The sequence below is a fragment of the Mesorhizobium sp. genome (genome assembly GCF_004963255.1).
Classification (GTDB): Bacteria; Pseudomonadota; Alphaproteobacteria; order Rhizobiales; family Rhizobiaceae; genus Mesorhizobium.
The window spans coordinates 111635-165943 of the sequence record NZ_SUGA01000003.1; the positions used below are offsets into that span (position 1 = coordinate 111635).

Here is a 54309-nt window from a genome sequence, read left to right on the forward strand (position 1 = left end):
AGCGTGGCACTGCCGCCGACGCCGGCAAACATCAGCGGGTTGATGTCCGTGGTCGAGGTGTCGACCGGATAATCATTCGGGTTGTCGCGCACATTGGGGTTGGGATGCCAAAGCTTGGTGCTGACCAGCTCGTGCTCGGGCCGCGCGCCGGTGTAGTCGTTGTATTCGGGCCATTCGCCCTGCTCCAGCACGACCACGGAGAAACCGGCACGCGCGAGATGGAGCGCTGCGACCGAGCCGGAAGGCCCGGCGCCGACGATGGCGACATCCACTTCCTCGTCGCGCCGCGCGCGGGCGCCGCGTTCGCTTAGGCTCTCGACATTCATTTGCTACCTCCCTCGGTGGCTGGCGACCGGCTCATGCGAGCCTTGTGCGGTAGAACGCAGCCGCGCCTATGATGATAATGCCCTTGATGATGAGCTGCATCTCGATCGGAAAGCCCAGCAAAAGCACCAGATTGTTGATGACGACCAGGACCGCGACACCGACCAGCGCGGCAAAGATGTTGCCGCGTCCGCCTGTCAGCGCGACGCCGCCCATGACCGCCGCGACGATCGAGTCGAGCTCGTAGCCTTGGCCGACCCAGTTGGAGACCGTCCCGACATAGCCGAGCAGGAACAGCCCACCTATGCCGGCGCAGACCGAGCAGATGACGTAGCAGAAGATGATCACGCGATCGGGCGCGACGCCGTTGAGGAACGCCGCCTTGGGATTGCTGCCCACCATGAATATCTCGCGCCCGAGACGCGACCGGTGCAGCACGACACCGAAAACGATGGCCAGCAACGCCAGGGTGATGAGGTTGACCGGGATGCCGAGGATGCGGCCGGACGCGAGAAAGCCCATGCCCGGCGGCAGCGTGCTGATTGGCGCGCCGCCCGTATAGGCAAAGCGGACGCCCTGCAGGATGATCATCATGGCGAGCGTGGCAAGGAACGGACTGACGTTGCGCTTGGCGACCAGCCAGCCGTTGACGAGGCCGACGACGGCGGAGAAGGCGATCGCCGCCACGAAGATCAGAGGGATCGCGTCATTGGTCGTCGCCTTGAAGGCGGTTGCAAGCACGGCCACCGTCGCCATCAGCGAGGCGACCGACAGGTCAAGTCCGCGCACCAGGATGACGAAGGTCTGGCCGACCACCACCATGCCGAGCGGGGCCGCGATGGTGAGCACGTTAACCAGGTTGGCTGGCTGCAGGAAAGTGGGCGAAAGCGCTGCCGCGACCAGCAGCAGCGCGAGGAGGAAGACGATCAATCCATAGCGCTCGAAAACCGAGGCGACGGACATGCCTCGCGACCGGGGCAGCGGCGTCTCCAGCGGTGCCATCACTGCCTCCGCCTCGTGGTGTGGATGCTGACGGCGATGATGATGATCAGGCCCTGGATCACCCACTGGTAATAGGAAGACACGTTGAGGAAGTTGAGCAAGTTGTTGAGCATCGTCACCAGGAGCACGCCGAGCAGCGTGCCCAGGACGCCGCCGCGCCCGCCGGCGAGAATGGTGCCGCCGACAACCACCGGCGTGATCGATTGCAGCGTCAAGGCGGCGCCGATGCGCGGATCGCCGACACCGGTGCGGGCGGTCAGGAAGATCGCCGCCAGCCCGGCGCACAGGCCGGACAGCGCATAGGCCATCACCACGATGCGGTTCACCGGCAGGCCGTTCAGCCGCGCTGCCTCGCGGTCGCCGCCGACGAAGTAGATGCTGCGGCCCGAGCGCGAGCGCTGCAGCCAGAGCCCGGCAAGCGCGAAGACCGCCACAAGGACGATCGCCGTCACCGGGATGCCCCACAGCTTGGCGTAGGAGAAGTCGGCGAGGCCACGCGGGACGGATCCGCCCGGCTCCTTGTTGTACATCAGCGTGCCGCCGAAGATGATCGACGACATGCCGAGCGTCACGATCAGCGGATGGACGCGCAGCACGATGGTGAGAAGGCCGTTGAGCGCGCCGATCGCCGTCGCGGCGATCAGGGCGAGCGGCAGAGCCAGCCAGAGCAAGTCCGGCCGCCATTCGAGGAAATGCGCGATGAAGACGGTCGATGCGCTGACCAGCGAGCCGACCGCAAGATCGATGCCGCCGAGCAGCACCACGAATGTCTGGCCGAGGCTGACCATGCCCAGCACGACAAGTTGCTGGAATAGGTTGCCGAAATTGCGCCAGGTGAGGAACCGATCGGACAGGAAGCCACCCGCCACAACGAGCAGGATGAGCAACGCCACCACGATGACATAGGACAACGAGAGCCGGTTGCGGCGGAACTCGGCGACGACAGCGCTCATGCGACCTGCTCCAGCCGGGCCGCCTTGCCCTCGCGCCGGTCGACCGAGCGCACCGCGAGATCCATGATCGCCTCCTCGGTGGCGGACGCGCCATCGATCTCGCCCGCGACATGGCCCTGCGACATCACGAAGATGCGATCCGACAGACCGATGATCTCCGGCAGCTCGGAGCTGATCATGAGGATGCCCACACCCTGCTCCGCCAGGCTGCGGACGATACGGTAGATCTCGACCTTGGCGCCGATGTCGACGCCGCGTGTCGGCTCGTCGAGAATGAGCAGCTTGCGGGCGATGCGCGACCAGCGGCCGAAAAGCACCTTCTGCTGATTGCCGCCGGAAAGATTGCCGACCTTGACCTCGGGGGAAGGCGCGGCCACCGCGAAGTTGCGTATTTGCTCGAGCGCGATGTCGCGTTCGCCGCGCCGGTCGATCAGCCCTCGTCTGGTGATGCCCGCCAGATCGGGCGCCATGACGTTCGCGGAGATCGGCAGGCCGAGGAACAGCCCCTCGTCCTTGCGGTTCTCGGTCAGGAAACCGAGACCGTTGCGGATCGCCTCGCGCGGCATGCGCCGGTCGAGGCGCTTGCCCTCGAACTCGATCGTGCCGCCGTCGAGGTCGCGCGTGCCGAAGATGACCTCCGCCACTTCGGTGCGGCCAGACCCGACCATGCCGGCGATGCCGACGACCTCGCCCGGCCTGACTGAGATGCTGACATCGCGCACGCGGTGGCCGGCGCGAAGGTTGCTCACCTTCAGGATGTCCGGCCCGCTGGCCGGCGCCTTGCGGCGCGGCGGATAGATCTGCTCGAGGCGGCGTCCGACCATCTTGGTGATCATCTCATCGCGTGTCAGGTCGCCGACAGGACCAGTACCCGCCACTTGTCCATCCTTCAGGATCGTTACGCGGTCGGCGATCTCGAAGATCTCTTCCAGCCGGTGCGAGACATAGACGATGCCGACTCCTTCGCGCTTCAGGCGCCGCATGTTGTCGAACAGGAGATCGACCTCGTGGCCGGAGATCACGGCCGTCGGCTCGTCGAGCACGAGGAGCCTCACCTCGCCGACCAGCGCCTTGGCGATCTCGACCATCTGCTGGTCGGCAAGTGGCAATTCGTCGATCTTGGCATGGGTAGAGATCTTCACGCCGAGCTGTGACAGGATCTCGGCTGCCCGCGCATGGCGGGCACGGCTGGAGATCAGCCCCAGGCCATTGCGCGGCTGCCCGTCGATCAGGATGTTCTCGGCGACCGAAAGCTCCGGAAAAAGAGCGAGTTCCTGATGGATAACGTGGATGCCAGCCGCGCGCGCCTGCTTGGGCGACTGCCAGGAAACCGGCTTGCCCAGATAGGTCATGCTGCCGCCATTCGGTTTGATGGCGCCGCCCATGACGCGGATGAGCGTGGATTTTCCCGCGCCGTTTTCGCCAAGAAGAGCATGGATCTCGCCGGGACGAACGGCAAAATCCACCTTGTCCAGGGGTTTTACGCCCGGATACTCCTTCTCGATGCGATTGAGCTCGATGACGGGAGTGACCATTTATCCGATGCTCGAATTCCGGTTACACCAGGGTGTGCGCCCGAAGGAACGCACACCCTGGTAGGCTGGGAGGCTTACTTCGGATAATCCGGCTTGAACGTGCTCGGGTTGTACCCCGCCGGCAAGCCATTGCTCGGCGACAGGTCGCCCGGGTCACTCATGCTGACATGGTCGAGAAGATGCCGGTCGCCCTTGACCGAAACCGTGTCGGCTCCGGGCGAGGTCACCACATTGAAACTGACCTCGACCTTCTCGGGAACCGGGATGCCCTTCATGACGTCGAGCACGGTCTCGATCCCGGTGATGCCCATCGAGGTCGGATAGTCGATGCCGACCATCTTGATGTTGTGCTGCGAGGCCAGCTGATACATCAAGGCGATGTCGCCGCCGGTCATCGGCGGAATTTCGCCGTCCTTGTAGCCGGCCGCGAGGAAAGCCTGGATCGCGCCGGAGCCCTGCAGCGCGCTGTCGGCCAGGACGCCATTGATCTCCTTGCCGTGCTTCTGGATGAGTGCGGCCATAACCGATTTGCCGGTCGCGGGATTCCAGTCGCAATATTGCTTCTCCAGCACCTTGATGCCGGGGAACTTCCCGAACACCTCCTCATTCGCCTTGATGCGGATTTCGGCGACGCTCGAGCCGGCGATGCCGGGCAGCATGACGATGTTGCCCTTTCCGCCGAGCGTCTCGCACAGCCACAGGGCTTCGAGGCGACCGAGCGCCCAGTCCGAGGCGGTGATGTAGGTGATGTAGTTGCTTGCCGTCTTCACCTTGCGGTCGACCATGATGACGGGAATGCCCTGCTCCATGGCGCGGCCGACGACGGAGTCCAACGCGTCTTCCGTCGCGGCGGCGATCAGCAAGACGTCGACGCCCTGGCTGATCAGGTCCTGGATGTCGGCGATCTGCTTGGAGGGATCGTCATTGGCGTCGGTCGCCAGAAGATGCGCAATCTCGTCGCGATGCTGGCCGGCCGCCCAGAACACGCCGTGCTGGAAGGCCACGCGCCAGGCATTGGATATCGAGGCGTTGGAGAAGCCGATCGTATAAGGCCCCTCCTTCTTCCACTTCGAAGTGTCGACCATCGCGTTGGCGTTCGGATTCCAGATCCAGGTCCGCGGCACGCCGTAATAGCCCGGCTTGGTTTCCTCTGCCGCGGCGGGGGCCGTCGCGCCGAGCCCCAGGGTCGAGACCGCCCCGGCGGCCGCCAAAGCGGCAGGCGCTTTGCGGATGAAGCTCGCTCGAGATATTTTTTGATCCAAGATGCCCTTTATAGTCATATTTTCCTCCTCCTAGGCACCTTTTCGGATGCCGATTGTTCCTACCCCAAGTAAAAACTCGATAATTTATTGTATATTTCGCAACTTATTCCGAAAAAATACAGAGCGCCCAGCGACAGCCGATTGCCCAAGCCTCCCAACGCTTCGAATTAGCGGACGCATCGCCGCGAAGGTCAATCACCTGAGTTGTAATAGCTGCTATTACGATTTTCTCGATTGGGCGCGGCAATGGTTGCGATCTAATAGGCCGCAGGTACCGGGAGGCTGAGATACGCCCGGGGAGGATCGACGCTTGAAAATTCTCGTTGTGCTACGAATGATTCCGGATTCCGCGGGCGAGCTCGAACTGACGAGCGACGGACGCGGCATCGACCGCGAATGGCTGGATTTCCAGCTCAACGATTTCGACGACCATGCGCTGGAGGAGGCGATCCTGCTGAAGGAAGCCGCTGGCGCGACGGTCGTGGCCGTCGCCATCGGCGAGGGCAGCAACCGCGTGCTGCAAATGGCGGTTGCCCGCGGCGCGGACGAGGCGATCGCGCTCGAAGCTGAAGGCGATGGCATGATCGACTCGCGCGCGATTGCCGGTTCGATCGTCGCGCTCGCCCGCTCGAAGGCCGCCGATCTCGTCCTGTGCGGCGTCCAGTCGACCGAGGATCTGTTCGGCCAGCTCGTGCCCTATGCCGGCGCCCTGCTCAGCTGGCCGCATGTCTCCGGGTCGAGCAGGCTCGGCGCGGACGGCTCGGCCCTACGCGTGACGCAGGAGCGCGGCGGCGGCATCGCCGCGACCTACGAGATTGCGCTGCCGGCAGTGATCGGCGTGCAGACCGCCTCCAAGGCGCCGCGCTATGTTTCGGGCAGCAAGCTGCGAGAGGCGTCGAAGACAGCCATAGGCAAGGCGCCGTCCGAACCTGCCGGGTTCGAACGATCGGCCGAGATCGTCGCACTGAGATTGCCTGGACAGCGCGGCACCGGTGAAAATCTGGGAGACAATCCCGAAAATGTCGCCGAAAGGCTGGCCAATATCCTGGCGGCCAAAGGCTTTGCGGGGGTTTGAGCGATGCGGATTGTCGCCTGCACGGAAGGCTCGTTCGGCAAGCTCGAGCCCCTTTCGCTGGAAATGATCACAGCCGCGCGCGCGGCCGGCACGGCCGGCGACGAGGTTGTGGCGTTCTTCGCCGGCCAGGATCCGGAGCCCGCGATCGCGAGCCTAGGCGTAGCGGATAGGCTCATCGCGGCGAGCGCCGGCAACTCCCAGCTTATCGCCGCCGATCCCTACGCGCGGCTGCTGGCAGATGCCGTTGCAGCCGAAGAGCCCGGCCTGGTGCTGGTGCCTTATTCCGCCAATGGGCTCGACGTCGCGGGTGATCTCGCGGCGCGCACCGGTTGGCCGCTGGTCTCCTATGTCAACGAGATTATCCGCGATGATGACCGGCTGACCGTTGTCGCGCAGGTCTATGGCGGCAAGATCCTCGCCGAATGCAGCGTGCCCCTGCCGGCCATTTTGATGATCAATCCCGGCGCCTTCGCCGAGGCGGAACGGCGCGACGTCGATGCATCCAAGGTGCAACATCGCGACGCCGCGGCCATCGTGGCCGAAGGCAAGGTCCGCCTCATCGGCGTCGATGTTCCCAGCTATGACAGCGTCGATCTTACGACGGCCGAGCGGATCGTCTGCGTCGGCCGCGGCATCGGCGACGAGGCCAGCATCGACATAGCGCGCGGGCTCGCGGATATCCTTGGCGCGGAGATCGCCGGCAGCCGTCCGGTGGTGGATAGCGGCTGGCTGCCCAAGGCGCGGCAGGTCGGCAAGTCTGGCCAGAAGGTCAAACCGAAGCTCTATCTGGCGCTCGGCGTTTCCGGCGCCCCGGAGCATCTCGAAGGCATGTCGAAGTCCGATCTCATCATCGCCGTGAACACCGACCCCAAGGCGCCGATCTTCAACGTCGCGCATTTCGGCGCGACCTGCGACCTGTTCGATCTCGTTGCCAATCTGAGCGAGCGGCTGCAGGCGGCGTCCAGCCGCTGATGACGAGCGAAACGCCAGTACTATGGATCGTCACGCTGGCGGCCGTCGCGCTGACGGCTTGGCGCTCCCGCCGCTACATTGCCGCGCTGGCGCAGGCGCCGGGCGCAAGCCGCTTCGATCAGCCCTGGCGCCGCCTTGAAGGCGTCGCCATCGCGATCGGCCTACATCGCAAGATGCTGCGCAAGCCGCTGTCGGGAATCCTGCACGCGCTGATCTTCGTTTCGTTCTTTGTGCTGTTCACCGTGACGATCGAGGCGTTCGGCTCACGCTTGTTCCCCGGCTTTTCTCTGGCGCCGATCGGCGGCGACAGCTGGATCGCCTTGCTCCAGGATTTGTTCGCGGTGCTGATGCTGGCGGGCCTCGGGCTGGCCGTCTACCAGCGCTACGTGCTCAAGCCGGCGCGGTTCAGGGGATCGAGCGGATCGGACGCTGCGATCATCTATGTGCTCATCCTGCTCATCGTCTCATCCCTGCTGGTCGAGGCCGGAGCGCGGATCGTCGGCGGCGCCGACGGATCATGGCGACCGGTCGCGTCGCTAATCGCCGATCTGCTTCGCGCCTTGAGCGTTCCGGCCCGTCCGACAGAGCGGATCGCTTATTGGATCCATATCGGCGCCATCCTCGCCTTCCTGATCTATATTCCGGGCTCGAAGCACCGGCACATGTTCCTGGCCGCGCCGAACATCTATTTTCGCAACCTCGAACCGGTGGGGACCGCGCCCGCCGTGCCTCCCGAACGCGAGACTCCGGGCGTGGCTTCGCTCGCCCAGTTCGACTGGAAGCAGCAGCTCGACCTATTGTCCTGCACCGAATGCGGGCGCTGCCAAGCGGTCTGCCCGGCCTATGCCTCGGGCCTGCCTCTCAGCCCCAAGATGCTTATCACCGATATGCGCGACGCGCTGGCGAACGACGCGTCAACTCCTCTGGTCGGCGGCGTGATCGCCGAAGAGACGCTCTGGGCCTGCACGACCTGCCGCGCCTGCATAGAGGCCTGTCCGGTCGAGATCGAGCATCTGCCCAAGATCATCGACATGCGGCGCCATCTTGTCGACGAAGGCCGTGTCAGCCCCATGCTCCAGGACGCGCTGACCAACCTCACGCGTCTAGGGAACTCGATGGGCAAACCGTCCAAGATGCGCGCGCGCTGGACCAAGGAGCTCGGCTTCCCGGTCAAGGACGCGCGCAGTGAACCGGTCGACGTCTTGTGGTTCGTGGGTGACTACGCATCCTACGACCCGCGCGTCCAGGACGTGACTCGCAAGGTCGCCGAACTCTTCACGGCAGCCGGTGTCGATTTCGGCATTCTCTTCGATGCCGAGCGCAACAGCGGCAACGACGTGAGGCGCGCCGGCGAGGAAGGCCTGTTCGAAACGCTTGCCCAATCCAACATCGACGCGATCCGCGCCTGCACCTTCAACCGCATCGTCACCACGGATCCGCACAGCCTCAACGCGCTGAAGAACGACTACCGCCATTTTGGCGGCGCGTTCGAGGTGCTTCACTACACGGCGCTGCTTGCCGAACTGGTGGCGGCGGGCAGGCTTGATATCGCCCCGGCCGACGGGGCCACAGTGACCTATCACGATCCCTGCTATCTCGGCCGCTACAATGGCGGCTTCGATGCGCCCCGCGACCTGATCAGGGCAGCAGGCTATACACTGCACGACATGGCGCGCTGCCGCGAGAATTCCTTCTGCTGCGGTGCCGGCGGCGGCCGCATCTGGCAGAGCGACGACGGCGTCAAGGAACGCCCCAGCGAAAACCGCATCCGCGAGGCGCTCGGCCTGGGCGTCGGGACCTTCGTCGTCGCCTGTCCCAAGGACAAGGTCATGTACACCGCCGCCACCGACGCGCTTGGCGTGGCAAGCAGTTTGAGGATCCTCGACGTGGCCGAATTGATCAACCTGCGCGAGGCACCTAGTGCCTGATGGTTTTCTGGTTTGATGGCGGAGCCGGCATTCCGGCACCGCTCAATGCCGGAAACGGGAAGTGCCACGTAGTCGGGATGAACTTTGGGCAAGTCTGCTAGCTGTGTGGCTCACAACGTCCGCTTTCAGGCTGCAGGGACTGCGCCTAACATCAGTAGCAGGCGCAAAGCGGTCATCCGTGGCTGTGTAACAAACCGGGTAACCAGCGATAACAAAATTCCAATAATTACAATGGTTTAAGCAGGAATTCGAATCCCACTCTCTCCGCCAGCAAACTTCCTAATAGATCGATGATCCCATACAGTCAGATCATTCATGAAGTGCTTCCAGATCGAAGCGACCTTAATCTGCGTAACAGACTGCCAAGAATCCGCTTTAGTCCGCCATGGCATTGCGAAACGTCGAGGTGGTCAGCGTCCCGTTTGGGACCTGAGAACGCTATCGCTGGTTGCGTATCTAAGAAAACCCACCGAGTGGTTTCTGTTCCATTGGGTGCAACTGAATCAACAATGGAACAATTCCTGGCCGGTCGGAATTGTTGGTCGGTTTCAACAGAGGGCCAGCCAATGTCCATCATTGAGAGCATCACCGGCATTTTCTCGTCGAAGAAAGAACCGAAAAAGGCGCGTAAAAGAAAAGCTGCGCCGAAGAGTGACGCTCCGAAAAGAGCGTCTGCTGGATCGTCAGCCGCCAAGAAGACTGGTGCCGCTCCGGCGATGTCGGCCCACTCGAAAGACGCTGCCTCAAAGGGCAAGTCGGGGCAGCCCAAGGCGCCAGCCAAAAAGAAGGCAGCCCATTGACCGAAAGAACCCGCAGAAGCGAGGTTTGTTAAGCGTTCCGCACCACGCTGCTTGTGCAACACCAACGGTAGCGCTTTCTATCCGGTGCCGGTCTTCGATCGCGGGTCTCGCCAATTCATTCCCTGCAACGATATTCCGTGCCGGACGCGGAACCAATTCCACGCGCCAAAGTTAGGAAGCGCTTACGGGGACTTTGCTATGCTCCTTGCCGTGGACGATGCGATCTCGTCGGCTGTTTTGGCCGGCAGAGGGAGGGATGCGGAAATCTTTGGTGTCATTGATCTCACCACCAAAACCGAAGCCAGGTTCAGCACCCTCAGCTTGGGACATGCTATCCAGTTTGTCGCTAACGCGTCAGTGCTGGGCTACGATGTTCGCGGTGCGATGGTCCTCTACGGATTGCAGGGAAAGCCGAGCCTGAGAAAATGGGACTGCGACCGGCTATGGGCACAATACGGCGGCGCCTTGCTCCAACCATAAGATGCCGATTCACTTTGTCTAAAGGCCGAGTTCCTCCCGGCTCCGTGCTGATAGCCGCCGCTCGTAGTCCACCGGGCCACTGAACAACATCCGAGCCTCACCGCGTCCGACATCCCTGCCAAGTCTGAAGGCAGCATACACCGCACCGAGGGCGATCAGAAATCTAAGCATGTACTCGTTCTCCGGTTTTGAGGGGGAGGAACCGCCAACCATCCCGGCTGGTTCCGGCGTGCCTGAAAAGGGAAACCCGCGCCCCTCGGCAAGGACGCGGGCCGGTGTTTCCACCATTCTGCGACCGCTTGAGGGGGACAGTCGCAGACCTTCCCAACATGGCAACCTGCAGCTTGTTCCGAGTTGCAACAAGAAAACCCGCCAACCAACGTGAGGCCCGGGCTCATGTCGCATCACGCACGCAGTCACATGCAGTGGCAAATCCTCACGAGGAAAAAAGCGCCCACTCCATAAGGGATGAAGAGAAGACCGAGGGCAATCCAATAACCCGGCTGCGCCATTGCCGCGAAGTCTGAAAGAAGCTGTTTCATCGCCACCGAACGAAAGGTGATCATCATTGTTCCAAGAGGCAGCGGTCCGAGGAGCATTTCGCCTGCGCTTTTTGCGGGCAAGGGAACATGTTCTTGAACTTTCAGTTCGAGATACGATCAAGAAGCAGTGGAGATGTTTGGTGGCTCCTCTAACGCCAGAGCAGGTAATGGCAGCCAGGGCCTTGTTGAACTGGCCCCGGGTACGGCTTGGGGCAAAATGCGATTTGAGCGAAGCAAGCATTCGCGAATTCGAGCGCGGGGGCCGGATGCCCTCGGCGGAAAAACTGCTTGCCATGCGCCAGGTATTGCAGGCCGCCGGCGTCGCGTTCTTTGGACAGGACAGCTCCGGCAAGCCTGTCGTTCGATTGCACGCTTCGAAGGCTCCGCACGTCACCAATCTCGCCGAAGGCGAAGCCGGGATAATCGGCAACAGCGAAATGTGACCAAGGTCAAGGAAGCTGCGCCAGTTCTTTGCGTGACAAGCTGCGGTCGTTCGGCAGAAGGGGCGCAGGCGGACTGCCCAGATGACGCGACAATGCCTCGACTGTTGGGGCATAGCGTTCCCTGAGCGATGCCAGTCGTCCCAAGCCATGCGGCTTTGGCGTTCCGTAGCCTGCCCTGGCCGCACGTTCCAGGACCTGCTGCAGGACCTCTCTATCGGTTGTCGGGCGGTCGATGTCGAGCCGAAGCAACTTGCTCAGCTCGTCTGCAAGGTGGGTGCCTTCCTCACGCAGCAGGATAGCCTTGCCGCGCAGTCTGGGCTCATCGATCGCCTCGATGACGGCAGCAAGGTCCAACAACGCGGCGAGAGTGGCAGGCCACCCCGCACCCGTTTCCAGGGATCGGAAATAGATCAGGAACGGGTGCGATGCATGGCTCTGCAGGACCTCGGCGCACCAGTCCCTGCCCTTTACGAGCACCTGCTCCAGCTCATCCTTGCAACCGAGTGAAGCATAGCGTTCCAGCAGCGCGACCGCGGATGGCGGATCGCCTGACGCGGTGGTGATCTTCAGGATGCCGGAGTCGCGCCTGCCGATGCTGGTCTGCACCTGAAGCAGGTAGGTGACGGCCATCGTCATAACGGACAGGCCGCAGAATCCCGCCGCGATGTTGACCCAACGGGAAGGACCGGTGGCGTCCGTCTCGCTAAGGCCGACAGTGACCAGGCTGCTTCCCGCGACGAATACCGCCTGGGAGAAAGTCGGGACCGCGGGCCGGTACCAACCGCTCAGCGCAGCCACCATCAGCCCGAAACCGAAAATGAGAAGCAGCATCCAGCCGGTGAAGGACGCTACAAGCACGAAAGGCGCGAACGCCGCCGGAATGGCAGCGCCGGGCCTGCGCGTATGGCGCAGTCCGAACAAGCCGGCGAACACCATCCGGCTTGCAAGACGCAGGGACGCCCGGCTCTCGCCGGGCACAACGACGGTGTCAAAGACATCGCGAAGCGTGAACCAGACCACGAGGGTTCCGACGACGAATTGCACGATATCGACGAGCATCTCCTGTAACGGCCAGATCGGACTTGCGTTCAGAAATACTAGTCTCTCACTGGACCGGACTCGCGGGAAAGCGGAAGCTCTCCGAGTCGCCGATCACTCGTCTCAGCCCCGGAGCCGGCAAGATCGCAACCGGCGACAGTTACAAACAGGCGTGCGTATCAAACAGCCATGATGGGACGAAGCGATCTGCTGCGGCCTCGGCTCCATCCGATTCCCCCCGGTCTGGCCGCCCAGGCCAGCCAACCTCACCAGCTGCAAACCTCCCCATGTTCGAGGAACAAAGCAGCCGATTGCCAGTTCGGTCTACATCAACAAGCGTTTTCTGATCATGGCTCGTCGTCAGCTTACGTCACTAGCTCTTGGGTTCCTTGTCTTGGCGTTTGGCTCGATGCAGCAAGGCACTGCTCGGGCCCAGGCGCCCTGCCCGGCCGATCACGACAAGCTGCTCTCGGCCTTGAAGGCCAATGTCAAGGCGAGCGGCGGCCCCGCGAATGGCGGCTTCGAGACCAATGAATGGGCCGCGATCGTAGCTCGCGACGGCACCGTCTGCGCGGTCGCCTTCAGTGGACCCACGGTTGATGCGCAGTGGCCGGGCAGCCGGCTGATCGCGGCCGAGAAAGCGAACACGGCCAATGGGCTTAGCCTGGCGAACATGGCGCTTTCGACAGCCAACCTCTATGCCGGGGTGCAGCCCGGCGGGCCGCTGTTCGGCCTGCAGGCGACCAACCCAGTCAACGAAGCAGCGGCTTACGCGGGCGACCCCAAGACGTTTGGCAGCGCCAGTGACCCGCTGATCGGCAAGCCGATCGGAGGCGTCGTCGTGTTTGGCGGGGGCCTGGCTCTGTACGACGGCAAAACAATTGTCGGCGGCCTCGGTGTCAGCGGCGATTCCTCCTGCGCCGATCACAATATCGCCTGGCGCGTGCGCGCAGCCCTCGGCTTCGACAAGGTCCCGGCGGGCGTCAATCCCAACCGAAAGGACGCCATCATTTACGATCTCGATCCCGGCGGGAAAAGCGCCTCCGGCTGGGGGCATCCGCTTTGCGCCGGCCACGAGGCCGACATTGCAGCGGAAATCGGTTCCGGCGTCGGAGGTTCGACGCCCAAATGAAGCAAGCACACCCAGTACGATCCAAGGATCACGCCTCACTGGCCGGCTACCCGTCGGCACTCCGAAGATATTCTCCAAGCATCCTTACGACCCTGCTGCTGGCCTGCGCTACGTTGCTGATGGCCGCTTCACAGCCTCCGCCAGCACCTGCGATCTCTCCGCCTGCCGCGGCCGCGCCGCCCGATAACGGGCAATGGACGATGCCGGCCAAGAACTACGCCTCGACGCGCTTTAGCGAGCTCACGGAAATCAACGAAGGCAACGTCAAGAACCTGCAGGTCGCCTTCACCTTCTCGACCGGAGTGAACAAGGGCCAGGAAGCGGCGCCGCTGGTCGTCGGCAACACGATGTATATCGTCACGCCCTTTCCGAACATCGTCTACGCGCTCGACCTCTCCAAGCCCGGCGCGCCGATGAAATGGAAATACGAGCCCAACCCCGAGCCGGCCGCGCAAGGGGTAGCGTGCTGCGACGTCGTCAACCGTGGCGCGGCCTTCGCGGACGGGCGCATCTTCTTCAACACGCTCGACGGCCACACCATCGCACTCGATGCAACCAGCGGCCAGCCAATCTGGAACGCTCATATCGGCAACATCAATATCGGCGAGACCATCACCATGGCGCCGCTCGTGGTGAAAGGCAAAGTGCTGGTCGGCAATTCCGGCGGCGAGATGGGCGTGCGCGGCTGGGTCAAGGCGCTCGACGCCGGCGACGGCCACGTCGTCTGGACGGCTTACAATACCGGGCCCGACAAGGACGTCCTGATCGGACCCGACTTCAAGCCGCATTACGACATGGACAAGGGCAAGGACCTCGGCGTCACGACATGGCCGCCTGAGGCGTGGAAGATCGGCGGCGGCAACATGTGGGGCTGGATTTCCTACGATCCCGACCTCAACCTGATCTTCCACGGCACCGGCAATCCCGGCCCGTGGAATCCCGACCTGCGGCCCGGCGACAACAAATGGACGTCGGGAATCTTCGCGCGCGACCCCGACACCGGAGCGGCGAAATGGTTCTATCAATGGAGCCCGCACGACCTCCACGACTATGACGGCATCAATGAGCAGGTCCTGCTCGACATGAACTGGCAGGGCAAGCCGCGCAAGGTTCTGGTCCGCCCGGAACGCAACGGCTATCTCTACGTCCTTGACCGCGCCACCGGCGAGGTCCTGTCTGCAAAACCTTATGGCCCCGTCAACTCCAGCAAAGGCGTGGACCTCAAGACCGGCAGATTGACGGAAAACCCGGACAAGCTGACGGGTACCGGTAAAGTCGTCCGCGACATCTGTCCGACCGCGTCGGGCCTCAAGGACTGGCAGCCTTCGGCCTTTTCGCCGAGGACCGGCCTGCTCTACATCCCGCACAACAATCTGTGCATGGACGAAGAAGGCGTCGAGGTGAACTACATCGCCGGCACGCCCTATGTCGGAATGAACGTGCGCATGATCCCCGGGCCGGGCGGCAATCGCGGCGCCTTCACCGCCTGGGATATCGCCGCCGAGAAACCAGCCTGGAGCCTCAAGGAGAATTTCCCGGTGTGGAGCGGTGCGGTCGTGACCGCCGGCGACGTGGTTTTCTATGGGACGATGGAAGGCTGGTTCAAAGCGGTGAGCGCCAAGACCGGCGACCTGCTCTGGCAGTTCAAGACCTCGTCCGGTATCATCGGCCAACCCATCACCTATCGCGGCCCGGACGGGCACCAGTATGTCGCCATACTGTCCGGCGTCGGCGGCTGGGCGGGCGCCATCGTGTCGGGCGACCTCGACCCGCGCGATGCCACCGCCGCGCTCGGTTTCGTCAATGCGATGAAGGACCTGAAGAACGCGACCACGGCGGGAGGCACGCTTTATGTGTTCCGTCTGCCCTGATGCATTCGGCTTGATCCACGGCGTGGCCGAGAAGCTGCTCACGCGCATGGCGCTCGGCATCGCCGCGCTCGCCTTGCTGATCCTGCCGGCGACGGCTGGCCCTCGTGAGCTCAGGGTCTGCGCCGACCCGAACAACTTGCCCTTTTCCAACGCGGCCGGCCAGGGCTTCGAGAACAGGATCGCGCAAATCATTGCTGCCGATCTCGGCGCCAAGCTGACCTACACCTGGTGGGCGCAGCGCCGTGGCTTCGTGCGCAACACGCTGAAGGCCGGGCTTTGCGATCTTGTGCCCGGCACGCCGGCCAATCTCGAAATGCTGCGCACCACCACGCCCTATTACCGGTCGTCCTATGTCTTCGTGACCCGCCAGGACAGTCCGGATGTGACCTCCTTCAACGACCCGCGGCTGCGCGGCCTGCGCATCGGCGTTCAGCTCATCGGCGACGACGGCGCCAACTCGCCTCCAGTCCAGGCGCTTGGCCGCCGTGGCATCGTCGGGCATCTCGTTGGCTACCCCGTCTATGGCGACTACGCCGCTCCCAATCCGCCGGCGCGCATCGTCGACGCGGTGGCGAGCGGCGAGATCGACGTCGCCGTGGTCTGGGGTCCGCTCGCCGGCTATTTCGCCCAGAAGCAGAAGGTGCCGCTGCGTATAGCGCCGGTCACGCCGCGCATAGACGGGCCGCAGCTGCCTATGATTTACGACATCTCCATGGGCGTGCGGCGCGAGGACGATGCGCTGCGTGGCGATGTGAACGGCGCTTTGGCAAGGCACAAGGCGGAAATAGACGCCTTGCTGGCTCAATATGGTGTGCCGCGCCTCGATGCCTCAGGGAGCCCGGTACGATGAGGCCGTTCGTCCTGCCGCTCCTGCTCGCCTCGCTGGCCCTCGCTGCCTGCCAACGCGAGGAGCGGGACACGCGCCCGCAATCCGCGTTCGGCTCCGGCGAGCAGCCGACGCCGGTGACAACGCTGGAACCCGGCGGGCAGCGCCCCTCCCCCACGGACAACAAAGCGGCAAGCTTCGAGGCCAATGCCTTTCATCTGAGCGAAGGCAAGCGCCTGTTCGGCTGGTTCAACTGTTCGGGATGCCACGCCAATGGCGGCGGCGGCATGGGCCCCGCGCTGATGGACGAAAAGTGGATCTATGGCAGCTCGATGGAAAGCATCCATGCCACGATCCGCGACGGCCGTCCGAACGGGATGCCGAGCTTCCGCGACAAGATCCCGGACGACCAGATCTGGGAGCTTGCGGCCTTCGTTCGCTCGCTTAGCGGCAACGCGCCCTCCTCCGCCGCGCCCTCGCGCAATGACGACATGATGGCGCATCCGTCCGAAAACCGCATGCCGGATGCCGCCACGCTGGGGAAGTCGCCGTGAAACGCCTCGCCTCGATTGCGTTCGCAACGGCAATCGCCCTGTTTCTTCAGGGATGCGCAGGCTGGCAATCGGCGCTCGACCCGAAAGGTCCGGCGGCGAGCGAGCTGGCATGGCTGATCTGGTTCTTCACCGGCCTGTGCGCGGTGGTGTGGGTGCTGGTGATGGCCGCCCTTGCCGTGCCGTTGATGATGCGCTCGCGGCAACATGCCGAGCCGCTTGCGCTGGACGCCGGCGCCGACAGCCGCAAGCTGCGCGTGGTGATGGTCGCCGTCGGGCTGACCGCCGTGATCCTGGTCGGGCTAACCTTGCTCAGCTTCTTCGCCAACAGGACGCTTGCCGCGATCGGCTCGGATGCCGCGCTGACCATTCGCGTCACCGGCCATCAATGGTGGTGGGAAGTGCGCTACGAAGACGCCACGCCGAGCCGCATCCTGACCACGGCGAACGAGATCCATATTCCCGCCGGCGAACCCGTGCGGCTTCTTCTCACCTCGACCGACGTTATCCATTCCTTCTGGGTGCCGAGCCTTTCCGGCAAGCTAGACCTCATTCCCGGCCGAATGAATGTGCTCGATATCAAGGCCGACAAGCCAGGCGTCTACCGAGGCCAATGCGCTGAGTTCTGCGGCGCGCAGCACGCGAATATGGGCACCTTCATCATCGCCGAGCCGCGCGCGAAGTTCGATGCCTGGTGGAACGATCAGTTGCAGCCGGCCGCCGCTCCAACGGGCGACGAGGCCAAGGCCGGCGAGAACCTCTTCCTGAAACGCCCTTGCGTGATGTGTCACAAGATTGGCGGCACGCCGGCGGGCGGAACGGTTGCGCCGGATCTCACCCATGTCGCCAGCCGGCAGACGCTCGCGGCCGGGACATTGACGATGAGCCGAGGCAACCTCGCCGCCTGGATCGCCGACCCACAGGGCGTGAAGCCCGGCTCGCACATGCCGGTGGTCGATCTGAGTGGCGACGAACTCAACGCCATCGTCGCCTATCTCGAGGGGCTGAAATGAGCAGCGCGGATCTCACCAGCGAACGCGATCTGCCGCCGGAGCGCGAAGCGTCGACCAAAGGCGATATCGCCCCCGAGCGTGACGGCCCGCGCGACACCGGCATGGACGATGTCAGCCTGCACCGCTGGCTGGCGCGGACGTGGCGCACGCCCCCCGGCATCATCGGCGCGCTGTCGAGCGTCGATCATAAGGTGATCGCACGCCGCTACCTCATCACCGCGTTCCTGTTTCTGTGTCTGGGCGGGCTTAATGCCGTGGCCATGCGCATTCAGCTCTCGGGCCCACAGCGTGGCCTGATAGGCCCGGACCTCTACAACCAGCTGTTCACGATGCATGGCGTCACCATGATGTTTCTGTTCGCCGTGCCCATAGTACAGGCAACTGGCATCTACCTGGTGCCGCTGATGGTCGGCACCCGCAACATCGCCTTCCCCCGCCTCAACGCGTTCGGTTATTGGGTCTATCTCTCAGGCGGCCTCTTCGCCTGGGTGTCCTTCGCCCTCGCGATGGCGCCGGATGTCGGCTGGTTCGCCTATGTGCCGCTGTCAGGGCCGGAGTTCGGTCCGGGCAAGCGCGCCGACGTCTGGGCGCAGATGATCACCTATACCGAAGTGTCCTCACTGGCCGTAGCCGTCGCGACCATCGTGACCGTGCTGAAACAGCGCGCACCCGGCATGTCACTCGACAAGATCCCGCTCTATGTCTGGGCGCTCCTGGTCACGTCCTTCGTCGTCGTTTTCGCCATGCCGGCGGTGATGATCACCTCGACCTTCCTGATCCTCGACCGGCTCGTCGGCACGCATATCTTCAACCCGGCCGAAGGCGGCGACGTACTGCTGTTCCAGCATCTGTTCTGGTTTTTCGGCCATCCCGAAGTCTACATCATCTTCCTGCCGGCCACCGGCATGGTCTCGGCTATCATTCCCGCTTTCGCCCGCCGCCCGGCCTTCGGTCATCTCGGGCTGGTCCTGTCGCTGATCGCGGTCGGCTTCCTGTCGTTCGGCCTCTGGGTCCACCACATGTTCGCAACCGGGCTGCCGAAGCTCGGCGCGAGCTTCTTCACCGCGTCCAGCATGTTGATCGCCATCCCCAACGGCGTTCAGATCTTCTGCTGGCTGGCCACTCTGTGGGACGGCAGGCCGGTGATCCGCACGCCGCTGCTGTTCGTCTTCGGCTTCTTCTTCACCTTCGTCATCGGCGGTCTTACCGGCGTCATGCTCGCCTCCGTGCCGCTCGACCTGCAGGTGCACGACACCTATTTCGTCGTCGCCCATTTCCACTATGTGCTGATCGGCGGCTCGGTCTTCCCGCTGCTCGGAGCCGCCTATTTATGGTTTCCCAAGATCACCGGCCGCATGATGAGCGAGCGCCTCGGACGCTGGCATTTCTGGCTGGCGATGATCGGCTTCAACGCGGCATTCTTCCCCATGCACATCGTCGGCCTGTGGGGCATGCCGCGCAGGGTCTACACCTATCCGGCCGAGCTCGGCTGGGGGAACATCAATCTCTTCATCAGCGCCGGCGCGGTGCTCTTCTTCCTGAGCTTCGTGCTGTTTGCGTTCAACCTCGTTCATGGCGCATTGCGCGGAACGCCCGCGGGCGACAATCCCTGGGATGCCGGCACGCTTGAATGGGCGACGTCCTCGCCACCGCCCAGCTATAATTTCGCCCGCATTCCGGTCGTGACCAATGTCGAGCCGCTCTGGGCCGAGCGCGGGGCGCTCCCTGTCGCCTCCGGGCTTCGCGTCGACGCGCGCGAACTCATCATCTCGACGGTGGCGGAAGCCCATCCCGACATTCGCGAAAAATCGGCGACGCCGTCGATCTGGCCGCTGCTGGCGGCGATCGCCGTCGGGGCCACCTTCCTCTACTCGATCTTCACGCCCTGGGCGATCGTCTGGGGCGCCGCGCCGATCGCCGTCACCTTGGTCGGCTGGTTCTGGCCGAAGGGCGATCCGGAGGACGAGGAATGAACCAGCGTCCCGCCCTCGATCTTTCCGGCCTCCCGACCTTTGGGCATGGCCCGCGCAGCCCGACCTGGTGGGGCACGCTTGGCTTCATGGCGCTGGAAGGCATGGGCTTCGCGCTGGCCGCCGGCGCCTACCTCTACCTCGTTACCTTATGGCCCAACTGGCGCCTGAGCGCTCCGCAGCCCAATCATTGGCCGGGAACGATCGTGACGCTACTTCTCATCGCCAGCCTGGTGCCCAACCACATCCTCAACACCTATGCCAAGCGATGCGCCATGCGGCCCGTGCGGATCGGAATGGTGGTGATGTCGCTGCTCGGCCTCGCGCCTCTTGTCGTGCGCTGGTTCGAGTTTCCGGCGCTGAACATCTACTGGGATACGAACGCCTACGGCTCGATGATCTGGGTGCTGCTTGGTCTCCACACCACGCATCTGATCACCGATGTCGGCGACACGATTGTCCTGACGGTGTTGATGTTCACCCACCATGGCTACAGCGGCCGTCGCTTCGGCGATGTCGGCGACAATGTCTTCTACTGGGATTTCGTGGTCCTCACCTGGATTCCGATCTACCTCCTCATCTACTGGCTACCGAGGTTAGGCTGAGATGCGCGCGCTGCGGCTGGGCACGTCCTGGGGAGGCTTGTTGTCGGGCCCTTTGGCCTGGGCAATCTCAACGCAGCTGAACTACGCCCTCGTGCATTGGCAGTGCAATCGCCAGGTGCAGGTGGTGCTCCCGGTGGCGCTTTTGCTCGCGGTGTTTTCCCTGCTCGGCGGCGCGCTGTCATGGCGGGCGAAGCGACAAGGCGGCGCGGCCTTCAAACCGGAGCGCAGGCGAGGCACCGAGCGTTTCGTCGCCGATCTCGGCATTCTCGCCGCGTTGCTGTTCGCACTTGTCATCATCATGCAGGGCAGCGCCGCGCTCATCCTCGACGAGTGCCTGCGATGAGCTTCGACGCCTTCTTCTCGACCTCGATCTGCTACGGCGCCGGTGCGCCGGAGGCCGGGTGGACGTTGGCGCTTCCCATCACCCTTCCCTTGCTGGCGATCGCTATGATCTATGGGATCGGCGCGGGCCGTCTATGGCGCCGCAGCGGCAGAGGCCGTCCCGAACGGCTGCGGCAAGCTCTGTTGTTCGCGGCCGGCTGGAGCGTGCTGGCCGTTGCGCTGGTCAGCCCGATCCATGCGCTCGGCGAGCGGGTGTTTTCTGCCCACATGATCGAGCATGAATTGCTGATGGCCGTGGCGGCGCCGCTTCTTGTCGTCGCCTGCCCCGGCGCTGCCTTGATGTGGGCATTGCCCGCCACACTGCGCCGAGGGACGGGAAAGCTCACCCATGGCAAGGTGCTGCAGGCGCTCTGGGTCTTCGCCGCTCGCCCGCTCAGCGCGACGATCCTTCATGGGATAGCGATCTGGATCTGGCATATTCCGGTGCTCTTCGAGGCAGCGCTGCAGCAGGGTGTGCTGCATTATGCGCAGCATGCGAGCTTCCTCGGCACCGCCCTGCTGTTCTGGTGGGTGCTTCTGCCGCGTTCCGGCCGACAGCGGACCTATGGCATTTCCGTCATGCATCTTTTCTTCACCTCGCTTCACACCGGCTTGCTTGGCGTCCTGCTGCTGGTCTCGCCAAGACTCTGGTATCCGGAGAATGCCTTCGGCGCCGCGCTCTGGCGCCTGAGCCCGCTCGAGGATCAGCAACTCGCCGGGCTTGTAATGTGGGTGCCAGCCGGGCTGATCTACGGCGGAGCCGCCCTGCTGCTCGCCGGCCTTTGGATAAGCAACAGCGGAACCAGGGAGGCGGCCCATGCGCTCCGACCTGGTTAGGCTGCTCGGGGGCGTCCTCGTCGCGATCGTGCTTCTGGTGGTCGTAATCGCGGCGACGACCTTGTGGCTCGACCGGCGCGAGCGCGTCCGACACGAGTCGGACGTGGCGACCGGCGGCGTGGGCGCGCGCGCCATTCCGATCATGACCGCGAATGGCTGCTCCGGCTGCCATACGATTCCCGGCGTGCCAGGGGCGCAAGGTCAGGTCGGGCCCCGGCTCGACGGCAGCCTCGCCGGGCGCGTCTATATCGGCGGTGTGCTGGCGAACAATCCGGAGAACCTGATCCGCTGGATCCGCTCGGCACGGGAAATCAATCCGCACACCGCCATGCCCTCGACAAGGATCACAGAGCAGCAGGCGCGCGACATCGCGGCCTATCTCTATGCCCTCAGATGATCAGCCTTCGCCGCCACGCCGGGACCACAGGCCGCGACCGGGATCATAGCCGGCCACCGCCGCCAGGAAGAATGCCACGAGACAGGCGACAACAACGAGCATGGAAACCATGTCGAAGCGCAGGTAGAGCGCGAAGCGGATCAACTCGACCGCCGAGCTGAATGGATTCCAGGCTGCGATCGTCGCCAGCAGCGGGCCGGCTTCAGCGAGGCGCCAGATCGGATAGAGGGCCGTCGAGGCGAAGAACATCGGGAAGATGACGAAATTCATCACGCCGGCGAAGTTTTCCATCTGAGTGGACATCGAGGAGACCAACAGACCGAACGCGCCGAGCATCAAGCCCGACAGCACGAGCGCCGGGAACACGGCGACATAGCCCAGGATCGGCGGCCGCACGTCCCAGAAGCGCGCCACGAAAAGAAACAGATAGACGAGCGGCAGGCCGACAATCACGCTGGCAAGCAGGCGCGCGGCAAGCAGGTACCAGCGCGGCAGCGGAGCCGTCAGCAACAGGCGCATGCTGCCCATCTCGCGGTCATAGACCATGGCCAACGAGCTCGCCATGGCATGAAACAGCAGCATCATGGCCGCCAGCCCAGGCACTACATAGACCTCGTAAAGAACATAGGTCTGGTAGGGCGGCGTGATCGACAGGCCGAGAACGGAGCGGAAGCCGGCCGCGAAAATCGCCAGCCAGACCAGCGGCCTCACCATTGCGGAGAAAAGGCGCGCGCGCTGCCGCAGCGAGCGCAGCATTTCCCGCCGCAAGATGCCGTCGAGTGCGCGTAATGCGTGATCGACTTTCATGGCGAACCCGTCAGCAAGGCGAATGCTTCAGCGACGCTTCCTACGCCGAGTTCGGGCGCGATGCGGTCCGCGGGGCCGGTCCAGCAAACCCTGCCCCGATCCAGCACCACGACGTCATCGTCGGCCGCCACTTCTTCGAGAAAATGCGTCGCCCATAGGACGGCGATGCCACGTTCCCGGCAAAGGTCCCTTACATGCTGCTCGAGCGCGCGCCGTCCCGGCACGTCAAGCCCGGTGGTCGGCTCGTCGAGCAACAGCAGGCGCGGGCCGTGCATCAGCGCCCGCGCAATCTCTACGCGCCGACGCTGGCCGCCGGATAGCGCGCGGGTCCGATCGTCGATCCTGTCCAGCACTTCGAGGCGGCTCAATTCCTCCCGTGAGCGCGCCTTGCTCAGGTCCGTCGGAAGTCCGTGCAGCGCGGCGTGGTAGCGCAGGTTCTCGCCCGCCGTCAGATCGAGATCGAGCGTCGGCAACTGGAAGACGACGCCCATTTGCGCAAGCGCGGCGGACGGGTTCGCCTGCATCGCCATATCGAACACACGCACCAGCCCGGTGCGCGCGTAGTAGAGACCGGTGATCAGCGAGAACAACGTTGTCTTGCCGGCGCCGTTACGGCCAAGCAGGATACACATTCTGCCTTCAGCCACAGTGAACGAGACATTCTGGAGAACCTGCCGGCTTCCGAAGCTGTGGCTAAGATTCTCGATCGCCAGGGCGTTCATGGGCCGATCACGACACCCCATGGACCGCGCCCCACCGGCAGCGACTTCACGACCTCCTGGTTCTCTAGGTCGATGAAGGAGATATCGCCGGAGTTGCCGTTGGCGCTGATCAGTTGCTTCTGGTCGTCAGAGAGCGCGACATGCCAAGGCCGCTGGCCGACGAGATAAAGGCGCCTGACCGTGAATGTCTTCGTGTCGACCTCGGCAATCCTGTTGGCCGGGCCGAGCGCGACATAGGCAGTCGCACCGTCGCGTGACATCTCGATGCCGACCGCCTGCACGCCCTCACGCCGAATGCCCGGCACCTCGAACTCGATCTTGCCCGTTTGAGCGCGTGTCGCAGTGTCGAAGACCGTGACGGTGCCTCGGATTTCGGACGACACCCATAATTGCTTGCCGTCCACCGAGAACGCAGCGGCGCGCGGCCTCGTGTCGACGAGCAGATTGTCGATGAGTTCGAGCGTAGTGGCGTCGATGAGATGGACCATGCTGGTCGTCTCCGACGTGCAGGCGACGGTTCGGCCATCGGCGCTCACCGCCATCCCCTCCGGCTCGACGCCGACATCGACTGTGCCGATGATCTTCGCGCCAGCTATATCCACCACCGAGACCAAGTTGTCGTTCTCATTGGCGACGAAGAGCCGCTTGCCGTCCGGATGCACGACAAAGAATTCCGGATCGGCGCCCGAAGGCAGCTGACCGACGACCTGCCGCTTCGCGAGATCGACCACGTCGATGCGGTTGTCGTCGCCTTCGGCAACGAACAGCGTCTTCTTGTCGACCGAAAGCGCCATGCCGCGCGGGCGCCAGCCGACCTCGATCGCCGCCTGCAGTGTCATGGTCGCCCCGTCGACGACCGCGACGGTGTTGTCCTGCTCGTTGGAGACGTAAATCGTCTCGGCCGCCGCGGGAGGGACAAGGACCAACACCAGCAGGAGCGTGATCAGAATTTGCATGCGCTCTCCTCCAGATCGATGCCCAGAGTGTCGAGCGGGGTGCGCTGATGCAGAAAACCCGGTTGTGGCGAACTGGAAACGAGCAGCCGAGGGCCTGCGATCAAAATGGGCTGGCGCATCTGCCCGTCCCACGGACGGAAACTCAGCCCTTGCCCCTTGAAGCCGGCGAGCAGGAAATCGTCGCTGCGCAGATACTTTGCGATCGCGGCCGGATCGAGGCTGTGGAGCCGCGTTGCCGCCTCGCCGATGCTTCTGACCGCCAGCCAGGCGGCGTAGTCGCTGGGCAGCATCCAGCGTCCGGACTGCTTGTGAAAGCGGTCCTGGAGCTGTGTGGCGCCCCATTCCTCGTCGACCGCGCTCCAGCCGGTGGCGATCAGCCCTTGTGTCCCGGCCACCGTCCGCGGCAAGGCGGTGCGCCCCTCGAGATAAGCGCCGAATTCGTCAGCTTCGTCGGCGACGACCAGAACATCATAGTCGCCGACCTGCGTTGCGGCAGGGATCTCTGTCTGGAGCGTGACATGTCCGGTGTCGGCGCGGCCGTTGGCGGGCCGGAACGTCCAAGGTCTGTCGATGGTGATCTGCGCCCCGAAACGCGTCGCTGCCCGCCGAAAGGCCGCCGCCATGGCCAGGTCGCCGGGATGCGGACCAGTCAGCAGGAACCAGTGCTGCCAGCCTTTCCAGACCAGGTATTGCGCCAGGGCGTCGGCCAGCATGGCGCGGCTCGGAATGGTGTGCAGAATGTTTCTTCGGCAGTCCTCCTGACGCAGGCTGTCATCAGGGTCGCGGCTGTTGAACAGCGTCATCCGCTGGGCACCAGGCGCTGCACTCGCCTGCAGCAACTGCGCGGCATCGAGATCGGCAACGACGAAGCTGATGCCGGCGGCCGCGAACGCGTTGACAGCTTCGGCAGGTGCTTCGCCCGGCTTGAGAACCCTTTCTTGCAGACGGAATTGCTGGCCGAGAAAGCGGCCGGTGCCGGCGTCGTCGGCAATGCCCAGCCTGGCGCCTTGCAGACCATCATCTGTGACGGCCTCGTCCAATGGCCCAAGAGGTAGAGGCAGTTTGCGCTGTTCGCCGAGATAGCCGATCACCATCGTCTGCGGCTCGGCAAGCGCGGGGACGGCGACGGCGAGCAGACCGACAAACGCCAGCGCGAGCCGCATCAGGCTCAGGTCGAGCAAGCCAAGTTGTATGTGCGAAATCGCCACGGGAACTCCAGGACCGCAGCGACCTAATGATTTTCGCCAAGGAATGTTCCTGGACGGCAAACCGAGTCGAGCCCGCCCTGCTGAAAGCAGGGCGGGCTTGGAGCCTAGACCGGTGGTGGGAGGACCGACCTGGGCTCCACTTTGTGGAACCTCCGATTGTTCCTGCTCCCGAAATCAGCGTTTCGCGCTGTCGCTGTCCATGTCTGCCCGCGCCAGGAATTGTTCTGTGACCTGCGGCAGGTTGCTCTTCAGCCATTCGGCCATCGCTTCCTCCTCACGCAGGTTCTGTTCGCACACGCGGGCGATCTCGGCCTCGCCCGCGGCATTCGCCGCGGCGATGAGAATCGTGTAGGAGGCGATTTCCATATGTTCGAAAGTGTAGCTCGCCAGCGAGCCCTTCATGACTTCGTCGCCGGCAAACACGCCGCTGATCGACTGCGCCGTGGCGGTCAGCTTGCCGCCTGCATCCTTCAGCATGGACGACCCTTCGTCGAGGCCGTCCAGGCAGCTCTTCAGCCGCCTCGCCTGCTCTTTCGTCTCTTGCAGATGAGCGCGAATTCGCTCGCTAAGCTCAGGGTAACTCTCGATCCGGTTCAATTGTCCCGACAGCATTGTCTCTGCCTGCTCCTCCATGGCGTGAGCGTCCCTCAACCATTGGACAAGCCATTCGCGCGATTCAGCCATTTTAGTGTCTCCATCGATCCTCCGCCGCCCGAACCGTCGGCGGCGTGCATTGTTCCTTGAATGTGAGTTCCGATTACGATTCCCGCGAGGAGAACGGATCGGAATCGGAGAGCTTCTCGCGCACCGACTCGTCGGCCTTGTCGGCAGTGGCCTTGACGACACCGCCGACCTTGTCGGCCAGCGTCCCCTCGTTTGACGCCAGCCGTCCGGCTTCGTCGCTCGCCGTCTGGTAGGCTTCGGCCGCAACTTGCTTTGCAGCGTCGAGGCCTTCTTTCAAAGTCTCTTCGGCAGTGTCCCGAAGCTTCTCGCGATAGCTGCCCAATTGCTCGTCCTCGAGTTCCGTGTGGGGCAGCATGGCGCCGATCGCAGCTCCGATGGCGAGGCCGACGGCGGCCGCAGCGAGAGGCTGGTCCTGAAGCAGATTGTGCGCGGACCGGCCGGCGCTCGTCGCCAAATCGGCTGTCGCTGCCGCCGAGCTCGCAAGCGTGTCCGCAGCGCTGCTCGCCATGCCCGACACTGTGCCGGCTGCTTCGCTTGCCATTCCAGAGACGGTTGCGGCCGCTCCACTGGCCGCTTCGCCAACCGAGTCGGCCGCATCCGAGACCCTGGAACCCATGCCCGCACTGAATGCTCCGTGATCGGGCCCGGAACCGCGCCGCGTCACGCGATCGGTGCCAGTCGACACGCTCGAAGCGCCACTGCCCAACATCAGCCAGGCCACACCCGCGCCGATCATGGTCAGGGGTAACGGATTGTCCCGAACCTGGACCTTCAGGTTGTGGAGCATGTCGGAGCCTGTGCCATTCCTGAAAAGCCCCGTGAACTCGTCGAAGAGCTGGCCGGGGGTCATCTTGTCGCGAATGGAGTCGGCGGTCGCCGCCACCCTTGCGCGCGTGGCTTCCGCCTCGCGTTCGAGCTCGGCTGCGGATTTCTCGTTCATCTCGCTTGTTCCTTGATCACGTTCACGTCACGCTTGAGCTGTTCTTGTGTACGGTCCGGCGCGAGCTCGGAGGGCGCCATGCTTGCCATGCCCGTTCGCAACAGGATCACGCCCAGAACGGCAACCACCACGCCGACGAGCAAGGCGGACCAACCAGCGCCCAGGCCAAGGCGAGCCAGGGCGATGACCAACGCCTGCAACAAGACCAAAAGCGCCGCGAGCAGGCATATCGCGCCGCCCAGCACCTCGACGGCGCCTGCGCCAGCCTTGGTCGCGTTCTCCGAGATTTCCGCCCTTAGGAGCCTGGCCTCCGTTTGCACGAGCCTGCTTACCTGTTGCGCCAGATCGGCGACCAATGTGCCGAGACTTGGATTATCCTGAGTGCTCATTTCTTCAGCTCCGCTGCCTTCCCCGGTATGCCGCCGTCAGAACCCCAGTTGACCGGAGATTTATCCCGGCCGGCGCTCGTTTCCGTGCCGGTTTGGCTGAGAGATCCAGGCGTGGCCGCGCCCTGCGTCGGGCGGCGGGTTCCGGGCGGTGAAGCCTTGATGAATCGGCCAAGCGCCAGTCCTGCCAGAACCGAACCGGCAAGGAGCGTTCCAGGATTTTGGCGGCCAAAAGACTGGACGTCTTCGAGCACCTGCCCGAACGGCTTTTCCTTCAACGAGGAGGACAGCCTTTCCAGCCCGCTCGCGGCCTCCTGCATGAATTGCGAGGCCGCGCTCTGGTCGCTATCGGCCAGATGATCGCTCGCGGCGCGCAGGGCGCCGCCAAAAGCGGACAGGCTCGACCCGATATCGCGCTGCGCCTGCTCGGCTTTTTCGGCGACGGCCTGCTGGGCTTCGCCCGCATATGCGCTGGCCCTGCGGGCGACCTCGTCGCGGGCATCGTGGAGCGCTTCGCCGGCGCTTTGCGTTTCTTGCTGGATCCTGTCGGAAACTTCGTCCTTTGCCCTAGCAAAGTCGGCCGGCTCGCGGCCCCGATCGTTCTCGCGCTGCATGGTGCCTCCTAGTGAAAACCGAGGAAGGAAAGCACCGCGAGCACGACGACGATCAGACCGATGAGATAGATGACACTGTTCATGGCGCAGCCTCCTCCATGCGAATCCAACTTCGCGCAGGCTGCTATGTTCCCCCGCGCGGACAGCTTTTTAGCGAATTGTCATTTACCCTCGGGCTGCGCCTTGAAAGCGGCAAGCTCCTCGTCGCGGCAGAGCAGCCTGGGGCGCGTCGGATCGGAAATATCGAGCTTGTTCCAGGGAATGCGGTAAAGGCCTTCACGGCGCCGCAACGCGAAGAAATCGAGCAACGCCGTGCCGATGGTCGAAGCGGACAAGCGCTCGAACGCGGCGAAGATCCCGACATGGAATTCGGTAACGACAAGGTCGCTGCCGTCCCGCTCGGCGATGATCTCCTCGATATAGCCGATGCTCCTGCCTTGCTCGGAGAACACGCGCCTGCCGGCAAGGTGATCGAGGTGTACAGACGCCATGCTCACGCTCCCGGGATTCGACCGACCACATGTTCGCGCAGCCAGTCCTGCCAGGCGAAGATCCTGGTCCGGCGCACGTCGATGTCGAACTCGATATCGACGCCGATATCGCGCACCTTGTTCCACGCGATCCGGTGCGGCCGTGCCTGCTGTTTGCCGCTCAGCCTTGCCGCGAGCTTCGCGGTCCATCCTGCGGGCGTCGAGCCAAGCCGTCGCGCCAGCGCAATCGAGCCGAGTTCAACGGCGCTTACCCTGGGCGGCTTGCCCGGCTTCAGCTCGGCGACAATGCTATCCACCTTGCCGATCTTGACCTGCTCCCGATCGACGACCTGCTTGTCCAGCATGTCGCGCAGCAACTGCATCACGTGCCTCCGAATATCTGCAGTGGAATGGACACCACCGCCAGCACGAAGCCGAGCGCGATGACGAAGATCACGGCCGCGTTCGAAACGACGCCATTGCGGTGCTCGCCGACATAGCGGTCGTCATTCAACAGGAAAAGGAAGGGCACGACCGTCAGCGGCAGGCTCGCCGCGGTAAGAGCCATTGAGAAGATGGTGAGCTTCAACGGGTCGAGACCGAGCGCTATCGGAACGGCGGCAAGGAAGAGCGTCAGCGTGTAGACGAGACTGAAGCCAGGGTCGTCGCGCGGCTTGAGATCCTCACCCCAGTTCCAGCCGAACCCTTGTGCGACGAGATAGGCCTGCTGCAAGGCCACTTCGAGCGCGGCACCGAAGCAGGCGATTGCCAGCGAAGCAACGAAAAGGACAAAGCCCCAGAAGCCGAATATCGGGATCAGCATCAATGGTAGCTGGTTATAGTCGTCCACTTCGGTAACGCCATGAGCGCCAAGCACGAGCGCGGCCACGATGAGAACGCCCACGGAAATCGTCCCGCCGAAACTCATACCGAGACCGGCAATCGCCCGATTGGTGCCGAGATAGCTCTTGTCCCACTGATCCTCGATCGCGCCCGAGGAATAGAACATGAAAAGGTAGGGCGAGATCGAGGCGCCGAGAATGCTGACGGCCATGAACCAGTATTTTGCCGTATCGTGGTGCGGCAGGCTGGGCGCGGCCCCGACAGCCACTTCTTTCCATTCAGGCCGCAGCATCACCGCCGCGACGACGAAGCACAGCGTGACGAGGCCAAGCATCGACACCCCTTTCTCGATGAGCCCGAACGTGCCTTTCCACAGCAGCAGCCACGCCAGGAAAGCGACCGGCAAGGCCCACCATTGGAAGCTGATCCCCGTGGCAAGCTCGGCGGCAATGGCAACACCGCCGATCTCCGCGGAAAGCACCAGGAAGTTGACCAGCAAGACTGCAAGCAGCGGCCAGATGAACGCATTGAAGCCGAACCGTTCGCGGATGCCGTCAGCAATGGTGTGATGACTGACCGCAGCGAAACGGCCCGCCATCTCGACCAGGAAGATGATGCAGATGGTGCCGAGCACGACCGCCCAGATGAGCTGGAAGCCGAACAGCGCGCCGGCCTGTGCCGCCGTCGCCATCGACCCGACCTCCAGGAAGCCGCCGACGCTGGTGACGACACCGAGCGAGATCTCCAGCAGCTTCTTCATCGGCCCGGCGAGAAATATTGTCGATAGGCGGCGGCGAGGTCGCCTTGCGCGGCGCGAAGTTCCTGCTGCGCCTGGCTGGCCCCGGCGTGCTGTCCGGCCTCGACCGCGTCCTTGGCCCGCTTTGCCGCGTTCGACAATCGGCTGACAGCCGCTGCCAGCGTATCTCGCTTTGTGGGTTCCCCCGTAGCTGCGGATCCAACTTGCCGGCTGGCGTCGGCGAGTGTCTCGGCAAAGGATTGCAGGGCAGAGGATGCATAGCGGGACGGCGCGGCGCCGGAGAGCCAGGCATCGCTCACCAGAACCGCCGCCTGGGCCGTCGAGGCTGCAAGCTTCGATTGCTGGTCGACGGTTTCAGACGAGGAACAGGAGGCAACCGCCAGCGCCAGCAGAGGCAGGAAGGCCCGGCATGGCCGGGCAACAGTGCGCAACATCTTCCACTCGTTGCAATCGCTTGAAATCACGAGGATAAAGCCGTACCCACGGGAAAGTTCCTCCGTGTTCGGGATTTGCGCCACCGATTGCCTGCTGCAGCGCGCGCGAAGACAGCTTTCGGCTTTTCCACCCTGGCCGCAATTTCTTGTCGGTAAAAACGCGGCTGGTTCTCCGTTGGAAGCCCGCCGAACCTCGGCCGTATTACTTTATTCCGCGGGCCGCGCACTTAAATCATGTCGGTTGCTTCGCCATGTCACCAATATTGGCAAGAGCCGCAACCTTGTCGATCATCGCTAGGATCGCCTTCGGATTGCTTTGATGCACCATATGTCCGGCACCCGGGACGATATCCAGAAGTGAATGGCTTATCTCGCCTTGCAGCCGCAGCGCCTCGGCCTTGGCATCGAACAGTTGGTCGCCCGCGCCGGCAATTATCCCGACAGGGACGGCGATGTCGGCATATCCGCGATTTGAGAAAAGTGCTGACGCCAGCATCAGGAAGGATTCAGCGGATATGGAGCGCAGCTGCGAAGGCCGGCTCGCCAATCCTCTTGTTATCGCCGCGAAAGACATCGCGACCGTCGCCGGATGAAAGATCTGCTTCATCGCCCAATGCCAGTTCAGCCTGACCAGCGAAGGCAGCACCGCGTGGCGCAGCACCGTCCCGATCAGCGGAACCGCCGGCAGCGCGGAGATGGCAAGGGCAAGCCTCGGCGACGGGTAATGATAGCCGGCGACGACAACGACGCCGGCAACCGAGCGGGGATGCCGGCGCGCCATCTCGAGCGCCACCGTTGCCCCCCAGGAATGGCCGACAATCATGTAGCGCTCGATGCCGAGTTTCGCGACCGCGGCATCGATGAGGTCGGCCTGGGCAGCTGCGGTCCAAGGCCTGCCGGCCGGGCGTGGGCTCATGCCGAAGCCGGGCCTGTCGAAGGCAAGTACGCGATATTTGGCGGCGGCCCTGCCGAAGATGCCGCTTGTCGTGAAGTCTTCGGCCGAGGCGCCATTGCCGTGCAACAGCAGAAGCGGTTGCCCGTGGCCCGCCTCCAGGAAATGCAGCTTCGTTCCCCGGAGATGGATGAAGCGCCCGAGCGGACGTGCGGCCAACGCCCGTCTCGCCAGGAGATTGTTATAGAGCGCCAGCCCGACCGTTGCGGCCGCAAGCAACAGAAGCAGGTTCTTCCTGGACTTTGCCGTCATGGTTGGAAATCAAGGCGGGGGCGGTAGGCTACTTTTACAGTGGTGCCCCGCTCGCTATCAGGCCGACCCTTTCTGAGGCAGATCGGTCTCTTCCTGGACTTGGTCGCGCAGGCTCTGCTCGGCCTCCTTCTTATCAGCCCCGGCCGGCGGCTTTTGCCGGGCGAGCTCGCGATCGACAACCTTGCGCGAGCCTTCAGCCGGATCTTCTTGCGGCGAGCCCCTGTCCGCTCCTGCTTGCCGGCCGGTCCTGCCACTGCTTGGAGGGGATCGCACAGGATCGTCGTTTTGGCGCGATTTCGTCATCGAGGACCTTCTCCGCTTGGTCGGACGTCTGCTGGCTTCCGGGCAGGTTGGAAGCAGGGCCAAACCTCTGTGGCCGCCCTTTGTTCCGTGCGCGGCGCGACCGGCCTCGCCACCGCTCCGCAACCGGGCAGAACCAACGGCTGCTTACTGCAACAAATGTGGTTGAGGCTGAACCGCTGCCCTTCTACGACTGCGGCAAGCGTCCGGTTGCCTCCTGCGTCCGCCTCGCGATGGAGGAACCATGACGCGCCACTCTCCACTCAGCCTTTTGGAATTCGAAGCGCTCACGCAAGCAGCTTCGAAACTGTCGAAGGATCACGGCGAAACGCTGGAAAGCGTGGTGACCTCGTTGTTCGAAGCGCTACGCGAAGGAGAGACCTGCCCAAAGACGGTCCTGGACGCGGTAATCGCGGCGCTTACCAAGGAGACCCGCTAGACGAGTCGGCCGGGCTGCCGGACCCCTCGGCGTCACCCTGTTCAGGCTCAACGGCTTCCAGGGCATCGATCACAGGCGCCAGCGAATTCTCTTCATCGGGACTGGATTCCGACCCTCTGTTTTCCTCGCCGGTTTTGTCCAGCGCGCGTTGGATGGCGTCTTCAATATTGCCGACCTCCTGCTCCCGCACCTCGCGACCATAGCCGGCGGCATCAGCATCCTGCTCGAATTGCTGCGCCAGCATCGGAACGCTGATCTCGGTGTCGGACGGCAAGTTGCCGACATTCTCCTCCAGCCAGCTGCGCAGGAATTCCTTCGTCGCGTTCATGGAGCACCTCCTCGACGCCAGATAACCGGACGACGGCACCGAGGTTCCCGTAAATCCGAAACCGCGAGGAACGAACGAACCAACGGGCGGTTGGGAGTCCGAAAATCCGGTGAGGCATTCCATGGCTTTCCACGACGACAGCGTTTCACACGGGCGCGACGGTTCCGCCCCAGGCGAGGACAAGCTCCTGTTCCAGCCCAACATCTCCATCAACGGCCTGATCGATGATGAGACGGTCAGCTTCTTCTTGGGTCGCCTGGAGACCGTGCGAAAAAACGGTCAGGACATGATCATGGAGTTGAACACGAGCGGCGGCGATGCGGACGCCGCGCGCCGCATGGCGCTGGAGGTCCGGCTCTTTCGCCGGCATTCCGGCAGGGATGCATTTTGCGTCGGAAAGACGAAGGTCTATTCGGCGGGAGTGACAATCTTCGCCGCCTTTCCGACGCAAGACCGCTTCCTCACCGAGGATGCCGTTCTTCTCGTGCATGAGCGGCGCATGGAAACAAGCATTGGGCTCAACGGCCCGATTCGATCCTGCATCCAGATCGTTCGCGAGCAGCTTGCGTTGCTGGAGACATCGCAACGTCTGGAGATGGAAGGCTTCAGGGAACTTGTCGAAGGCAGTTCGCTCAGCGCGGACGAGCTTTACCGGCGCGCGACGGAGAATTGCTACATCAACGCCGCCGAGGCGCTCAGTCTTGGAATGATAGGCGGGATCCTGCGTTAGAATGGCACACTCGTGGGTCGCACTTTCCTGTCGGACAACTTGCGGCCGGAGGATTAAGAGAGTCGCCAAAGTGGGGGTGGCGACATGCCGATCGCTACGCATAGCACCTCGCGCACCAGGCCGACCTTGTGGGAACCCGGGTTGCTCTGAGCCGTTCGCAGGCATGGCAACATTGCAGCTTCGAGAAGCGCTGACCAAGGTCGGCACACTGACGTCCCGGCCAGCGGCCTTTCTGATCTTGGGCGGTTACACTGTCTCCTGGTTTCTCTTCGAGCGGGAAACGCTTGACTGGCACGGCGCCGCGACGCTGATCACCTGGGCCATGACGCTGTTTATCCAAAGGGCTGAGCATCGCGACACCCAAGCCCTTCAGGCGAAACTTGATGAGCTGATCAAAGCGAACGACAAGGCTCGCAACGAGATCGCCGAGATGGACGACAAAGAGCCGGAGGAGATTGAGCGAATACGCGATGGCGGGCAAAGGAGGAGTTGACATCTCGCCTCGACCTCAACCGGACTCCGTTCGGAGCTAAGTCGTTGTGAGCACGGCGCCAGCGATGACCGGTATTCTTGGGACAAACGCCGGGGCAGTTTGCGGCGCCCACTCCGACCGCGCTGTTCCAACATGGCGATCTCCTCGGAACTTCAGGCCTCCCGGCGGATTAGGAAGAGTGCCGCAGGCACATCCCGACACCCAAGGAGGATCTAACATGCCGAAGAAAGCCTCGTCCGCGACCTCGAACGGCTTGGAAAGCCTGTTCCTGGACGGACTGAAAGACATCTACTACGCGGAAAAGAAGATCCTGAAGGCTTTGCCAAAGCTGGCAAAAGCAGCACAGTCCGAAAAGATAAGCGCCGCATTCGAAAAGCACCTCAAGGAAACTGAAGACCAGGTGGATCGCCTGGAGCAAGTCTTCGACATGCTCGGCAAGCCGGCCAGGGGCAAGACCTGCCCGGCCATTGACGGCATCATCGAGGAGGGCTCGGAAATTCTCGAGGAGTACAAGGACGAGCCGGCGCTCGACGCAGGACTGGTGGGTGCTGCCCAAGCGGTCGAGCACTATGAAATCGCGCGCTACGGTACGCTGATCGCATGGGCTGAACAGCTCGGTCTGAAGGACGCTCTTCCGTTGCTCCGACAAACGTTGAAGGAAGAATCGGCAACCGACGAGGCGCTCAACACTCTTGGTGAGCGCGACGCCAATCAACGTGCTTTGCAGGCGGCCTAGCAAGTGGACCACTTGGTCCTAACGGCAGCCGTCGACCTTATGGTTAAGGAGAACTCGATGAAGAAGACCTGGAAGAAACCAACCATGTGTCAGGTGGCGGCGGGCTTCGAAATTTCGCGATATCTGCCTGCTGAAATCCGGCGGAAAAAGTAGCCCGTGAATTGCATGCCCTGCTCAACGGGGCATGCAATTCCTTACGATATCAGAAGACGCGGACGCAAATCGACCGCAGCCGCAAAGTGGCGCCGGTCAGTTAGCCCGCTGGCAAGCATTGCCATGCGCGTGAAGATCATCGGATCGGCGGCGGGAGGCGGCTTTCCGCAATGGAACTGCAATTATCGCCTGAGCCGCGCGGCCCGCGCCGGGGTGCCCGGTCTGCGCTCCCGAACTCAATCGTCCGTCGCCGTATCGGCGGACGGGACAGGTTGGGTTCTCTTCAATGCATCGCCCGACATCCGTCAGCAGATTGCGCAAACGCCCGAGCTGCAGCCCGCGGCGGACGCACAGCTGCGCTCGACACCTATCCGAGCGGTGGTGCTGACCAATGCCGACGTGGACCATGTCGCCGGCTTGCTGAGCCTTCGTGAGCGACAGCCTTTCGCGATCTATGCGACCGCGCAGGTGCTGGCGACGCTGGAGTCCAATTCGATCTTCAATGTCCTCGATCCGGAGATCGTGCCGCGGCGTCTCTTGGCGCCGATGGAGGAGACGGCGATTTGCGGCGCGGACGGCCACCCGACCGGCGTGATCGTCGGCAGCTTCCCGGTGCCGGGCAAGGTCGCGCTCTATCTTGAGCAAGGAGGCGATCCCGGCGCCGATGTCAGCTCCGACACGGGCGACACGATCGGCGTCCGTATCGGCAGAGTCGATGGTCGCGGCGCGATTTTCTACGTTCCGGGCTGCGCGCGCATCGACGCCGAGCTGCGCGCGCAGCTGGCTGATGCCGCCTGCCTTCTGTTCGACGGCACCGTCTACACGGACGACGAGATGATCACGGCAGGGGTCGGCCCGAAAACCGGCGCACGCATGGGGCATGTCGCAATGTCGGGAGAAGCGGGTTCGATCGCCGGCCTGGCCGATGTGAAGATCGCTCGCCGGATCTTCATCCATATCAACAACACCAATCCTGTTCTGGACGAGAATTCCGCCGAGCACGCGGCGATCAAGGCGGCTGGCTGGGAAGTCGCCTTCGACGGCATGGAGATGGAATTTTGAGCGATTTCCACGATGCGGCCCGAGGCGGCCTGTCAAAGCGCGAGCTCGAAGCCGTGCTGCGGCGGGTCGGCGACGAGCGCTACCACAACCGCCATCCTTTCCATCACAGGATGACCGGCGGCGCCCTGTCGAAGGCCGAAATGCAGGCCTGGGCGCTGAACCGCTATTGCTACCAGGCCGTCATTCCGCGCAAGGATGCCATGATCCTGGCTCGCGCCGAGGATCCGGCGTTCCGCGCCGCCTGGCGCAAGCGCATCGAGGACCACGACGGCGAGGACGGCTGGAGCGGCGGCATCGCGCGCTGGCTGCATCTGGCGACCTCGCTCGGGCTCGATGCCGAAGCGGTCAAGAGCGAAAGGCTGGCGCTGCCAGCGACCCGCTTCGCCGTCGGCGCCTATCTCTCCTTCTGCACCAACCGGACGCTGCTTGAGGCGGTCGCGTCCTCGCTGACCGAGATGTTCTCGCCGGCCATCATCGGCGAGCGCATGGCAGCGATGCTGGCCAGATACGATTACATCACCGAGGACACGCTGGCCTATTTCACGCAGCGACCGGAGCAGGCGAAGCGCGACGCCGACTTCGCCCTCGCCTATGTGCTGGCCCACGCCGACACGCCCGAACGCCAGCAGCAGGCGATCGATGCGCTGGTGTTCAAATGCGACATACTCTGGGCCATGCTCGATGCGCTCCAGCATGCCTATGGCGCGCCGGGAAACGTACCGCCCGGCGCCTTCCGCCCGGAGACGGTTTCATGACGGCGCCGCGCGAAAGAGCCATCGTGTCGTTGCGCTCCGCGCCATCGCTGCCCAGGCATGTGCGCATCCAGTACGACCCCGTGCGACTGGCCTTCGCCGTGCTTGCGCCGGAGAAGGTGTTCTGGCCGAATGACATCAGTCTCGACATACTGCGCCGCTGCGACGGGCAATCAACCGTCGAGCGCATCATCGCCGATCTTGCGGCCGATTATGACGCGGATCCGCAGGACGTGGCGGACGATGTCATCGCTTTCCTGCAGGAATGGTCGGACAAGCTTTTGGTGAAGCTGTGAGCAAGGCGCTCCTGCCTCCGATCGGCATGCTGGCGGAACTCACGCATCGCTGCCCGCTTCAGTGCCCCTATTGCTCCAATCCGCTCGAATTGCTGAAGGCCAACCTCGAGCTCGACACGCGGACATGGCTCCATCTCTTCTCACAGGCTGCCGATCTCGGCGTCCTGCAGGTGCATCTTTCCGGCGGCGAGCCGACGCTGCGCCGCGACCTCGAGCAACTGATCGCCGGCCTTTCGGCGCGCGGCGTCTACACCAACCTCATCACCGCTGGCGTCGGCATTGCCGAAGGCCGCATCGAGGCCTTTGCCGAAGCAGGCCTCGACCACCTGCAACTGAGTTTCCAGGGCGCCCGCCCAGCGACCACCGATCGTATCGGCAACCACTGGGGCAGCCATGAGAAAAAGCTGGAGACGGCGCGCCGCGCCCGCGCGGCCGGGCTTTCGCTCACCATCAACGCGCCCGTCCATCGGCACAACATCGAGGAAGTGCCGGAATTCATCGACCTCGCCCTCTCCCTGGGTGCTGAGCGGCTCGAGATCGCCAACGTCCAATATGCCGGCTGGGCGCTCGCCAATCGCAGTTTGCTGATGCCCGATCGGGCCGCGGTCGACCGGCAGGCCGACATCGTCGCGGCTGCCCAGGAACAGCTCGCGGGCATCATGACCATCGATTTTGTCACGCCGGATTACTTCGCCATCTACCCCAAGCCATGCATGGGCGGCTGGGCACGCGACGCCTTCATGGTGGCTCCCGACGGCACCGTGTTGCCGTGCCATGCCGCGCAGACGATTCCCTCGCTGCGCTTCGAGCGCTTCGGAGACCGCAGCCTCGCCGAAATCTGGACCGACTCGCCGGCCTTCAACGCCTTCCGCGGCACCGAATGGATGCGGGAGCCGTGCCGAAGCTGCGAGCGTCGCGAGGTCGACTGGGGCGGCTGCCGGTGTCAGGCATTGGCGATTGTCGGCGATGCCGCTGCAACAGATCCAGCCTGCATCAAGTCGACAGCACACACCCGTATGGCCGCCTTGGTCGATGAAACCCGGCGCAGCAAAACCGCCGGAGACGATGCTTTCATCTATCGCCGGATAGGACGTGATTTTGACGGTAGCTACAATCCCCGCCGATAGGGCCCAGCTTCGGCTAGAAGCGAAGCTCCATCTCGGCCAATAATATACGCGTCGCTTGGAAGCACGCTGGCGGGCGCTTCCCTCAGCGCAAGAGCCCGTCCATATCGAACTCTTCCCAGCCTCTTAGGCGGGCCGCATCGTTCCGGCTCTCGTCGGTGTTACTTGCGGCTTCGCTGCTCTTCTTCTGCGCGCGCTTCAATGCCGCCTTTGCGGCAGCGCGTCGCCGGTTCTCGGCACGGGTAGCGGCGTCGTCCTCGCGCCAGAGGGTGACCAGGTCGCGGTCGAGCACATCTTCGATGTGGCGCGGATCGAACACGTGGAACGTGATCTTCCTGGCGCGGCCGCGAAGCTTGACCGTTCTCGTTCCGGCGCTCTGCAGCCGGCCGTCCTTCAGCCAGCGGTGCCGCTCGCCGGACGAGATCGTCAGGACATCCTCGACCTCGCGGGGGATGACCGGAAGGTCTTCGATGTCGCGCATCGCTTTGGACACGATCGCCCTTGCCGCCTCAGGGTCGGCATCCGAGCCCTCTGGAAGCCGCAAAGTAAGCACACGGGATTCGATGTGGAGCAGCTTTCTCAGCGGCGCGGGAAGGCGCGCGCGGATCTCGAGGAAAATGCCCCTCGCCCGCATGGACGATCCCAGCGTCGCCGCAGGCGAAAGCGGCCACTCAGCGATCAACTTGGCTGTCGGTTCGGTTTTTTGGCGCCCGGGCATATCGGATAAATAGGCCGGGCTGGGCCCAGCACAACGCCGGTTCGAGAGGCAATCCGCTGTGGCGCGGCGCCTGTGATCGCAGGCAAGAGCATTCTCGCCACATTCGGCCATCTGAGAAGGCTCCGTGGAGCGAATCGTCAATCGGCGAGTTAGGCTGGCTAGACCGAAGAGACTGGATTGGACGGATGGCCGCGTCGAAAAGGAACAGATATTTCACGCCAACGAAGCCGGCGCCAGAAGGCCTCGCCCCTGCCCTGGCGCGAAACATTGAGGCGCTGATCGAGAGGCGAAAACGCGAAGCCAAAGCTGCAACGCTGGAGGAGCGCGCAGCCGCAGCGATCAGCGGCTTCGCCGGAAGCATGGTCTTCGTCTACTTACACGTCGCCTTCTTCGGCGGTTGGATCGCCCTCAATGTGGGCATCCTGAGCTCCGTAAGACCTTGGGACCCGTCACTGGTCATCCTGGCCATGTTCGCCTCGGTCGAGGCCATCTTCCTCTCGACCTTCGTGCTCATCAATCAGAACCGAATGGCAGCGGAGGATAATTCCAGGGCAGACCTCGATCTGCAGGTCAGCCTGCTTAACGAGCACGAAACCACCAAGCTCATCAAGCTGGTGGAGGAGATTGCCAAGCGTCTCAACATAGATACCGACGCGGATCACGAGATCAAGGAACTCAAGCGCGATGTGGCGCCGGAGGCAGTCTTGGACAAGATCGAAGAGGTGTCCGACCGTCAGCCGCCCGAGTGACAGATCACCAAAGCTAAGCGTTACCGAGTTGGGCTAATCAGAGGATAGGCGCATGTTCGACCACATCGGCTTCAACGTCGGGAATTTAGAGAAATCGCTCGCCTTTTACAAAGCAGTGCTCGCACCTCTCGGTCTTGGCGTGCTGGAATCTGGCGAGGGCTGGGCCATGTTGGGCGGCTACTCCGGTCGTCTCTGGATCGGGGCATTCGGTCCTCCTCCTGGACCCATCCACATGGCGTTCCGCGCCGGCTCCCGGGCAATGGTACACGCGTTCTACGAGGCAGGCCTTGCCTCCGGAGGTCGCGATAACGGCGCGCCTGGCATTCGCACCCAATACGCGCCGGATTACTTTGCGACTTTCTTGCTCGACCCGGACGGGCACAATGTCGAGGCCGTAACCTTCGCCGCGGAAAATTGAGCTGCGCGTTCTGCGCCCGTGAGCGCAGGAGTCCGTCCGTACCGAAATCTTCCCAGCCCCTTAGGCGCGACGTAGATGCGAAGCTCAGCGGCTTAGCACCAAATCGAATTGGCGTTGGAACAAACGCTTCGCCCCTCTGTTTGCCTCCAAGCACAATTGCGTTAGAGGACATCATCTATGAGATTTCATTTGCTATCGGCCGCGCTGTGCACGGCCGCCGGGCTGAGTTTTGCTCATCCCGCTCTCAGTGCCGAAAAGGCGCAGGACTTCGTCAACAAGGCAGCCGAAGGCGGGATCTTCGAGGTCGAGTCCAGCAAGATCGTCCAGGGCAAGGCGAAAGACCAGGCCGTCAATGACTTTGCCCAGAAGATGATAACCGATCACGGCGCGGCCAACGACAAACTGCAGTCGATCGCCGGCGAGCAGAAGCTTCAGGTTCCCGCCGAAACTGATGCGAAGCACAAGAGCGACCTCGAGGCACTGAAATCGGCAAACGGTTCGGCCGACCAGTCCTACGTGAAGATGCAGCAGGACGCGCACGACGACGCGGTCAAGCTGTTCCAGGATTATGCGGCAGACGGCGACAACGCTGACCTAAAGGCATTTGCCCAGCAGACGCTGCCGACACTCAAGATGCACCAGGAGATGATCGAAAGGATCGCCTCAGGCAAGACCGATAATACCGCAACCACCAGCACCGCGCCCGCGGCGACAGACGCAGACCAGAATGCATCTGCCCCGGTGCCTGGAGCGAACAGCTTTACTGAAGCGCAGGCGAAGTCGCGGATCCAGGATGCCGGTTTCGCCAATGTCAGCGCTCTGACGAAGGACGACCAGGGCATCTGGCGCGGCACCGCCGAGAAGGACGGAAAGCCGGTAGCCGTCGCGCTCGATTTCAAAGGCAACGTGGTTGCCGACGCTCAATAACCATTCAGAAATGGAGTGAAACATGACGACTGTCACCGGACTTTTCGATGACTATCAGGACGCCGCCGACGCTGTAAGCGAACTGGAAGCGATCGGCGTGCCGCGAGACGACATCAGCATCGTGGCCAACAATTCCGACAATCGGTATCGGCAGGACGAGAGTTCAGACGCCGGTGAAGATGCCGCCGCCGGCGCCGGTCTTGGGGCGCTCGTCGGTGGCGCGGGCGGGCTCCTTACCGGACTCGGGATCATGGCCATCCCGGGGGTGGGACCCGTCGTGGCGGCAGGTTGGCTCGCTGCGACGGCTGTCGGCGCGGTCGGCGGCGCTGTGGTGGGCGGAGCCGCCGGCGGCATCGTCGGGGCGCTGACGGAGTCCGGTGTTTCCGAGCGCGATGCGCATGTCTATGCCGAGGGCGTGCGCCGGGGCGGCAGTCTCGTTACTGCCAGAGTGGATGATCGGCTTGCCGGCGAGGCTGAACGGATCCTGCGTGGAGAGCGTGCCGTCAATCTTGACGAGCGGCGTAGCGCTTACGAGGCCGGGGGATGGACAGGATTTGACGCTGCCGCGGAGCCCTATGATGACATTGAGGCTGAACGAGATCGTGTTCGGCGAACCACACCGCTCTAAGAAATGCGGCCCCGTCGAACTCTCGGCGGGGCCTTTTTTTGCCGGGCGAGCGAGGCGCCGGCAATTGGATTGCCCACGTCGGAGCTGAGGGGATGACCTGGATCGCGACCTTCAACGTCAATGGTGTGAACGGCCGACTCCCCGTGCTCCTGAAGTGGCTTCGCGAAACCGATTATGACGTTGTCTGCCTCCAGGAGCTGAAAACGTCCGACGAGAATTTTCCCATCGAGGCAATACGGGACGCCGGCTTCGGCGCGATCTGGCACGGCCAGAAATCCTACAACGGGGTGGCGGTATTGGTGCGCGGAAAGGATCCGGTCGAACGCCGCCGTGGCTTGCCTGGCGATCCCGATGACACGCACAGCCGCTATCTGGAGGCAGAGATCGACGGTCTCATCGTCGGCTGCATCTATCTGCCCAATGGCAATCCCGCGCCAGGCCCCAAATTCGATTACAAGCTTCGCTGGTTCGACCGTCTCGTCGACTACAGCCGATCGCTGTTGGCCGAGCGCACGGTGCTTTGTGGTGACTACAACGTCGTGCCCACTGAGATAGATGCTGCAGTACCCAGGCGTTGGCTGGGCGATGCTGTCTTCTTCCCCGAAAGCAGGAAAGCTTATGCGCACATGCTGAGCTTGGGCTGGGTGGATGCGATGCGCCGTATCCATCCGGACAAGGGCATATACACCTATTGGAACTTTTCCTATCGGGGCGGCTACGACCGAAGCTCAGGCCTGCGGATGGACCATCTGCTCGTAAGCCCGTCACTTGCGGAAAGCCTTCTGGCCGCCGGTGTCGATGTCGAGACTCGTGGATGGGAAAAGCCAAGCGATCACGCCCCAGCCTGGGTCGAGGTCGACTGAACCTTTTGCGCTGTCGCAGTTGCAGATAGCCTGCTTGGCAGCGGTCGCCCACGTTTCATGTCGAACCCTCAAGATGCCAAAGTTCGTTACAATCGAATATGGCGATCGGGCCGGATGTCGTCGTACGACCAACCGGTCAGAATGCCGCTCATGAACAGGGCGCGAAATTGCGATCCGAAGGCGCCCTGATAGTGCGGCGGGGACGGAGGCAAAGGTGCGCGATCCGGATGCATCGGAAGTGCAAACTCGCGATGCCTGCCCCCGGCAATGGCCCGATCCTCCTTGCCCGTCGATTTGGGCGACGCTGGACGGCGCCGCCCCTTTATCTGCCTACGGTTGTCCCTGACCTCCGCCCGACCCGTAGATGTTTCCGGTTGCGAAGCTTGCATCATCGGCGGCCAACTGCACGTAGATCGAGGCCAGCTCCACCGGCTGGCCCGGTCGTTCCAGCGCGGTGGTGCTGCCAAATTTCTTGTACTTCTCCTCGGACGCTCCGCCGCTGATCTGCAACGGCGTCCAGATCGGGCCAGGCGCCACACCGTTGACGCGGATGCCCTTGGAGCCGAGCTGCTTGGCCAGCGACTTGACGTAGTTCATTGTCGCGGCCTTGGTCTGGGCATAGTCGTAAAGCTCGGGGGAAGGATCGTAGGCCTGTTCCGACGTCGTGCCGATGATACATGACCCGGCCTTCAGATGCGGCAGCGCCGACTTGATGATCCAGAACGGCGCGTAGATGTTGGTCTTCATCGTGGCATCGAACTCCTCGCTTGTGATGTCGAGGATGGAAGGCTTCGCCTGCTGCCTGCCGGCATTGCAGACGACAATGTCGAGGCCACCGAGCTGCTGCACCGCGTCGGCCACAAGTTTCTGGCAAAACGCCTCCTCACGGAGATCGCCGGGTAGAGCAACGCCGGTTCGGCCGGCATCACGGATGAGCTGGATGACCTCGCTCGCATCCGGTTCTTCGGATGGATAGTAATTGATAGCGACATCCGCCCCCTCGCGGGCATAGGCGATCGCGGCAGCGCGGCCCATGCCGGAATCGCCGCCTGTGATCAGGGCCTTGCGCCCCGCGAGACGTCCTGAACCTTTGTAGCTCTCCTCCCCGTGGTCGGGCTTGGGTTTCATGTCGCGTGCCAGGCCGGGCCAAGGTTGGGTTTGTGCTTCGAAGGGTGGTTTCGGGTATTTGGAGCGGGGATCTTGCATGGCGGGTCCATTCTCTAGAGGCTTCGTGCTTGTCTGCTGAGCGTTGGCCGGGCTAGCAATCCCAGCCGCTATTCCGACCCCTGCTGCAGCCATGACTTCGCGCCGCGACAGTGTGTAGGGATGGTCTTTGGTCATTCGGCTTCTCCGAGTCGCGTGAAGCGCCCGAACAGAGCCCGGTCGGTTAAGTTCCTTGCTTTCGATCTCAAGGAGGAAAAAAAGACCGCGCCATGTCATCTTTTCTGCACGACTTGGGGTTGCGAACGCATAGGCGGACGGGAGGCATAGCGGTGATCCGCGGCTGTGTAACAGACTGGGAACAAGCGATAAGAAAATGCGGATAGATTCAATAAATTAATTGCTAATGCGAAAGACGCTCTCTCCGCATAAGCTTCCTAATAACAATGATCTCATACAGTCAGATCATTCATGAAGTGCTTCAAGATCGAAGCGACCTTAGTCTGCGTAACAAACTGCCAAGAAGCCGCTTAGTCCGCCATGGCATTGCTAACGTCGAGGTGGTCAGCGTCCTGTTTGGGGCCGAAGAACGAACCCGCTGCGCGGGAGGACGCGAGCGGTTGAGATAGAGATCAACAACCGGACAGAATCGAATCCCGGTTGACAAAGGTGATCGGTCTGTGAAACGGTGAGAACGTTCTCAGAGAACGTTCTCACCGCAGCTGCGACCTTACCTTGGGAGGAGGTATGAGCACCGACGAGACCCGGCTAGCCGTCCGCATCGCCAAGATTGCGAAGTCCTACGGGCCGACCGTGGCGCTCGATTCGGTTTCCATCGACCTGCGCCCGGGCGAAGTCCATGCGCTGCTGGGCGAGAACGGCGCCGGCAAGTCGACACTCGTAAAGATCCTCAGCGGCGTGGTGAAGCCGGACAGCGGATCGATGTCGATCTTAGGCTCGCCATATCGGCCCCACGGCATCGTGGACGCGCGCACGCAGGGCGTGGCAACGGCTTTCCAGGAACTAAGCCTGCTGCCCAATCTCAGCATCGCCGAGAATCTGATGCTGCCGAAAATGCCGAGGGGCATGCTCGGGCTCGCGTCGCATCGCACGGCCATGGCCTCCGCCGGCAGGATCCTCATGGATTATGGTCTCGCGCATTTCGATCCCGATACGCCGGTTGGCGTGCTCTCGCTATCGGACCGTCAGCGGCTCGAAATCGTCCGCGCTTTCACCCATGCCGCGAAACTGCTGATCCTCGACGAGCCGACGGCGGCGCTCGCCGACGTCGAATGGCTGTTCGAGCTCGTGCGCCGGCAGAAGTCCCTGCAGACCGCCATCCTCTACATTTCGCATCGCCTCGGCGAAGTGCGCACCTTGTGCTCGCGCGCCACCATTCTGCGCAACGGCCGCAGCATCGGCACCGTCGAGCTTTCCGGCGCTTCGGACGCGAACATCTTTGAGATGATGGTCGGCCGCAGCGCGCGTGAGATCATCAACACGCCGCCGTCGGCCGGCGGGGTCGCGCCCGTCGCCCTCGGCGTCAAAGGCCTCTCGGGCGGCATTCTGAACGACGTGTCGTTCAATGTCAGGCAAGGCGAGATCGTCGGCATCGCCGCGCTCGAAGGCCAAGGCCAGCGCGACCTGTTCAGGACGCTGATCGGGCTTACCAAGACCAACGGCGGAACCGTCGAGATCGACGGCGTGCGCGCCCAGATCGCCAGCCCGGGCGCCGCGCTCCGTTTCGGCAACGGGCTCGCCTACCTGCCGGAAGACCGCAAGTCGGAAGGCATCCTCGCCGGCCTCACCACCGCCAGCAACATGGTGCTGCCGATCATCTCCCGGGTTGCGCGCGGCGGCATCGTCTGGCCGGCAGGCGAGCGTCGCGCCGCGCACGAAACAGCCGCCGTGGTCGACCTGCAGCAACGCTATCTGCATTTCAAGATCGACGAATTGTCCGGCGGCAACCAGCAGAAGGCGCTGCTGGCGCGGGTCATCATGACCGGCGCACGCACGCTGCTGCTCTTCGATCCGACGCGCGGCGTCGATGTCGGAACCAAGCAGTCGATCTACGAGGCGATCCGCAAATTCGCCGCCGATGGCGGCTCCGTGCTCTTCTATTCGTCCGAGTTGCCGGAACTCGTTCATCTCGCGCATCGCTGCATCGTGCTCTATGGCGGCCGTATCTTCGCCGAGTACCAGGGCGACGCCATCGACGAGCAGACGATCGTGGGCGCGCTGATCGGCCATGCCCGCGGCGCAAAGACGGAGGTGGCGGCATGAGCGCGGTCACGGCAAATCCGGCGCGCCGCCGCTCGCCCTTCTGGCGCGCCGTCATCAGCGACACCGGCATCGTAGCGCTGATCTATGTGCTGCTCTACGCGCTCTATGCGTTCTGGCAACCCGATGCGCTCTCGCTCTACACATTCACCGACCTCGTCAACAATTCGACGCCGCTGGCGCTCGCAGCGGCGGGCGAAACGCTGGTCGTCATCAGCCGCGGCTTCGACCTGTCCGTCGCCGGCGTCGTGTCGCTGACCAACGTGCTGATGGCCGTCTATCCGCTCGACGGCCCTGGCGGTGCGCTGGCCAGCCTCTTGATGTGCTGCGCCATCGGCGCCTTCGTTGGCATGATCAACGGCATTCTGGTCGCGAGACTTGGCCTTCAGACCATCGCCGCGACGCTGGGCACCATGATCATCTGCCAGGGACTGGCGCTGGTCATTCTCGACGCGCCCGGCGGCATGGTCGCCGACTTCGTCACGTACACGCTGACCGACACGCTGTTCGGCGTCGTGCCGATCGCCGGCCTGTTCCTGGTCGCCGCAGTCGTGCTGTGGCTGGCCTTCCGGCGGACCAATACCGGCATCGGACTCTATGCGATCGGCGCCGACGAGCAGTCGGCCCGTTTCTCCGGCGTGGCCGTCTCGGGCGTTCGCATCACCGCCTTCGTCGGCGCCGGCATCCTCTATGGCGTCGCCGGCTTCATGCTGAGCGCCCAGACCGCGACCGGCAACCCGACGGCGGGCACGCCGTTCCTGATGCTCACCTTCGCCGCGGTGGCGCTCGGCGGCACGCCCCTCGGCGGTGGCCGCGGCAGCCTCGTCGGCTCCATCCTCGGCGCCGGCACGCTCATGCTTTTGCAGAAGGTGCTGTTCTCGGGCGGCGTGTCGTCTTTCTACACCGGTATCTTCCAGGGCGTCGTGCTGGTGCTGGCGATCGTCTTCGGCAACACGGTGGCGCGCCTGCTCAAGAAGGACGAAGCCCGGTGAACGCGCATAAGGACATGGCGATGCCATTCGAGGCCTCCTCCGACCGGCGCGGCAGGCAGAAGCTCGACCGGGAAACGGTGAACACGCTTGTCGTGTTCGGCCTGAGCATCGTGCTCATTGTGTGTTCCCGCTTCATCAGCCCGGCGCTCGGCTCCTGGAGCCAGGTGCTGACGGTGCTGATCCTCGCTTCGTTCCTGATCATCCTGTCCTTCGGTCAGGGTCTCGTCATCCTGATCGGTGGACTGGATCTCTCCATCCCCGCCCTCATCACGCTTGGCGGCGTGCTGACCACGACCTGGATCGGCACCGGCGATGCCGGCGTCTGGTACATGCTGCCGGCCATCTTGGTTGTCTGCGCCATGGTCGGTGCGGTCAGCGGCATCGGCATCGTCTGGCTGAAGGTGCCGCCTTTCATCATGACGATGGCGACCTCGATCGTCGTCGCCTCGGTGGCGCTCGGCTATACCAGCGGCACGCCGCGCGGCGGTTCGCCATCGTCCCTCCTGTGGCTGATGAAGTCATGGTTCCTCGGCGTGCCGGTGGTCATCTACTTCACCCTCGCCTTCATCCTGTTCGGCTGGCTCCTGCAGAACTTCACCGCGCTCGGACGCCGGCTTCGCGCGCTAGGCACCAACAGGAACGCCGCGCTCATCGCCGGTGTCGGCGTCAACCGGCTCGAGCTCGTGCCCTACGCGATCAGCGCCGCCTGCGCCGGCTTCGTCGGCATGATGCTGGTCGGCTATTCGAATGGCGCGACACTGAGGATGGGCGACAGCTACATGCTGCCCTCGATCGCCGCCGTCGTGATCGGCGGCTCCTCGATCCTCGGCGGCAGCGGAACCTTCATCGGCACGGTCGGCGGCGCGATCCTTCTGACGACGCTGGGCACCGTGATCTCGGCCATCGGGCTGAGCGAAGGATGGCGCACCATCATCGAGGGCGCGATCATCGTCGGAGCGCTGCTGGTGCTGCGCGGCGAGTTCCTGACCCACGTCGGAAACCGCATGCTGACGCGAGGAAAATGACCATGCGCCTGCATGCCACAGCTTTTGTCCAATTGTGAGAACGTTCTCACAAGCTCTGGTCCGGCACCTGAAAGGGCCAAATTCCAAAGGGAGGTTGATTGAAATGAAGCTTTTGAAAAGACTGGGACTGGCCGCGTCGCTGACGCTTGCCACGACCGCGGGCGTCGCGACGGTCGTCGATCATGCCGAAGCGCAGGACAAAAAGCTCAAGGTCTATCTGTCGCTGAGCTACAGCGGCAACTCGTGGCAATCGGAAGCCGCGAACATCGTCAAGGCGCTGGCGCAGACGCCGCCCTACGACAAGACCGTGGAGCTGAAGGAGGTCATCTCCGGCACCGATCCGCAGGCGCAGATCTCCGCCTATGAAAGCATGATCCAGGACGGCGCCGACGGCATCATCAGCTTCCCGATCTCGTCGACGGCGCTGAACCGCACCATCCACCGCGGCTGTCAGAAGGGCGTGCTCTTCTTCATGTATGACGCGACGGTCACCGAGCCCTGCGCCTATAATGTCAGCTACATCACCGCCGGCTTCGGCGAGAACACCGCCCAGGCGCTGGTCAACATCCTTGGCGGCAAGGGCAACATCTTCCTCAGCCGGGGCGTTCCGGGCAACTCGGTGGACAAGCGCCACACCGACGGCGCCATGCACATCTTCAATCAGTATCCCGGCATCAAGGTGGTCGCCGAATACTATTCCTACTGGGATGACCGCACCACGCAGCAGGAGACGGCCAAGGCGCTCGCCGCGCATCCGGACGTCGACGGCATCTGGGCCCAGGCCGGCGAATATGGCGCCATCCAGGCGCAGCTGGACAAGGGCAACAAGCTGGTGCCGATGACCGGCGAGAACTCCGACGGCTTCCGCCTCGGTCTGGCCGATCCGAAGATGCAGGGCATGGGCCTCAAGGGCGTCTCGGCCGGCTCGCCGCCCGCCACCTCCGGCTACGCCTTCAAGCTGATGATGGAGATCCTGACCAAGAAGCGCGAGCTGAAGCCGATGAACATCGAGTACCCGCTGCCGTGGGTGCCGGCCGATCAGGTCAAGCCCTGCAAGGGCGACACCTTCGCCGATGGCTGCAACGTGTTCCCGACCGACAAGGTGCCGTCTTCCTTCGTCACCGAGGTGTTCAATCCCGAGCTTTTGCCGGAACTGTCGCTGCAGTCGGCGCTGGAAGGCAAGCCGACGCCCGGAGCGACGATCCAGCCGCTGCCGGCCGAAGTGAAGCAGGCGCCTGACGCGCCCGGCATCAACTGCTCGTCCTGCAAGGCCCCGGCCGACGAATACAAGCTCACCAAGATCGAGCCGACGGTTAAGCCCTGACGATCAGCAATGCGACCGATGGACGGCATCCTGCCGTCCATCCCACCCAAGACAAGGATGAGAAAATGCCGACCTTTCTGAAGCGGGGCAGGGATCCCGAAGCTGTCGCCCAGGGTGACGCGGTCGTCCGCACGACCGTCGAGACGATCCTCGCCGATATCGAGAAACGGGGCGACGCCGCGGTGCGGGAACTGTCGGAGCGTTTCGACAAGTGGTCGCCGCAGAACTTCCGGCTGAGCGACAGCGACATAGAACAGGCCATCGCCAAGGTCTCGGCGAGGGACTTGGAGGACATCCGCTTCGCCCAGGCGCAGGTCCGCAATTTCGCCGAGAAGCAGCGCGCCTGCCTGCAGGACCTTGAGGTGGAAACGCTGCCGGGAGTCGTGCTTGGCCACAAGAACATTCCCGTCGAGACGGTCGGCTGCTACGTGCCGGGCGGCAAATATCCGATGGTCGCCTCCGCGCATATGAGCGTGGTCACGGCAAGGGTCGCCGGCGTGAAGAAGATCATCGCCTGCGCGCCGCCTTTCCAGGGCGGGCCGCATCCGGCCATCGTCGCCGCCATGCATATGGGCGGCGCTGACGAAATCTACGTTCTGGGCGGCATCCAGGCCGTCGGCGCCATGGCGCTCGGAACCGAAACCATCGGCCGCGTCGACATGCTCGTCGGCCCCGGCAATGCCTTCGTCGCCGAGGCCAAGCGCCAGCTCTACGGCCGCATCGGCATCGACCTGTTCGCCGGCCCGACCGAGACGCTGGTGATCGCTGATGACAGCGTCGATGGCGAGATCTGCGCGACCGACCTGCTCGGGCAGGCCGAGCACGGCCCGACGAGCCCGGCGGTGCTTCTGACCAATTCGGAAAAGTTGGCCCGCGACACCATGACGGAGATCGAGCGCCAGCTGAAGGTGCTGCCGACGGCCGAGATCGCCGCCAAGGCCTGGGCCGACTACGGCGAGGTGATCGTGTGCGATTCCTATGAGGAGATGGTCGCGGAAGCCGACCGGATCGCCTCCGAGCACGTGCAGGTGATGACGCGCGATCCCGACTATTTCCTGAACAACATGCGCAACTACGGCGCGCTGTTCCTGGGGCCGCGCACCAATGTCGCCTTTGGCGACAAGGTCATCGGCACCAACCATACGCTGCCGACCAAGAAGGCGGCCCGCTACACCGGCGGTTTGTGGGTTGGCAAGTTCATCAAGACCTGCACCTATCAGCGCGTCTTGACCGACGAAGCGAGCGCCATGATCGGCGAATACTGTTCGCGCCTGTGTGTCCTCGAGGGGTTCTACGGGCATGCCGAGCAGGCCAATATCCGGGTCCGCCGCTACGGAGGTCGCAACGAGGCCTAAGGCAGCGCGCCAACGGAGTTTTCATGTCGATCGTCACCCGCAACAAGAACAGCAAGCCCCGCGTGACCGTGAAGGATCTGGCGCGCGACCTGGGCATGTCTGTTTCGACCGTATCCAGGGCTTTTCACGCCGATGCCGTGATCGCCAAGGGGACGCGGGACGTGGTGCTGAACCGCGCGCGGGAGATCGGCTATTCGCCGAACCCTTTCGCGCGCAGCCTCATCACCAAGAAGACGCGCATCGTCGGCGTGGTCGTCGCCGACATCACAAACCCGTTCTATCCGGAAGTGCTGACCCGGCTCACCACCGAGCTGCGCGCCATCGACATGAACGTGATGCTGGTCGCGGCGGACCAGTCGGGCGAGGTCGACCAGGCGCTGCGCCTCCTCCTCAACTACCAACCCGACCTCGCCATCATCCTCGCGGCGACCTTGTCCTCCGAAGCCGCGCAGGAATGCCGCAAGGCCGGCACGCCGGTGATCTTCTTCAACCGGCTGTCGGCCGACGAACACGCGTTCGGCATCTCCTGCGACAACATCCTCGGCGGCCGCAGCATTGCCGACTACCTGGTCGACACCGGCCACCGGCGCCTGGCCTATATCGCCGCGCTGGCGGATGCCTCGACCAATGTCGCCCGTCACCGCGGCTTCAGCGAGCGCGCGGTCGAACGGGGCCTTGCCGCTCCTGTCGTCATCGAGGCGGGGCAATTCAGCTACCACGCCGGCTACGAGGCCGCGCGCAAGCTGCGCGATCTCAAGGACATGCCCGACGGCGTGTTCTGCGCCAACGACATTCTCGCCATCGGCTTCCTCGACGGTGTGCGGCGCGAGCTTGGCCTCGGCGTGCCGGACGACATCTCGATCGTCGGCTTCGACGACATCGAGATGGCGCATTGGCCTTCGCATGGGCTGACGACAGTCCAGCAGCCCATCGAAAAGATGCTGGAGGCGACGGTCTCGCTGGCCAAGGAGCTTGGCACGAATGCCGGGCGAGAGCCGGTCGTGCAGATGATCCCGCCGGGCGCCGTGATCGAGCGCGCGACGACGCGCCGGAGGCATCATGGCTGATATGTCCGCCAAGCGTTTCTTCGAGCGCGCCGTCACCATCCATCGCTACGACTGCGAGCTGATCGCGGTGCCGCCGCTATCGGATGCCGACGGCAGGGAAAGCAGGTCGGCCGTTGAGAACGATCCCGCGGCCGACGAGGCCGTCGTCCGCTACGTGATCGCCACCCGCCCCATCTATGACGGCCTGCGCCGGCTGATCGGCCAGATCGCCGGCCTGCTGGTCCTGGCCGAAGCCGGCGGCCGCCGCGACGTGCTCGACCTGCCGGATATCCCCGCGGCGCGCGAGCGCTGGGCGGAGGTCGAGCAGCGCCTGGGCGCCTTGCAGGCGCCGAGCGGCCTGGAGGGCCATCGCGCGCGCCTGGCGGCCGCGCACGCGACGCTCGGCGAAGTGCTCGACGATTTCGGTCTAACCCGGTTGCAACGCGACTGGCAGCAGCATCTCGACCGTGCGGGAGACAGGATCAAGCGCGCCTATGCCTGGCTGCAGGCGGCGTCGGAACCGCGCGCCGGCATGACGCCGGTCGATTTCAATCATGCCTGCTGCAGTTGTGCGCAGCGCTGGCGACATCAGGGAGGAAACGATGGGCCAATATTCGATCTGGGTGCTTGAATACAGCTACGTCACCAACTACCACAAGAGCGGCGTGCTCTACGGCGCCCACAACCAGGGCTACGTCAAGCTTCCCTATTGCTATGCGCTGATCAAGGGCAATGGCCATGTCGCCATGGTCGACGTCGGCTACAACAACAAGGATTACGGCAAGCATCTCGGCGACAAGTTCGGCGTCGAGAACTGGCATTCGCCCGAGGCCGTCCTCGGCGAGATCGGCCTGGCGCCGAAGGACGTCGACACGGTCTTCATCACCCACGCCCATTTCGACCATTTCGGCAATGTCGAGGACTTCCCCAAGGCGACCTTCTACATCCAGGAGAAGGAAATCGCGAAATGGGTCTGGGCGATGTCGCTGCCGGACCGCATGCGCTGGATGAACGTCGCCGTCGACCCGGGCGATATCGTGCGCGGCGTCGATCTCGCGCGCCAGAAGCGGCTGGTGACGATCGACGGCGCCAGGCCGGACGTGCTGCCGAATGTCGATCTCAATCCCGCCTTCGACAGCCACACCTATGGCTCGATGTGGGTCACTGTGCGCAACGGCAAGGAAGACAACTGGGTGCTGGCGGGCGACCTCGTCTATGTCTTTGACAACATCGAAGGCTCTGGAGCGGCCGTCGATATCGAGACGCTTTATGTTCCGGTGGGGCTTGCGGTCGGCAGCCAGACCAATCTCGTGCTGGCGACCGAGGAGATGATGAGGCAGGTGAATTACGAGGCGCGCCGCGTCATTCCAATCCACGAAGAACGGTTGAAGGATCGTTTTCCATCGCGCATCACCAAGGATGGGCTGCGCATTACCGAAATCTGCCTCGCGGACGGCGAGAAATCGCGGGTGCAGTAATGGAGGCAATCCGCAAGGTCGCGATCGTCGGGGCGGGGCTTGTCGGCCGCGGCTGGGCGATCGTGTTCGCCCGGGCCGGGCATGACGTGGTCATCTATGATGGCAGCGCCGAAATCCGCGCGGCGGTGATCGAGGGCATCCGCGCCAGTCTCGTCGACATGCAGGAAGCCGGGCTGGTCGACGCCATCGATCCCGTCCTGCGGCGGTTGCGCGTGGTCGACACGCTGGAGGCCGCGGTCGCCGACGCCGACTATATCCAGGAGTCGGTGCTCGAACGGCGCGACGTCAAGCAGGTCGTCTGCCTCGAAATCGACCAGACGATGCGGCCGGATGCCGTCGTCGGCAGCTCGAGCTCGGGCATTCCCGCCTCGGCTTTCACCGAGGAATGCCGCAACCGGGCCCGCTTCCTCGTCGCGCATCCCGTCAATCCTCCGCACTTGATCCCGCTGGTCGAACTGGTTCCGGCGCCTTGGACCGATGCCGAAATCGTGCCCTGGCTGCGAACGCAGATGGAACAGGTGGGCCAGGCGGCCATCGTGGTGCGCAAGGAGGTTGACGGTTTCGTCCTCAACCGGCTGCAGGGGGCTTTGCTCAACGAGGCCTGGGCCCTGTTGGCGGAGGGCGTCGCTAGCGCCGCCGACATCGACCTGACCGTGTCGCACGGGCTCGGCTACCGCTGGTCCTTCATGGGACCGTTCGAGACGATCGACCTCAACGCGCCGGGCGGCATCGCGGATTATGCCCGGCGCCTGGGGCCGCTCTATCATGCGATCGCTCTGGCTAGGCGCGACCCGGCGCCCTGGTCCGAAGCGCTCATCGACAAGGCCGAAGCCGAGCGCCGCGAAAAGCTTCCGGCATCCCAGCTTGGCGAGCGCAGCACCTGGCGCGACCGCAATCTCATGGCGCTGGTCGCGCACAAGCGACGCACCGGCGTCTGACACGGAGACGGGCCATGGCGGCAATGCTGCAG

The 54309-nt window shown here is 63.6% G+C and carries 64 protein-coding genes (2 of these 64 only partly in view); 40 read left to right on the top strand and 24 right to left on the bottom strand.

The features are described 5' to 3' along the window. The 5 genes from E5X34_RS05235 to E5X34_RS05255 form a co-directional block, all read right to left on the bottom strand. On the bottom strand, nt 1-326 hold the 5' portion of the coding sequence (locus E5X34_RS05235; RefSeq protein ID WP_292561962.1) for a GMC family oxidoreductase. Its footprint begins 1348 nt before the window's first position; only the first 326 of its 1674 coding nucleotides appear in the window; the start codon lies at nt 324-326; the stop codon falls past the left edge of the window. 31 nt (nt 327-357) lie between these two features. Next, a complete protein-coding gene (locus E5X34_RS05240; protein ID WP_292561965.1) occupies nt 358-1326 on the bottom strand; it encodes an ABC transporter permease in 969 nt (322 codons plus the stop codon). Further along, nucleotides 1326-2279 (bottom strand): ABC transporter permease, encoded by a 954-nt coding sequence (locus E5X34_RS05245; RefSeq protein ID WP_292561969.1) that lies wholly within the window; start codon nt 2277-2279, stop codon nt 1326-1328. Before E5X34_RS05245 ends, E5X34_RS05240 begins: the two co-directional genes overlap by 1 nt. Further along, nucleotides 2276-3814, bottom strand: coding sequence for a sugar ABC transporter ATP-binding protein (locus E5X34_RS05250; RefSeq protein ID WP_292561971.1), 1539 nt, complete (start codon nt 3812-3814; stop codon nt 2276-2278). The genes E5X34_RS05245 and E5X34_RS05250 overlap by 4 nt, the downstream gene beginning before the upstream one ends. A 74-nt stretch (nt 3815-3888) precedes the next feature. Beyond that, nucleotides 3889-5094 (bottom strand): substrate-binding domain-containing protein, encoded by a 1206-nt coding sequence (locus E5X34_RS05255; RefSeq protein WP_292561974.1) that lies wholly within the window; start codon nt 5092-5094, stop codon nt 3889-3891. A gap of 292 nt (nt 5095-5386) precedes the next feature. Here E5X34_RS05255 and E5X34_RS05260 point away from each other — a divergent pair, with 292 nt between their 5' ends. The 5 genes from E5X34_RS05260 to E5X34_RS05280 all read left to right on the top strand — a co-directional run bounded on the left by E5X34_RS05260 (nt 5387) and on the right by E5X34_RS05280 (nt 10331). Beyond that, nucleotides 5387-6151: a hypothetical protein gene (locus E5X34_RS05260; protein ID WP_292561977.1), complete on the top strand. Its 765-nt coding sequence runs from the start codon at nt 5387-5389 to the stop codon at nt 6149-6151. A gap of 3 nt (nt 6152-6154) precedes the next feature. Beyond that, nucleotides 6155-7123: an electron transfer flavoprotein subunit alpha/FixB family protein gene (locus E5X34_RS05265; RefSeq protein WP_292561980.1), complete on the top strand. Its 969-nt coding sequence runs from the start codon at nt 6155-6157 to the stop codon at nt 7121-7123. After that, complete coding sequence (locus E5X34_RS05270) at nt 7123-9051, top strand: (Fe-S)-binding protein (protein WP_292561983.1); 1929 nt, start codon at nt 7123-7125, stop codon at nt 9049-9051. The genes E5X34_RS05265 and E5X34_RS05270 overlap by 1 nt, the downstream gene beginning before the upstream one ends. A gap of 566 nt (nt 9052-9617) precedes the next feature. Then, nucleotides 9618-9851, top strand: coding sequence for a hypothetical protein (locus E5X34_RS05275; RefSeq protein ID WP_292561986.1), 234 nt, complete (start codon nt 9618-9620; stop codon nt 9849-9851). A gap of 198 nt (nt 9852-10049) precedes the next feature. Beyond that, nucleotides 10050-10331, top strand: a complete 282-nt coding sequence (locus E5X34_RS05280; RefSeq protein ID WP_127864175.1) for a hypothetical protein — start codon at nt 10050-10052, stop codon at nt 10329-10331. Between the two features lie 416 nt (nt 10332-10747). Here E5X34_RS05280 and E5X34_RS05285 read toward each other — a convergent pair whose 3' ends face one another. Then, complete coding sequence (locus E5X34_RS05285; protein WP_292561991.1) at nt 10748-10954, bottom strand: hypothetical protein; 207 nt, start codon at nt 10952-10954, stop codon at nt 10748-10750. 86 nt (nt 10955-11040) lie between these two features. On the opposite strand from E5X34_RS05285, the gene E5X34_RS05290 reads away from it, so the two are divergent. Continuing rightward, nucleotides 11041-11316, top strand: coding sequence for a helix-turn-helix transcriptional regulator (locus tag E5X34_RS05290; RefSeq protein ID WP_292561993.1), 276 nt, complete (start codon nt 11041-11043; stop codon nt 11314-11316). Between the two features lie 6 nt (nt 11317-11322). On the opposite strand, the gene E5X34_RS05295 is transcribed toward E5X34_RS05290, so the two are convergent. Continuing rightward, the gene (locus E5X34_RS05295; RefSeq protein WP_292561994.1) at nt 11323-12375 is read right to left on the bottom strand and encodes a hypothetical protein; all 1053 of its coding nucleotides are present in this window, start codon (nt 12373-12375) and stop codon (nt 11323-11325) included. Between the two features lie 388 nt (nt 12376-12763). Here E5X34_RS05295 and E5X34_RS05300 point away from each other — a divergent pair, with 388 nt between their 5' ends. The 10 genes from E5X34_RS05300 (at nt 12764) to E5X34_RS05345 (ending at nt 21937) form a co-directional block, all read left to right on the top strand. Beyond that, entirely contained in the window at nt 12764-13486 is a 723-nt protein-coding gene (locus E5X34_RS05300) for a heme-binding protein (RefSeq protein WP_292109419.1), read from the top strand. A 119-nt stretch (nt 13487-13605) separates the two neighbouring features. Continuing rightward, complete coding sequence (locus tag E5X34_RS05305) at nt 13606-15357, top strand: methanol/ethanol family PQQ-dependent dehydrogenase (protein WP_292561996.1); 1752 nt, start codon at nt 13606-13608, stop codon at nt 15355-15357. A 46-nt stretch (nt 15358-15403) separates the two neighbouring features. Beyond that, on the top strand, nt 15404-16207 hold the full coding sequence (locus E5X34_RS05310; protein ID WP_292562373.1) for a substrate-binding domain-containing protein: 804 nt from the start codon (nt 15404-15406) through the stop codon (nt 16205-16207). Next, nucleotides 16204-16737, top strand: a complete 534-nt coding sequence (locus tag E5X34_RS05315; protein WP_292561997.1) for a c-type cytochrome — start codon at nt 16204-16206, stop codon at nt 16735-16737. Before E5X34_RS05310 ends, E5X34_RS05315 begins: the two co-directional genes overlap by 4 nt. Next, entirely contained in the window at nt 16734-17747 is a 1014-nt protein-coding gene (gene coxB / locus E5X34_RS05320) for a cytochrome c oxidase subunit II (protein ID WP_292561998.1), read from the top strand. Before E5X34_RS05315 ends, coxB begins: the two co-directional genes overlap by 4 nt. After that, on the top strand, nt 17744-19720 hold the full coding sequence (gene ctaD, locus E5X34_RS05325; protein WP_292562000.1) for a cytochrome c oxidase subunit I: 1977 nt from the start codon (nt 17744-17746) through the stop codon (nt 19718-19720). Before coxB ends, ctaD begins: the two co-directional genes overlap by 4 nt. Continuing rightward, nucleotides 19717-20322, top strand: a complete 606-nt coding sequence (locus E5X34_RS05330; protein ID WP_292562002.1) for a cytochrome c oxidase subunit 3 — start codon at nt 19717-19719, stop codon at nt 20320-20322. The genes ctaD and E5X34_RS05330 overlap by 4 nt, the downstream gene beginning before the upstream one ends. 1 nt (nt 20323) lies before the next feature. Next, the gene (locus E5X34_RS05335; protein ID WP_292562004.1) at nt 20324-20665 is read left to right on the top strand and encodes a hypothetical protein; all 342 of its coding nucleotides are present in this window, start codon (nt 20324-20326) and stop codon (nt 20663-20665) included. Next, nucleotides 20662-21540: a cytochrome c oxidase assembly protein gene (locus tag E5X34_RS05340; protein WP_292562006.1), complete on the top strand. Its 879-nt coding sequence runs from the start codon at nt 20662-20664 to the stop codon at nt 21538-21540. Before E5X34_RS05335 ends, E5X34_RS05340 begins: the two co-directional genes overlap by 4 nt. Next, complete coding sequence (locus E5X34_RS05345; protein WP_292075774.1) at nt 21521-21937, top strand: c-type cytochrome; 417 nt, start codon at nt 21521-21523, stop codon at nt 21935-21937. Before E5X34_RS05340 ends, E5X34_RS05345 begins: the two co-directional genes overlap by 20 nt. On the opposite strand, the gene E5X34_RS05350 is transcribed toward E5X34_RS05345, so the two are convergent. From E5X34_RS05350 to E5X34_RS05415, 14 genes are all read right to left on the bottom strand, one after another. Beyond that, on the bottom strand, nt 21938-22744 hold the full coding sequence (locus tag E5X34_RS05350; RefSeq protein WP_292562009.1) for an ABC transporter permease: 807 nt from the start codon (nt 22742-22744) through the stop codon (nt 21938-21940). Then, complete coding sequence (locus E5X34_RS05355; protein ID WP_292562011.1) at nt 22741-23466, bottom strand: ABC transporter ATP-binding protein; 726 nt, start codon at nt 23464-23466, stop codon at nt 22741-22743. The genes E5X34_RS05350 and E5X34_RS05355 overlap by 4 nt, the downstream gene beginning before the upstream one ends. Then, nucleotides 23463-24422 (bottom strand): PQQ-dependent catabolism-associated beta-propeller protein, encoded by a 960-nt coding sequence (locus tag E5X34_RS05360; RefSeq protein ID WP_292562013.1) that lies wholly within the window; start codon nt 24420-24422, stop codon nt 23463-23465. Before E5X34_RS05360 ends, E5X34_RS05355 begins: the two co-directional genes overlap by 4 nt. Next, a complete protein-coding gene (locus E5X34_RS05365; protein ID WP_292562015.1) occupies nt 24410-25630 on the bottom strand; it encodes a branched-chain amino acid ABC transporter substrate-binding protein in 1221 nt (406 codons plus the stop codon). The genes E5X34_RS05360 and E5X34_RS05365 overlap by 13 nt, the downstream gene beginning before the upstream one ends. Nucleotides 25631-25804: 174 nt before the next feature. Further along, nucleotides 25805-26314 carry a DUF892 family protein gene (locus E5X34_RS05370; protein WP_292562017.1) on the bottom strand — a complete coding sequence of 170 codons (510 nt, stop codon included), beginning with the start codon at nt 26312-26314 and terminating at the stop codon, nt 25805-25807. Between the two features lie 73 nt (nt 26315-26387). Continuing rightward, on the bottom strand, nt 26388-27254 hold the full coding sequence (locus E5X34_RS05375; protein WP_292562018.1) for a DUF3618 domain-containing protein: 867 nt from the start codon (nt 27252-27254) through the stop codon (nt 26388-26390). Continuing rightward, complete coding sequence (locus E5X34_RS05380; RefSeq protein WP_292316646.1) at nt 27251-27643, bottom strand: phage holin family protein; 393 nt, start codon at nt 27641-27643, stop codon at nt 27251-27253. Before E5X34_RS05380 ends, E5X34_RS05375 begins: the two co-directional genes overlap by 4 nt. Further along, complete coding sequence (locus tag E5X34_RS05385; RefSeq protein WP_292562019.1) at nt 27640-28254, bottom strand: hypothetical protein; 615 nt, start codon at nt 28252-28254, stop codon at nt 27640-27642. The genes E5X34_RS05380 and E5X34_RS05385 overlap by 4 nt, the downstream gene beginning before the upstream one ends. A 161-nt stretch (nt 28255-28415) precedes the next feature. Next, complete coding sequence (locus E5X34_RS05390) at nt 28416-28745, bottom strand: hypothetical protein (RefSeq protein WP_292562021.1); 330 nt, start codon at nt 28743-28745, stop codon at nt 28416-28418. 2 nt (nt 28746-28747) lie between these two features. Continuing rightward, nucleotides 28748-29107, bottom strand: coding sequence for a hypothetical protein (locus E5X34_RS05395; protein WP_292562023.1), 360 nt, complete (start codon nt 29105-29107; stop codon nt 28748-28750). Continuing rightward, complete coding sequence (locus E5X34_RS05400) at nt 29107-30327, bottom strand: divalent metal cation transporter (RefSeq protein WP_292562025.1); 1221 nt, start codon at nt 30325-30327, stop codon at nt 29107-29109. Before E5X34_RS05400 ends, E5X34_RS05395 begins: the two co-directional genes overlap by 1 nt. Next, a complete protein-coding gene (locus tag E5X34_RS05405; RefSeq protein WP_292562027.1) occupies nt 30324-30842 on the bottom strand; it encodes a hypothetical protein in 519 nt (172 codons plus the stop codon). The genes E5X34_RS05400 and E5X34_RS05405 overlap by 4 nt, the downstream gene beginning before the upstream one ends. Before the next feature lie 148 nt (nt 30843-30990). Next, nucleotides 30991-31962 carry an alpha/beta hydrolase gene (locus E5X34_RS05410; RefSeq protein WP_292562029.1) on the bottom strand — a complete coding sequence of 324 codons (972 nt, stop codon included), beginning with the start codon at nt 31960-31962 and terminating at the stop codon, nt 30991-30993. 57 nt (nt 31963-32019) lie between these two features. Continuing rightward, the gene (locus tag E5X34_RS05415; RefSeq protein ID WP_292562031.1) at nt 32020-32265 is read right to left on the bottom strand and encodes a hypothetical protein; all 246 of its coding nucleotides are present in this window, start codon (nt 32263-32265) and stop codon (nt 32020-32022) included. 241 nt (nt 32266-32506) lie between these two features. Here E5X34_RS05415 and E5X34_RS05420 point away from each other — a divergent pair, with 241 nt between their 5' ends. Then, nucleotides 32507-32701 carry a hypothetical protein gene (locus tag E5X34_RS05420; protein WP_292562033.1) on the top strand — a complete coding sequence of 65 codons (195 nt, stop codon included), beginning with the start codon at nt 32507-32509 and terminating at the stop codon, nt 32699-32701. Here E5X34_RS05420 and E5X34_RS05425 read toward each other — a convergent pair. Then, nucleotides 32682-33029: a hypothetical protein gene (locus tag E5X34_RS05425; RefSeq protein WP_292562035.1), complete on the bottom strand. Its 348-nt coding sequence runs from the start codon at nt 33027-33029 to the stop codon at nt 32682-32684. The two genes, E5X34_RS05420 and E5X34_RS05425, sit on opposite strands and share 20 nt — an antisense overlap. Nucleotides 33030-33150: 121 nt before the next feature. Here E5X34_RS05425 and E5X34_RS05430 point away from each other — a divergent pair, with 121 nt between their 5' ends. From E5X34_RS05430 to pqqE, 8 genes are all read left to right on the top strand, one after another. Beyond that, the gene (locus E5X34_RS05430) at nt 33151-33759 is read left to right on the top strand and encodes an ATP-dependent Clp protease proteolytic subunit (RefSeq protein WP_292562037.1); all 609 of its coding nucleotides are present in this window, start codon (nt 33151-33153) and stop codon (nt 33757-33759) included. Between the two features lie 163 nt (nt 33760-33922). Next, the gene (locus E5X34_RS05435; RefSeq protein ID WP_126064475.1) at nt 33923-34252 is read left to right on the top strand and encodes a low affinity iron permease family protein; all 330 of its coding nucleotides are present in this window, start codon (nt 33923-33925) and stop codon (nt 34250-34252) included. Nucleotides 34253-34469: 217 nt separating this feature from the next. Continuing rightward, nucleotides 34470-34988, top strand: coding sequence for a ferritin-like domain-containing protein (locus E5X34_RS05440; RefSeq protein ID WP_292562040.1), 519 nt, complete (start codon nt 34470-34472; stop codon nt 34986-34988). Nucleotides 34989-35045: 57 nt separating this feature from the next. After that, nucleotides 35046-35141, top strand: a complete 96-nt coding sequence (locus E5X34_RS05445) for a pyrroloquinoline quinone precursor peptide PqqA (RefSeq protein WP_126064473.1) — start codon at nt 35046-35048, stop codon at nt 35139-35141. A 123-nt stretch (nt 35142-35264) separates the two neighbouring features. Continuing rightward, entirely contained in the window at nt 35265-36203 is a 939-nt protein-coding gene (pqqB, locus tag E5X34_RS05450; RefSeq protein ID WP_292562042.1) for a pyrroloquinoline quinone biosynthesis protein PqqB, read from the top strand. Further along, nucleotides 36200-36958, top strand: coding sequence for a pyrroloquinoline-quinone synthase PqqC (pqqC, locus tag E5X34_RS05455; protein WP_292562043.1), 759 nt, complete (start codon nt 36200-36202; stop codon nt 36956-36958). Before pqqB ends, pqqC begins: the two co-directional genes overlap by 4 nt. Continuing rightward, nucleotides 36955-37251 (top strand): pyrroloquinoline quinone biosynthesis peptide chaperone PqqD, encoded by a 297-nt coding sequence (gene pqqD, locus E5X34_RS05460; protein ID WP_292562044.1) that lies wholly within the window; start codon nt 36955-36957, stop codon nt 37249-37251. Before pqqC ends, pqqD begins: the two co-directional genes overlap by 4 nt. Then, nucleotides 37221-38378: a pyrroloquinoline quinone biosynthesis protein PqqE gene (gene pqqE, locus E5X34_RS05465; protein WP_292562046.1), complete on the top strand. Its 1158-nt coding sequence runs from the start codon at nt 37221-37223 to the stop codon at nt 38376-38378. The genes pqqD and pqqE overlap by 31 nt, the downstream gene beginning before the upstream one ends. Before the next feature lie 82 nt (nt 38379-38460). Here pqqE and E5X34_RS05470 read toward each other — a convergent pair whose 3' ends face one another. Then, a complete protein-coding gene (locus tag E5X34_RS05470; protein ID WP_292562047.1) occupies nt 38461-39093 on the bottom strand; it encodes a hypothetical protein in 633 nt (210 codons plus the stop codon). Nucleotides 39094-39278: 185 nt separating this feature from the next. On the opposite strand from E5X34_RS05470, the gene E5X34_RS05475 reads away from it, so the two are divergent. The 5 genes from E5X34_RS05475 (at nt 39279) to xth (ending at nt 42678) form a co-directional block, all read left to right on the top strand. Continuing rightward, nucleotides 39279-39842, top strand: coding sequence for a DUF1003 domain-containing protein (locus tag E5X34_RS05475; protein WP_127864809.1), 564 nt, complete (start codon nt 39279-39281; stop codon nt 39840-39842). Between the two features lie 52 nt (nt 39843-39894). Continuing rightward, a complete protein-coding gene (locus tag E5X34_RS05480) occupies nt 39895-40260 on the top strand; it encodes a VOC family protein (RefSeq protein ID WP_042639069.1) in 366 nt (121 codons plus the stop codon). A gap of 177 nt (nt 40261-40437) precedes the next feature. Beyond that, a complete protein-coding gene (locus E5X34_RS05485) occupies nt 40438-41187 on the top strand; it encodes a DUF4142 domain-containing protein (protein ID WP_292562051.1) in 750 nt (249 codons plus the stop codon). 22 nt (nt 41188-41209) lie between these two features. Further along, nucleotides 41210-41815: a general stress protein gene (locus tag E5X34_RS05490; protein WP_292562053.1), complete on the top strand. Its 606-nt coding sequence runs from the start codon at nt 41210-41212 to the stop codon at nt 41813-41815. Between the two features lie 92 nt (nt 41816-41907). Then, complete coding sequence (xth, locus tag E5X34_RS05495; RefSeq protein WP_292562054.1) at nt 41908-42678, top strand: exodeoxyribonuclease III; 771 nt, start codon at nt 41908-41910, stop codon at nt 42676-42678. A 330-nt stretch (nt 42679-43008) separates the two neighbouring features. Here the strand turns inward: xth and E5X34_RS05500 are convergent, their stop codons facing one another. Next, nucleotides 43009-43884: an SDR family oxidoreductase gene (locus tag E5X34_RS05500; RefSeq protein ID WP_292562375.1), complete on the bottom strand. Its 876-nt coding sequence runs from the start codon at nt 43882-43884 to the stop codon at nt 43009-43011. Between the two features lie 702 nt (nt 43885-44586). On the opposite strand from E5X34_RS05500, the gene E5X34_RS05505 reads away from it, so the two are divergent. From E5X34_RS05505 to E5X34_RS05550, 10 genes are all read left to right on the top strand, one after another. Continuing rightward, a complete protein-coding gene (locus E5X34_RS05505; protein ID WP_292562056.1) occupies nt 44587-46122 on the top strand; it encodes a sugar ABC transporter ATP-binding protein in 1536 nt (511 codons plus the stop codon). Beyond that, nucleotides 46119-47111 (top strand): ABC transporter permease, encoded by a 993-nt coding sequence (locus tag E5X34_RS05510; RefSeq protein WP_292562058.1) that lies wholly within the window; start codon nt 46119-46121, stop codon nt 47109-47111. Before E5X34_RS05505 ends, E5X34_RS05510 begins: the two co-directional genes overlap by 4 nt. Beyond that, nucleotides 47108-48136 (top strand): ABC transporter permease, encoded by a 1029-nt coding sequence (locus E5X34_RS05515; protein WP_292562060.1) that lies wholly within the window; start codon nt 47108-47110, stop codon nt 48134-48136. The genes E5X34_RS05510 and E5X34_RS05515 overlap by 4 nt, the downstream gene beginning before the upstream one ends. A 103-nt stretch (nt 48137-48239) precedes the next feature. After that, entirely contained in the window at nt 48240-49460 is a 1221-nt protein-coding gene (locus E5X34_RS05520; RefSeq protein WP_292562061.1) for a sugar ABC transporter substrate-binding protein, read from the top strand. A 65-nt stretch (nt 49461-49525) separates the two neighbouring features. Beyond that, the gene (gene hisD, locus E5X34_RS05525) at nt 49526-50815 is read left to right on the top strand and encodes a histidinol dehydrogenase (protein ID WP_292562063.1); all 1290 of its coding nucleotides are present in this window, start codon (nt 49526-49528) and stop codon (nt 50813-50815) included. A 23-nt stretch (nt 50816-50838) separates the two neighbouring features. Next, nucleotides 50839-51882, top strand: a complete 1044-nt coding sequence (locus E5X34_RS05530) for a LacI family DNA-binding transcriptional regulator (RefSeq protein ID WP_292562065.1) — start codon at nt 50839-50841, stop codon at nt 51880-51882. Between the two features lies 1 nt (nt 51883). Next, complete coding sequence (locus E5X34_RS05535) at nt 51884-52492, top strand: hypothetical protein (protein WP_292562067.1); 609 nt, start codon at nt 51884-51886, stop codon at nt 52490-52492. Next, the gene (locus E5X34_RS05540; protein ID WP_292562069.1) at nt 52464-53339 is read left to right on the top strand and encodes an N-acyl homoserine lactonase family protein; all 876 of its coding nucleotides are present in this window, start codon (nt 52464-52466) and stop codon (nt 53337-53339) included. The genes E5X34_RS05535 and E5X34_RS05540 overlap by 29 nt, the downstream gene beginning before the upstream one ends. Continuing rightward, complete coding sequence (locus E5X34_RS05545) at nt 53339-54277, top strand: 3-hydroxyacyl-CoA dehydrogenase (protein WP_292562071.1); 939 nt, start codon at nt 53339-53341, stop codon at nt 54275-54277. Before E5X34_RS05540 ends, E5X34_RS05545 begins: the two co-directional genes overlap by 1 nt. A 14-nt stretch (nt 54278-54291) precedes the next feature. Continuing rightward, nucleotides 54292-54309: the beginning of an SDR family oxidoreductase gene (locus E5X34_RS05550; protein ID WP_292562072.1), read on the top strand. Its footprint extends 732 nt past the window's final position; only the first 18 of its 750 coding nucleotides appear in the window; the start codon lies at nt 54292-54294; its stop codon lies off the right edge, out of view.

Coding starts and splice junctions, on each gene's coding strand:
- E5X34_RS05240 (WP_292561965.1), bottom strand. CDS start 1,326: ATGGCACCGCTGGAGACGCCGCTGCCCCGGTCGCGAGGCATGTCCGTC.
- E5X34_RS05245 (WP_292561969.1), bottom strand. CDS start 2,279: ATGAGCGCTGTCGTCGCCGAGTTCCGCCGCAACCGGCTCTCGTTGTCC.
- E5X34_RS05250 (WP_292561971.1), bottom strand. CDS start 3,814: ATGGTCACTCCCGTCATCGAGCTCAATCGCATCGAGAAGGAGTATCCG.
- E5X34_RS05255 (WP_292561974.1), bottom strand. CDS start 5,094: ATGACTATAAAGGGCATCTTGGATCAAAAAATATCTCGAGCGAGCTTC.
- E5X34_RS05265 (WP_292561980.1), top strand. CDS start 6,155: ATGCGGATTGTCGCCTGCACGGAAGGCTCGTTCGGCAAGCTCGAGCCC.
- E5X34_RS05270 (WP_292561983.1), top strand. CDS start 7,123: ATGACGAGCGAAACGCCAGTACTATGGATCGTCACGCTGGCGGCCGTC.
- E5X34_RS05275 (WP_292561986.1), top strand. CDS start 9,618: ATGTCCATCATTGAGAGCATCACCGGCATTTTCTCGTCGAAGAAAGAA.
- E5X34_RS05280 (WP_127864175.1), top strand. CDS start 10,050: ATGCTCCTTGCCGTGGACGATGCGATCTCGTCGGCTGTTTTGGCCGGC.
- E5X34_RS05290 (WP_292561993.1), top strand. CDS start 11,041: ATGGCAGCCAGGGCCTTGTTGAACTGGCCCCGGGTACGGCTTGGGGCA.
- E5X34_RS05295 (WP_292561994.1), bottom strand. CDS start 12,375: ATGCTCGTCGATATCGTGCAATTCGTCGTCGGAACCCTCGTGGTCTGG.
- E5X34_RS05300 (WP_292109419.1), top strand. CDS start 12,764: ATGCAGCAAGGCACTGCTCGGGCCCAGGCGCCCTGCCCGGCCGATCAC.
- E5X34_RS05305 (WP_292561996.1), top strand. CDS start 13,606: ATGGCCGCTTCACAGCCTCCGCCAGCACCTGCGATCTCTCCGCCTGCC.
- E5X34_RS05310 (WP_292562373.1), top strand. CDS start 15,404: ATGGCGCTCGGCATCGCCGCGCTCGCCTTGCTGATCCTGCCGGCGACG.
- E5X34_RS05315 (WP_292561997.1), top strand. CDS start 16,204: ATGAGGCCGTTCGTCCTGCCGCTCCTGCTCGCCTCGCTGGCCCTCGCT.
- ctaD (WP_292562000.1), top strand. CDS start 17,744: ATGAGCAGCGCGGATCTCACCAGCGAACGCGATCTGCCGCCGGAGCGC.
- E5X34_RS05330 (WP_292562002.1), top strand. CDS start 19,717: ATGAACCAGCGTCCCGCCCTCGATCTTTCCGGCCTCCCGACCTTTGGG.
- E5X34_RS05335 (WP_292562004.1), top strand. CDS start 20,324: ATGCGCGCGCTGCGGCTGGGCACGTCCTGGGGAGGCTTGTTGTCGGGC.
- E5X34_RS05340 (WP_292562006.1), top strand. CDS start 20,662: ATGAGCTTCGACGCCTTCTTCTCGACCTCGATCTGCTACGGCGCCGGT.
- E5X34_RS05345 (WP_292075774.1), top strand. CDS start 21,521: ATGCGCTCCGACCTGGTTAGGCTGCTCGGGGGCGTCCTCGTCGCGATC.
- E5X34_RS05350 (WP_292562009.1), bottom strand. CDS start 22,744: ATGAAAGTCGATCACGCATTACGCGCACTCGACGGCATCTTGCGGCGG.
- E5X34_RS05355 (WP_292562011.1), bottom strand. CDS start 23,466: ATGAACGCCCTGGCGATCGAGAATCTTAGCCACAGCTTCGGAAGCCGG.
- E5X34_RS05360 (WP_292562013.1), bottom strand. CDS start 24,422: ATGCAAATTCTGATCACGCTCCTGCTGGTGTTGGTCCTTGTCCCTCCC.
- E5X34_RS05370 (WP_292562017.1), bottom strand. CDS start 26,314: ATGGCTGAATCGCGCGAATGGCTTGTCCAATGGTTGAGGGACGCTCAC.
- E5X34_RS05375 (WP_292562018.1), bottom strand. CDS start 27,254: ATGAACGAGAAATCCGCAGCCGAGCTCGAACGCGAGGCGGAAGCCACG.
- E5X34_RS05380 (WP_292316646.1), bottom strand. CDS start 27,643: ATGAGCACTCAGGATAATCCAAGTCTCGGCACATTGGTCGCCGATCTG.
- E5X34_RS05385 (WP_292562019.1), bottom strand. CDS start 28,254: ATGCAGCGCGAGAACGATCGGGGCCGCGAGCCGGCCGACTTTGCTAGG.
- E5X34_RS05390 (WP_292562021.1), bottom strand. CDS start 28,745: ATGGCGTCTGTACACCTCGATCACCTTGCCGGCAGGCGCGTGTTCTCC.
- E5X34_RS05395 (WP_292562023.1), bottom strand. CDS start 29,107: ATGCAGTTGCTGCGCGACATGCTGGACAAGCAGGTCGTCGATCGGGAG.
- E5X34_RS05400 (WP_292562025.1), bottom strand. CDS start 30,327: ATGAAGAAGCTGCTGGAGATCTCGCTCGGTGTCGTCACCAGCGTCGGC.
- E5X34_RS05410 (WP_292562029.1), bottom strand. CDS start 31,962: ATGACGGCAAAGTCCAGGAAGAACCTGCTTCTGTTGCTTGCGGCCGCA.
- E5X34_RS05415 (WP_292562031.1), bottom strand. CDS start 32,265: ATGACGAAATCGCGCCAAAACGACGATCCTGTGCGATCCCCTCCAAGC.
- E5X34_RS05420 (WP_292562033.1), top strand. CDS start 32,507: ATGACGCGCCACTCTCCACTCAGCCTTTTGGAATTCGAAGCGCTCACG.
- E5X34_RS05425 (WP_292562035.1), bottom strand. CDS start 33,029: ATGAACGCGACGAAGGAATTCCTGCGCAGCTGGCTGGAGGAGAATGTC.
- E5X34_RS05430 (WP_292562037.1), top strand. CDS start 33,151: ATGGCTTTCCACGACGACAGCGTTTCACACGGGCGCGACGGTTCCGCC.
- E5X34_RS05435 (WP_126064475.1), top strand. CDS start 33,923: ATGGCAACATTGCAGCTTCGAGAAGCGCTGACCAAGGTCGGCACACTG.
- E5X34_RS05440 (WP_292562040.1), top strand. CDS start 34,470: ATGCCGAAGAAAGCCTCGTCCGCGACCTCGAACGGCTTGGAAAGCCTG.
- E5X34_RS05445 (WP_126064473.1), top strand. CDS start 35,046: ATGAAGAAGACCTGGAAGAAACCAACCATGTGTCAGGTGGCGGCGGGC.
- pqqB (WP_292562042.1), top strand. CDS start 35,265: ATGCGCGTGAAGATCATCGGATCGGCGGCGGGAGGCGGCTTTCCGCAA.
- pqqD (WP_292562044.1), top strand. CDS start 36,955: ATGACGGCGCCGCGCGAAAGAGCCATCGTGTCGTTGCGCTCCGCGCCA.
- pqqE (WP_292562046.1), top strand. CDS start 37,221: ATGGTCGGACAAGCTTTTGGTGAAGCTGTGAGCAAGGCGCTCCTGCCT.
- E5X34_RS05470 (WP_292562047.1), bottom strand. CDS start 39,093: ATGCCCGGGCGCCAAAAAACCGAACCGACAGCCAAGTTGATCGCTGAG.
- E5X34_RS05475 (WP_127864809.1), top strand. CDS start 39,279: ATGGCCGCGTCGAAAAGGAACAGATATTTCACGCCAACGAAGCCGGCG.
- E5X34_RS05480 (WP_042639069.1), top strand. CDS start 39,895: ATGTTCGACCACATCGGCTTCAACGTCGGGAATTTAGAGAAATCGCTC.
- E5X34_RS05485 (WP_292562051.1), top strand. CDS start 40,438: ATGAGATTTCATTTGCTATCGGCCGCGCTGTGCACGGCCGCCGGGCTG.
- E5X34_RS05490 (WP_292562053.1), top strand. CDS start 41,210: ATGACGACTGTCACCGGACTTTTCGATGACTATCAGGACGCCGCCGAC.
- xth (WP_292562054.1), top strand. CDS start 41,908: ATGACCTGGATCGCGACCTTCAACGTCAATGGTGTGAACGGCCGACTC.
- E5X34_RS05500 (WP_292562375.1), bottom strand. CDS start 43,884: ATGCAAGATCCCCGCTCCAAATACCCGAAACCACCCTTCGAAGCACAA.
- E5X34_RS05505 (WP_292562056.1), top strand. CDS start 44,587: ATGAGCACCGACGAGACCCGGCTAGCCGTCCGCATCGCCAAGATTGCG.
- E5X34_RS05510 (WP_292562058.1), top strand. CDS start 46,119: ATGAGCGCGGTCACGGCAAATCCGGCGCGCCGCCGCTCGCCCTTCTGG.
- E5X34_RS05520 (WP_292562061.1), top strand. CDS start 48,240: ATGAAGCTTTTGAAAAGACTGGGACTGGCCGCGTCGCTGACGCTTGCC.
- hisD (WP_292562063.1), top strand. CDS start 49,526: ATGCCGACCTTTCTGAAGCGGGGCAGGGATCCCGAAGCTGTCGCCCAG.
- E5X34_RS05530 (WP_292562065.1), top strand. CDS start 50,839: ATGTCGATCGTCACCCGCAACAAGAACAGCAAGCCCCGCGTGACCGTG.
- E5X34_RS05535 (WP_292562067.1), top strand. CDS start 51,884: ATGTCCGCCAAGCGTTTCTTCGAGCGCGCCGTCACCATCCATCGCTAC.
- E5X34_RS05540 (WP_292562069.1), top strand. CDS start 52,464: ATGGGCCAATATTCGATCTGGGTGCTTGAATACAGCTACGTCACCAAC.
- E5X34_RS05545 (WP_292562071.1), top strand. CDS start 53,339: ATGGAGGCAATCCGCAAGGTCGCGATCGTCGGGGCGGGGCTTGTCGGC.